General features: G+C 72.4%; 50 protein-coding genes, 4 tRNA genes and 1 pseudogene (2 of these 55 cut by a window edge). 26 read left to right on the top strand and 29 right to left on the bottom strand.

What is annotated here, in order from left to right; genetic code table 11:
* Both HTZ77_RS38545 and pgsA read right to left on the bottom strand, forming a co-directional pair.
* Positions 1-315 carry the start of a phosphatidylinositol mannoside acyltransferase gene (locus tag HTZ77_RS38545; protein ID WP_175594698.1) on the bottom strand. 594 nt of this gene lie to the left of the window's left edge, so 315 of the gene's 909 nt are visible here — the first part of the coding sequence; its start codon is at positions 313-315; the stop codon falls past the left edge of the window.
* Positions 312-914: a phosphatidylinositol phosphate synthase gene (gene pgsA / locus HTZ77_RS38540; protein WP_175594697.1), complete on the bottom strand. Its 603-nt coding sequence runs from the start codon at positions 912-914 to the stop codon at positions 312-314. The genes HTZ77_RS38545 and pgsA overlap by 4 nt, the downstream gene beginning before the upstream one ends.
* Positions 915-1,156: 242 nt before the next feature.
* Here pgsA and HTZ77_RS38535 point away from each other — a divergent pair, with 242 nt between their 5' ends.
* Positions 1,157-3,295, top strand: a complete 2,139-nt coding sequence (locus tag HTZ77_RS38535) for an elongation factor G-like protein EF-G2 (protein WP_407940634.1) — start codon at positions 1,157-1,159, stop codon at positions 3,293-3,295.
* A gap of 135 nt (positions 3,296-3,430) precedes the next feature.
* Complete coding sequence (locus HTZ77_RS38530; RefSeq protein WP_175594696.1) at positions 3,431-4,999, top strand: glycoside hydrolase family 10 protein; 1,569 nt, start codon at positions 3,431-3,433, stop codon at positions 4,997-4,999.
* A 53-nt stretch (positions 5,000-5,052) separates the two neighbouring features.
* On the opposite strand, the gene HTZ77_RS38525 is transcribed toward HTZ77_RS38530, so the two are convergent.
* The 4 genes from HTZ77_RS38525 to HTZ77_RS38510 form a co-directional block, all read right to left on the bottom strand.
* Positions 5,053-5,583: an HIT family protein gene (locus tag HTZ77_RS38525; RefSeq protein WP_235995763.1), complete on the bottom strand. Its 531-nt coding sequence runs from the start codon at positions 5,581-5,583 to the stop codon at positions 5,053-5,055.
* A 58-nt stretch (positions 5,584-5,641) separates the two neighbouring features.
* The gene (gene thrS / locus HTZ77_RS38520; RefSeq protein ID WP_175594694.1) at positions 5,642-7,606 is read right to left on the bottom strand and encodes a threonine--tRNA ligase; all 1,965 of its coding nucleotides are present in this window, start codon (positions 7,604-7,606) and stop codon (positions 5,642-5,644) included.
* 64 nt (positions 7,607-7,670) lie between these two features.
* Positions 7,671-8,276, bottom strand: coding sequence for a glycoside hydrolase family 25 protein (locus HTZ77_RS38515; RefSeq protein WP_175594693.1), 606 nt, complete (start codon positions 8,274-8,276; stop codon positions 7,671-7,673).
* Between the two features lie 130 nt (positions 8,277-8,406).
* On the bottom strand, positions 8,407-9,300 hold the full coding sequence (locus HTZ77_RS38510; protein ID WP_175594692.1) for an LLM class F420-dependent oxidoreductase: 894 nt from the start codon (positions 9,298-9,300) through the stop codon (positions 8,407-8,409).
* Between the two features lie 119 nt (positions 9,301-9,419).
* On the opposite strand from HTZ77_RS38510, the gene pgm reads away from it, so the two are divergent.
* The 4 genes from pgm (at position 9,420) to HTZ77_RS38490 (ending at position 13,851) form a co-directional block, all read left to right on the top strand.
* On the top strand, positions 9,420-11,057 hold the full coding sequence (gene pgm / locus HTZ77_RS38505; RefSeq protein ID WP_175594691.1) for a phosphoglucomutase (alpha-D-glucose-1,6-bisphosphate-dependent): 1,638 nt from the start codon (positions 9,420-9,422) through the stop codon (positions 11,055-11,057).
* A 153-nt stretch (positions 11,058-11,210) separates the two neighbouring features.
* Positions 11,211-12,449 (top strand): hypothetical protein, encoded by a 1,239-nt coding sequence (locus HTZ77_RS38500; RefSeq protein ID WP_175594690.1) that lies wholly within the window; start codon positions 11,211-11,213, stop codon positions 12,447-12,449.
* A gap of 16 nt (positions 12,450-12,465) precedes the next feature.
* The gene (locus tag HTZ77_RS38495; protein WP_175594689.1) at positions 12,466-13,164 is read left to right on the top strand and encodes a DUF2786 domain-containing protein; all 699 of its coding nucleotides are present in this window, start codon (positions 12,466-12,468) and stop codon (positions 13,162-13,164) included.
* A gap of 21 nt (positions 13,165-13,185) precedes the next feature.
* Positions 13,186-13,851: an HD domain-containing protein gene (locus tag HTZ77_RS38490; protein ID WP_175594688.1), complete on the top strand. Its 666-nt coding sequence runs from the start codon at positions 13,186-13,188 to the stop codon at positions 13,849-13,851.
* 50 nt (positions 13,852-13,901) lie between these two features.
* On the opposite strand, the gene HTZ77_RS38485 is transcribed toward HTZ77_RS38490, so the two are convergent.
* The 6 genes and pseudogenes from HTZ77_RS38485 to HTZ77_RS38460 all read right to left on the bottom strand — a co-directional run bounded on the left by HTZ77_RS38485 (position 13,902) and on the right by HTZ77_RS38460 (position 17,426).
* A complete protein-coding gene (locus HTZ77_RS38485; RefSeq protein WP_175594687.1) occupies positions 13,902-14,207 on the bottom strand; it encodes a DUF4031 domain-containing protein in 306 nt (101 codons plus the stop codon).
* On the bottom strand, positions 14,204-14,968 hold the full coding sequence (locus HTZ77_RS38480; RefSeq protein ID WP_175594686.1) for an HAD family hydrolase: 765 nt from the start codon (positions 14,966-14,968) through the stop codon (positions 14,204-14,206). The genes HTZ77_RS38485 and HTZ77_RS38480 overlap by 4 nt, the downstream gene beginning before the upstream one ends.
* 19 nt (positions 14,969-14,987) lie before the next feature.
* The gene (locus tag HTZ77_RS38475) at positions 14,988-16,124 is read right to left on the bottom strand and encodes a cytochrome P450 (protein WP_235995761.1); all 1,137 of its coding nucleotides are present in this window, start codon (positions 16,122-16,124) and stop codon (positions 14,988-14,990) included.
* Between the two features lie 239 nt (positions 16,125-16,363).
* Positions 16,364-16,684: pseudogene (locus HTZ77_RS38470) on the bottom strand (carbohydrate ABC transporter permease); the annotation flags it as partial.
* 66 nt (positions 16,685-16,750) lie between these two features.
* A complete protein-coding gene (locus HTZ77_RS45610) occupies positions 16,751-17,305 on the bottom strand; it encodes a hypothetical protein (RefSeq protein ID WP_205304491.1) in 555 nt (184 codons plus the stop codon).
* Between the two features lie 46 nt (positions 17,306-17,351).
* Positions 17,352-17,426: transfer RNA gene (locus HTZ77_RS38460), tRNA-Val, on the bottom strand.
* A 442-nt stretch (positions 17,427-17,868) separates the two neighbouring features.
* On the opposite strand from HTZ77_RS38460, the gene HTZ77_RS38455 reads away from it, so the two are divergent.
* Positions 17,869-18,285, top strand: a complete 417-nt coding sequence (locus tag HTZ77_RS38455; protein WP_175594684.1) for an SsgA family sporulation/cell division regulator — start codon at positions 17,869-17,871, stop codon at positions 18,283-18,285.
* Between the two features lie 28 nt (positions 18,286-18,313).
* Here the strand turns inward: HTZ77_RS38455 and HTZ77_RS38450 are convergent, their stop codons facing one another.
* Entirely contained in the window at positions 18,314-18,733 is a 420-nt protein-coding gene (locus HTZ77_RS38450; RefSeq protein ID WP_175594683.1) for a nuclear transport factor 2 family protein, read from the bottom strand.
* A gap of 66 nt (positions 18,734-18,799) precedes the next feature.
* Entirely contained in the window at positions 18,800-19,411 is a 612-nt protein-coding gene (locus HTZ77_RS38445) for a DUF305 domain-containing protein (RefSeq protein ID WP_205304490.1), read from the bottom strand.
* A gap of 214 nt (positions 19,412-19,625) precedes the next feature.
* On the opposite strand from HTZ77_RS38445, the gene HTZ77_RS38440 reads away from it, so the two are divergent.
* Positions 19,626-20,855 carry an LVIVD repeat-containing protein gene (locus HTZ77_RS38440; RefSeq protein WP_407940637.1) on the top strand — a complete coding sequence of 410 codons (1,230 nt, stop codon included), beginning with the start codon at positions 19,626-19,628 and terminating at the stop codon, positions 20,853-20,855.
* Positions 20,856-20,921: 66 nt separating this feature from the next.
* Here the strand turns inward: HTZ77_RS38440 and HTZ77_RS38435 are convergent, their stop codons facing one another.
* From HTZ77_RS38435 to HTZ77_RS46990, 3 genes are read right to left on the bottom strand one after another with little or no spacing between them, the layout of a single operon-like run.
* Positions 20,922-21,752, bottom strand: a complete 831-nt coding sequence (locus HTZ77_RS38435; RefSeq protein WP_205304488.1) for an aminotransferase class IV — start codon at positions 21,750-21,752, stop codon at positions 20,922-20,924.
* Positions 21,752-22,762, bottom strand: a complete 1,011-nt coding sequence (locus tag HTZ77_RS38430) for a chorismate-binding protein (protein ID WP_175594680.1) — start codon at positions 22,760-22,762, stop codon at positions 21,752-21,754. Before HTZ77_RS38430 ends, HTZ77_RS38435 begins: the two co-directional genes overlap by 1 nt.
* Positions 22,729-23,904, bottom strand: coding sequence for a LysR family transcriptional regulator (locus HTZ77_RS46990; RefSeq protein ID WP_235995759.1), 1,176 nt, complete (start codon positions 23,902-23,904; stop codon positions 22,729-22,731). Before HTZ77_RS46990 ends, HTZ77_RS38430 begins: the two co-directional genes overlap by 34 nt.
* Positions 23,905-23,962: 58 nt before the next feature.
* Here HTZ77_RS46990 and HTZ77_RS38415 point away from each other — a divergent pair, with 58 nt between their 5' ends.
* On the top strand, positions 23,963-25,168 hold the full coding sequence (locus HTZ77_RS38415) for a Rid family hydrolase (RefSeq protein ID WP_175594679.1): 1,206 nt from the start codon (positions 23,963-23,965) through the stop codon (positions 25,166-25,168).
* Positions 25,169-25,202: 34 nt separating this feature from the next.
* Here the strand turns inward: HTZ77_RS38415 and hutH are convergent, their stop codons facing one another.
* Positions 25,203-26,753: a histidine ammonia-lyase gene (gene hutH, locus HTZ77_RS38410; protein ID WP_175594678.1), complete on the bottom strand. Its 1,551-nt coding sequence runs from the start codon at positions 26,751-26,753 to the stop codon at positions 25,203-25,205.
* 15 nt (positions 26,754-26,768) lie between these two features.
* On the bottom strand, positions 26,769-27,485 hold the full coding sequence (locus HTZ77_RS38405; protein ID WP_175594677.1) for an ArsR/SmtB family transcription factor: 717 nt from the start codon (positions 27,483-27,485) through the stop codon (positions 26,769-26,771).
* Positions 27,486-27,604: 119 nt separating this feature from the next.
* Between HTZ77_RS38405 and HTZ77_RS38400 the strand changes: the two genes are divergently transcribed.
* The 6 genes from HTZ77_RS38400 to HTZ77_RS38375 all read left to right on the top strand — a co-directional run bounded on the left by HTZ77_RS38400 (position 27,605) and on the right by HTZ77_RS38375 (position 32,413).
* Positions 27,605-28,075, top strand: a complete 471-nt coding sequence (locus HTZ77_RS38400) for a hypothetical protein (protein ID WP_175594676.1) — start codon at positions 27,605-27,607, stop codon at positions 28,073-28,075.
* Positions 28,076-28,109: 34 nt separating this feature from the next.
* A tRNA-Gly gene (locus tag HTZ77_RS38395) sits at positions 28,110-28,181 on the top strand.
* A 15-nt stretch (positions 28,182-28,196) separates the two neighbouring features.
* Positions 28,197-28,267 (top strand) — tRNA-Cys (locus HTZ77_RS38390).
* Between the two features lie 7 nt (positions 28,268-28,274).
* Positions 28,275-28,349: transfer RNA gene (locus HTZ77_RS38385), tRNA-Val, on the top strand.
* A gap of 372 nt (positions 28,350-28,721) precedes the next feature.
* The gene (locus tag HTZ77_RS38380; protein ID WP_328809017.1) at positions 28,722-30,587 is read left to right on the top strand and encodes an ABC transporter ATP-binding protein; all 1,866 of its coding nucleotides are present in this window, start codon (positions 28,722-28,724) and stop codon (positions 30,585-30,587) included.
* Positions 30,587-32,413 carry an ABC transporter ATP-binding protein gene (locus tag HTZ77_RS38375; protein WP_175594675.1) on the top strand — a complete coding sequence of 609 codons (1,827 nt, stop codon included), beginning with the start codon at positions 30,587-30,589 and terminating at the stop codon, positions 32,411-32,413. Before HTZ77_RS38380 ends, HTZ77_RS38375 begins: the two co-directional genes overlap by 1 nt.
* A 580-nt stretch (positions 32,414-32,993) precedes the next feature.
* Here HTZ77_RS38375 and HTZ77_RS38370 read toward each other — a convergent pair.
* Positions 32,994-33,701, bottom strand: coding sequence for a hypothetical protein (locus tag HTZ77_RS38370; RefSeq protein ID WP_175594674.1), 708 nt, complete (start codon positions 33,699-33,701; stop codon positions 32,994-32,996).
* A 460-nt stretch (positions 33,702-34,161) separates the two neighbouring features.
* Between HTZ77_RS38370 and HTZ77_RS38365 the strand changes: the two genes are divergently transcribed.
* From HTZ77_RS38365 to HTZ77_RS38340, 6 genes are all read left to right on the top strand, one after another.
* Complete coding sequence (locus tag HTZ77_RS38365) at positions 34,162-34,827, top strand: NAD(P)H-binding protein (RefSeq protein WP_175594673.1); 666 nt, start codon at positions 34,162-34,164, stop codon at positions 34,825-34,827.
* Between the two features lie 561 nt (positions 34,828-35,388).
* On the top strand, positions 35,389-36,297 hold the full coding sequence (locus HTZ77_RS38360) for a leucine-rich repeat domain-containing protein (RefSeq protein WP_205304487.1): 909 nt from the start codon (positions 35,389-35,391) through the stop codon (positions 36,295-36,297).
* Positions 36,294-38,270: a hypothetical protein gene (locus tag HTZ77_RS38355; protein WP_175594671.1), complete on the top strand. Its 1,977-nt coding sequence runs from the start codon at positions 36,294-36,296 to the stop codon at positions 38,268-38,270. Before HTZ77_RS38360 ends, HTZ77_RS38355 begins: the two co-directional genes overlap by 4 nt.
* Positions 38,271-38,423: 153 nt before the next feature.
* Entirely contained in the window at positions 38,424-39,512 is a 1,089-nt protein-coding gene (locus HTZ77_RS38350) for an LLM class flavin-dependent oxidoreductase (RefSeq protein WP_175594757.1), read from the top strand.
* A 130-nt stretch (positions 39,513-39,642) separates the two neighbouring features.
* Entirely contained in the window at positions 39,643-40,311 is a 669-nt protein-coding gene (locus HTZ77_RS38345; RefSeq protein ID WP_175594670.1) for an FMN reductase, read from the top strand.
* Between the two features lie 103 nt (positions 40,312-40,414).
* Positions 40,415-41,188, top strand: a complete 774-nt coding sequence (locus HTZ77_RS38340) for a chitosanase (protein ID WP_328809016.1) — start codon at positions 40,415-40,417, stop codon at positions 41,186-41,188.
* A 53-nt stretch (positions 41,189-41,241) separates the two neighbouring features.
* Here the strand turns inward: HTZ77_RS38340 and HTZ77_RS38335 are convergent, their stop codons facing one another.
* The 9 genes from HTZ77_RS38335 to HTZ77_RS38295 all read right to left on the bottom strand — a co-directional run bounded on the left by HTZ77_RS38335 (position 41,242) and on the right by HTZ77_RS38295 (position 52,164).
* Positions 41,242-42,231 carry an SMP-30/gluconolactonase/LRE family protein gene (locus HTZ77_RS38335; RefSeq protein ID WP_175594669.1) on the bottom strand — a complete coding sequence of 330 codons (990 nt, stop codon included), beginning with the start codon at positions 42,229-42,231 and terminating at the stop codon, positions 41,242-41,244.
* 147 nt (positions 42,232-42,378) lie between these two features.
* Positions 42,379-43,794: an L-fucose/L-arabinose isomerase family protein gene (locus HTZ77_RS38330; protein WP_175594668.1), complete on the bottom strand. Its 1,416-nt coding sequence runs from the start codon at positions 43,792-43,794 to the stop codon at positions 42,379-42,381.
* Between the two features lie 124 nt (positions 43,795-43,918).
* The gene (locus HTZ77_RS38325; protein ID WP_175594667.1) at positions 43,919-45,958 is read right to left on the bottom strand and encodes a bifunctional aldolase/short-chain dehydrogenase; all 2,040 of its coding nucleotides are present in this window, start codon (positions 45,956-45,958) and stop codon (positions 43,919-43,921) included.
* The gene (rhaI, locus tag HTZ77_RS38320; RefSeq protein ID WP_235995756.1) at positions 45,958-47,139 is read right to left on the bottom strand and encodes an L-rhamnose isomerase; all 1,182 of its coding nucleotides are present in this window, start codon (positions 47,137-47,139) and stop codon (positions 45,958-45,960) included. Before rhaI ends, HTZ77_RS38325 begins: the two co-directional genes overlap by 1 nt.
* The gene (locus HTZ77_RS38315) at positions 47,132-47,461 is read right to left on the bottom strand and encodes an L-rhamnose mutarotase (protein ID WP_175594665.1); all 330 of its coding nucleotides are present in this window, start codon (positions 47,459-47,461) and stop codon (positions 47,132-47,134) included. The genes rhaI and HTZ77_RS38315 overlap by 8 nt, the downstream gene beginning before the upstream one ends.
* 89 nt (positions 47,462-47,550) lie before the next feature.
* A complete protein-coding gene (gene rhaS, locus HTZ77_RS38310) occupies positions 47,551-48,624 on the bottom strand; it encodes a rhamnose ABC transporter substrate-binding protein (protein ID WP_175594664.1) in 1,074 nt (357 codons plus the stop codon).
* Entirely contained in the window at positions 48,621-49,577 is a 957-nt protein-coding gene (locus HTZ77_RS38305) for an ABC transporter permease (RefSeq protein ID WP_175594663.1), read from the bottom strand. Before HTZ77_RS38305 ends, rhaS begins: the two co-directional genes overlap by 4 nt.
* Positions 49,574-50,602 carry an ABC transporter permease gene (locus tag HTZ77_RS38300; RefSeq protein ID WP_175594662.1) on the bottom strand — a complete coding sequence of 343 codons (1,029 nt, stop codon included), beginning with the start codon at positions 50,600-50,602 and terminating at the stop codon, positions 49,574-49,576. The genes HTZ77_RS38305 and HTZ77_RS38300 overlap by 4 nt, the downstream gene beginning before the upstream one ends.
* Positions 50,603-50,667: 65 nt before the next feature.
* On the bottom strand, positions 50,668-52,164 hold the full coding sequence (locus HTZ77_RS38295) for a sugar ABC transporter ATP-binding protein (RefSeq protein ID WP_175594661.1): 1,497 nt from the start codon (positions 52,162-52,164) through the stop codon (positions 50,668-50,670).
* A gap of 122 nt (positions 52,165-52,286) precedes the next feature.
* Here HTZ77_RS38295 and HTZ77_RS38290 point away from each other — a divergent pair, with 122 nt between their 5' ends.
* The 5 genes in view from HTZ77_RS38290 to HTZ77_RS38270 are tightly spaced (at most 58 nt apart) and all read left to right on the top strand, a layout consistent with a single transcriptional unit that may run on beyond the window.
* The gene (locus HTZ77_RS38290) at positions 52,287-53,642 is read left to right on the top strand and encodes a rhamnulokinase (RefSeq protein ID WP_175594660.1); all 1,356 of its coding nucleotides are present in this window, start codon (positions 52,287-52,289) and stop codon (positions 53,640-53,642) included.
* Positions 53,630-54,634 carry a LacI family DNA-binding transcriptional regulator gene (locus HTZ77_RS38285; protein ID WP_175594659.1) on the top strand — a complete coding sequence of 335 codons (1,005 nt, stop codon included), beginning with the start codon at positions 53,630-53,632 and terminating at the stop codon, positions 54,632-54,634. The genes HTZ77_RS38290 and HTZ77_RS38285 overlap by 13 nt, the downstream gene beginning before the upstream one ends.
* 37 nt (positions 54,635-54,671) lie before the next feature.
* Positions 54,672-55,277, top strand: coding sequence for a hypothetical protein (locus HTZ77_RS38280; RefSeq protein WP_175594658.1), 606 nt, complete (start codon positions 54,672-54,674; stop codon positions 55,275-55,277).
* Between the two features lie 58 nt (positions 55,278-55,335).
* Positions 55,336-55,941 carry a cyclodeaminase/cyclohydrolase family protein gene (locus tag HTZ77_RS38275; RefSeq protein WP_175594657.1) on the top strand — a complete coding sequence of 202 codons (606 nt, stop codon included), beginning with the start codon at positions 55,336-55,338 and terminating at the stop codon, positions 55,939-55,941.
* A gap of 49 nt (positions 55,942-55,990) precedes the next feature.
* A protein-coding gene (locus HTZ77_RS38270; protein ID WP_175594656.1) for a bifunctional 5,10-methylenetetrahydrofolate dehydrogenase/5,10-methenyltetrahydrofolate cyclohydrolase crosses the window boundary here: on the top strand, positions 55,991-56,326 show its start. Its footprint extends 510 nt past the window's final position; the window shows 336 of its 846 coding nt (coding positions 1-336); it begins with the start codon at positions 55,991-55,993; the stop codon falls past the right edge of the window.

Genomic DNA, 56,326 nt, shown 5'->3' with positions numbered 1-56,326 from the left:
GACGTGGGTGCGCCGCACGACCTCCTCGACCGGCAGGGACGGCAGCCGGAAGATCTCCTCGAAGTAGCGGAAGTAGGACCGCATGCCGGCTCTGGTCAGCTCCCCCAGCTCCGGGCTGCCGGGGGCGAGCCCGGTCACCCGCGCCAGGTTGGACTCCAGGCGGAGCACGGACTTGCCGCGCCGCGCCCACACCCGGTCGGCGGCCAGCCGGAAGGCGCCCGCGGTCAGCCCGCGCGGCAGCAGCGGCACGAGCCGCCAGCCCGCCGCGAAGCCCGCGGCGACGACCCGGTCGGTGACGGACGGCTTCTCGCTCATCGCTCCCTCGTCTGCCGGTGGACGTGGACCACGCGCTGCACCACGGTGACAGCGCTGGCCGCCGCGAGCAACCACATGCCGGCCGCCAGCACGTACGGCACCCCGAGCCCGGCGAGGAAGCTCGCCACCAGGGCCACCACGAGCCGCTCGGGCCGCTCGGCCAGCCCCACGTCGCACGTCAGCCCCAGCCCCTCTGCCCGGGCCTTGGCGTAGGACACCAGGGCGCCCGCCACCAGGCAGAACAGGGTGACCGACGCCATGAGCACGTCGTCCTGGAAGAAGAAGTAGAGGATCAGCCCGCAGAAGATCGCGGCGTCGGCGACCCGGTCGAGCGTGCTGTCGAGGAAGGCCCCCCACGTGCTGCCGCCCCCGCCGCCGAGCCGCGCGACCACGCCGTCGAGCAGGTCGAACAGCACGAACACGGTGATCACCAGCGCGCCGGCGGCGAGCAGCCCCGCGGGGAAGAACAGCAGGGCCGCGGCCACGGTGCCGAGGGTGCCGATCGCGGTGACCATGTTCGGTCCGATCCCGTGGCGGACCAGGGCCCTGCCCAGCGGGGTGAGTATCCGGGTGACGGCCGGACGCAGGAGTTTCAGCATCGCGCTCTGATCGTAGGCCATCCCGGGCCCGGCCACTTTCTTTGCCTCACCCCCCTTGTGATATCCGCCACACGGGTATTTGGTGAACACACCGCGTCTGTTCATGCGGTCCTGCTTCACCCTCCGCGCGGGCGCGGCGTTGGAACTCGAACCGACGACACGGGAGAGGATGCCCGGCCGGGCGCCTGGCCGCGGGTCAGGCCGCCGAGCGGGTCGTCTCGTCCCACGAGACCGGAGGCGATGTGGCGGAGAAGAACCCGGGCGCGGCCATGGGAGCCGCGGGCAGGGCACCATCGGCCGACAGTGCGGACGCGATACGCAACGTCGTGCTGGTCGGCCATTCGGGAGCGGGCAAGACGACCCTCATCGAGCAACTGCTGACCGCCACCGGCACCATCCAGCGGGCGGGCCGGGTGGAGGACGGCAACACGGTCAGCGACTTCGACGAGGTGGAGGTGCGCCAGCAGCGGTCGGTGAACCTGGCCCTCGCGCCTCTCACGCACAACGGCGTGAAGATCAACCTTCTGGACACCCCCGGTTACGCCGACTTCGTGGGCGACCTGCGCGCCGGCCTGCGCGCCGCGGACGCCGCCCTGTTCGTCGTGTCGGCGGCGGAGGGCATCGACGGGCTCACCCGGATGCTGTGGGAGGAGTGCGCCCGGGTCGGCATGCCCCGCGCCGTCGTGATCACCAAGATCGACCATCAGCGGGCGGACTTCGACGAGGTGCTCGCCACCTGCCAGGACGTCTTCGGTGACGGCGTCGCCCCCCTCTACCTGCCGGTGATCACCAACGGGCACGTCAACGGCCTGATCGGGCTGCTGTCGCAGAAGTTCTACAACTACGCCACCGGCACGCGCACCGAGAAGGACCCCGGGGCGGAGTACGAGAGCCGGATCGAGGACTACCGCGGCGTCCTCATCGAGGGGATCATCCAGGAGAGCGAGGACGAGTCGCTCATGGACCGCTACCTCCAGGGCGACCCGATCGACACGAAGGTGCTGATCGAGGACCTGGAGAAGGCCGTCGCGCGCGGCAGCTTCTACCCGGTGCTCTGCTCGGGCATCGGCGTCGGCGCCATGGAGGTGCTGGAGCTGATCACGCAGGGGTTCCCGTCGCCGCTGGAGCACCCGCTGCCCGAGATCACCACCCTGGACGGCAAGCCGGTCGCGGACGTCTCCTGCGACCCGGACGGACCGCTGGTCGCCGAGGTGGTCAAGACCACGAGCGACCCGTACGTGGGCCGCATCAGCCTCGTGCGGATCTTCTCCGGCACGCTGCGCCCCGACATGACCGTGCACGTCTCCGGGCACGGCCTGGCCGACCGCGGCCACGAGGACCACGACGTCGACGAGCGCATCGGCACCCTGACGTGTCCGCTGGGCAAGCAGCAGCGGCCCGCCGCCAAGGGCGTCGCGGGCGACATCGTCGCCGTCGCCAAGCTGTCGCGGGCCGAGACCGGCGACACGCTGTCGGAGGTGGAGCGGCCGCTGCTCATGACCGCCTGGCAGATGCCCGACCCGCTGCTGCCGGTGGCCATCCAGGCCAAGTCCAAGGCCGACGAGGACAAGCTGTCGCAGGCGCTGGCCCGGCTCGTCGCCGAGGACCCGACGCTGCGGCTGGAGAACAACCCCGAGACCAAGCAGCTCGTGCTGTGGTGCATGGGCGAGGCCCACACGGACGTGCTGCTCGACCGGCTGGCCAAGCGCCACGGCGTCGAGGTGGAGCGGGTGGAGCTGCGGGTGCCGCTGCGCGAGACGTTCGGCGGCAGGTGCCAGGCCATGGGCCGCAACGTCAAGCAGACGGGCGGGCACGGCCAGTACGCCATCTGCCACATCGAGGTCGAGCCGCTGCCCTCCGGCGGCGGTTTCGAGTTCGTGGACAAGATCGTCGGCGGGGTGGTGCCGCGGCAGTTCATCCCGTCGGTGGAGAAGGGCGTGCGGGCCCAGATGGAGCGCGGCGTCGTGGCCGGCTACCCGATGGTGGACGTGCGGGTGACGCTGTACGACGGCAAGGCCCACTCGGTGGACTCCTCCGACATGGCCTTCCAGATCGCGGGCCAGCTCGCGCTCAAGGAGGCGGCCGCCAAGGTGCCGACGCTCCTGCTGGAGCCGGTGGACGAGCTGTCGGTGCTGGTGGCCGACGACTACGTGGGCTCGGTGATGTCCGACCTGTCGTCGCGGCGCGGCCGGGTGCTCGGCACCGAGCCGGTCGGCACGGGCCGCACGCTGGTCAAGGCCGAGGTGCCGCAGCTCGAGATCACCCGGTACGCGATCGACCTGCGCTCGATGTCGCACGGGACGGGGGCGTTCACGCGGACGTTCCTGAGGTACGAGCCGCTGCCGTCGCACCTGGCGGGCAAGGTCACGGCGACCGACTGAGCCCGGGACCGGAGAGCGGGGCGCGCCGCCAGGGCGCGCCCTCCTCTCCCATGCCTTTCCTTCACTCCCGCATCACGAACAGATTTCTTTTTTCCGGCCGGAGCATGCGGGACGGGGTGCGAGACTGGGGACATTATGCGTACCGGACGCCCTCTGCTCGCCGCCGCCGCTCTGGCCGTCCTCACCACGGGCGCCGCCTTCGTGTTCGGCCCCGGCCCCGGTGAGCCGCCCGCGGCGGGATCAGCCAAGAAGAAGACGGCCGCCGCTCCGGTGGCCTCCTGCGAGGCCGACGCCCGCTACCCGAAGCGGCAGTTGCGCGGGGTCTGGATCGCGACGGTCAAGAACATCGACTGGCCGTCCAAGACAGGGCTGACGCCCGAGCGGCAGCGCGCCGAGTACGTCCGCATCCTCGACGGCGCGGTCAAGCGCCGGCTCAACGCGGTGTTCGTCCAGGTGCGGCCGGCCTCCGACGCGCTCTACCGCTCGTCGCTGGAGCCGTGGTCGCAGTACCTCACCGGAACGGCGGGCAAGGACCCGGGCTGGGACCCGCTGCCGTTCCTCGTCGCCGAGGCGCACAAGCGGGGGCTGGAGTTCCACGCCTGGTTCAACCCGTACCGCGCCTCCTACGACGGCGGCGCGGGCAAGCTGCCCGCCGGTCATCCGGCGCGTGAGCATCCCGGCTGGACCGTCGCCTACGACGGCCGCCTCTACTTCAACCCGGGCCTGCCGCAGGTGCGCGAGCACGTCGTCAAGGTCGTCACCGACGTGGTCAAGCGCTACGACGTCGACGGGGTCCACTTCGACGACTACTTCTACCCGTACCCCGGCCAGGGCGGGGCCTTCGACGACCGGGCCGCCTTCGCGAAGTACGGCAAGGGCCGGAGCCTGGCGGACTGGCGCCGGCGGAACGTCGACACGCTGGTCGCCGAGGTCGACGCGGCGGTCCACGCGGCGAAGAAGCACGTGAAGTTCGGCATCAGCCCGTTCGGCATCTGGCGCAACAAGGCGCAGGACCCGGCCGGATCCGCCACCTCGGGCATGTCGGCCTACGACAGCATCTACGCCGACGCCCGCGCCTGGATCAAAGCGGGCACGGTCGACTACGTGATCCCGCAGCTCTACTGGCCGATCGGCTTCAAGGCGGCCGACTACAAGGTGCTCATGCCGTGGTGGGCGCGCCAGGTCAAGGGCACCGGCGTCGACCTCTACATCGGCCAGGCCGCCTACCAGGTCGGCACGCCGACCGACAAGGCGTGGTCCAAGCCGGGCGAGCTGGCGGCGCAGCTCACGCTCAACCGGGGGCACAAGCAGGTCGGGGGCGACGTCTACTTCAGCGCCAAGAACGTCCTGGACAACCCGCTCGGCGCCATGGACCGCGTGGTGGCCGGCCACTACGCCCGGCCCGCGCTGCTGCCGCTGATCAAGGAGCGCGGCGGCGACGCCCCGGCCACGCCGGTGGGTCTCAAGGCCGGCGCGGGCAAGGAGGGCGCCGCGCTGACGTGGACGCCGTCGGAGGGGGCGCGCGCCTACGCGGTCTACCGGCTGCCCGCCTCGGGCGCCGACTGCCACACCGAGGACGCCCGCGACCTGGTGGCGCTGGTCACCACGCCGTCGTTCGCCGTGCCCAAGCCCGGCACGTACCTCGTGACGGCCCTGGACCGGCTCCAGCACGAGAGCGACGCCGCCAGGGTCACCGTGCGCTGACCGCCCCCTCAGACCGGGCGCCCCCCCAGAACCGGCCGGCCCCCTCGGGAAGGTCAGTCCCAGGCGCTCGCCAGCAGGTCGCGGGTGTCGCGCAGGAGCTGCGGCAGCACCTTGGTGCGGGCCACCACCGGCATGAAGTTGGTGTCGCCGCCCCAGCGCGGCACCACGTGCTGGTGCAGGTGGGCGGCGATGCCCGCGCCCGCGACGTCGCCGAGGTTGAGCCCGACGTTGAAGCCCTGGGCGCCCGACGCCTTGCGCAGGGCCCGCAGCGCCCGCTGGGTGAACTCCCCCAGCTCCAGCACCTCGGCCCGGTCCAGCTCGTCGTAGTCGGACACGTGGCGGTACGGCACGACCATGAGGTGACCCGAGTTGTACGGGTAGAGGTTGAGCACCGCGTAGACCACCTCGCCGCGGGCCACCACCAGACCGTCCTCGTCGCTCATCCGCGGGATGGCGTCGAAGGGGCACCCGTCGCCGGGGCCGGTGCCGGTCGGCTTGCCCTCGCCCTTGATGTAGGCCATGCGGTGCGGGGTCCACAGCCGCTCGAAGTTGTCGGGGTCGCCCGCTGCTGGCTGATCGTGCATATCTAGCAGCATAGGGCCCCCTCCCGGGTGTGGGAGGGGGCCCTATGAGGCGTGTGCGTCAGACCTGGATCCGGCTCTCCACCGCCGCGACGATCTCGTCGACCGCGTCGTCCACCGGCACGCCGTTCTTCTGCTCGCCGTTGCGGTAGCGGAAGGACACCGCGCCCTTGGCGACGTCGTCGTCACCGGCCAGCAGCATGAACGGCACCTTGGCCTTCTGCGCGTTGCGGATCTTCTTCTGCATGCGGTCGTCGGAGGTGTCGACCTCCACCCGGATGCCCCGCTCACGCAGCCGCTTGGCGACGTCGTGGAGGTAGGAGGCGTGGGCGTCGGCGATCGGGATGCCGACGACCTGCACCGGCGCCAGCCACGGAGGGAAGGCGCCCGCGTAGTGCTCGGTCAGCACGCCGAGGAACCGCTCGACGGAGCCGAACAGCGCCCGGTGGATCATGACCGGCGTCTGCCGGCTGCCGTCGGCCGCCTGGTACTCCAGCCCGAAGCGCTTGGGCTGGTTGAGGTCGAGCTGGATGGTCGACAGCTGCCAGGTGCGGCCGATCGCGTCCTTGGCCTGCACCGAGATCTTCGGGCCGTAGAAGGCCGCGCCGCCCGGGTCGGCCACCAGCTCCAGGCCCGACTCGGTGGCCACCTGGCGCAGCGCCTCGGTGGCCTCGTCCCACTCGGCCGGGTCGCCGATGAACTTCTCGGAGTCGTCGCGGGTGGACAGCTCCAGGTAGAAGTCGGACAGGCCGAAGTCGCGCAGCACGCTGAGCACGAACCGCAGCAGCGACTTGATCTCGTCGGCCATCTGCTCGCGGGTGGTGTAGATGTGCGCGTCGTCCTGCGTCATGCCGCGCACGCGGGTGAGCCCGTGGACCACGCCGGACTTCTCGTACCGGTAGACCGAGCCGAACTCGCACAGCCGCAGCGGCAGCTCGCGGTAGGACCGCCCGCGCGCCCTGAAGATCAGGTTGTGCATGGGGCAGTTCATCGGCTTGACGCGGTACTCGACGCCCTCCAGCTCGAAGGCCGGGAACATGTCGTCGGCGTACCACGGCAGGTGGCCGGAGGTCTCGAACAGCGACGACTTGGTGATGTGCGGGGTGTTGACGAACTCGTAGCCGGCCTCGGCCTGCCGGCGGCGCATGTAGTCCTCCATCTCCTTGCGGATGATCCCGCCCTTGGGATGGAAGATCGGCAGGCCGCTGCCCAGCTCCGGCGGGAAGCTGAACAGGTCGAGCTCCGCGCCCAGCTTGCGGTGGTCGCGCTTCTCGGCCTCTTCGAGCAGCTTGAGGTATTCGTCCTGCTTGTCGCGGGACTCCCACGCGGTGCCGTAGATGCGCTGGAGCTGCGGGTTCTTCTCGCTGCCGCGCCAGTAGGCGCCGCCGGAGCGCATGAGCTTGAACGCCGGGATCGACCGGGTGGACGGCACGTGCGGGCCGCGGCACAGGTCCTTCCAGCGCAGCTCGCCGCTCTTGGCATCGAGGTTGTCGTAGATGGTGAGCTGGCCCGCGCCGACCTCGACCGACTCCTCGTCGGCCGCGCCGCCCTTGAGCCCGATCAGCTCCAGCTTGTACGGCTCGCCGGCCAGCTCCTCGCGGGCCTCGTCGTCGCCGACCGGGCGCCGGGAGAACAGCTGGCCCTCCTTGACGATCTCACGCATGCGCTTCTCGATGCGCTTGAGGTCGTCGGGCTGGAAGGCGTGCTCGACGTCGAAGTCGTAGTAGAAGCCGTTGTCGACGGGCGGCCCAATGCCCAGCTTGGCGTCGGGGAACAGCTCCTGGACCGCCTGGGCCATGACGTGGGCGGTCGAGTGGCGCACGATGGCCCGGCCCTCGGCGCTGGAGATCTCGATCGGCTCGACCACGTCGCCGTCGGCGAGCTCCCAGGCGAGATCGCGCTGCTCGCCGTTGACCCGGGCGGCGATGACGGTGCGGCCCTCGGCCTCGAGCGCGTCGCCGGCCGTCGTGCCGGCCGCCACCACACGCTCGGCTCCGGCGAGGGTGATGTGTAGCTCGGCTGACACGGTGGCTCCCTGATGCTAGGCGCCGGGTGGCCCGGATGGCGTCCGGCGGTGATGGACACCGATGCTATCGCGGGTGATACCCCAGCCTGGTCAGTGCTTGGCGGCTGCCGTCGAACACGTTGCGGTCCACGGGGCGGCTGGAGTACTGGTGGATCGTCCACTCCCCCCACGGCGCGGGCACCTGCGGGTCGCCACGCGCGTGGCTGGGGCTGGCGATCCACAGCGGGTAGCCCTCCAGCCCGGCGCAGTGGCCGGAGTGCGCGAACGACGGGTAGGTGTAGACGAACGGGCGCACGCCCGCGTGCAGCTCGACGTAGCGCAGCCAGCGGCGGGCGTGCCGGGCGACCTGCGCGGGCTTCAGGCCGTCGCTGGCCTCCAGGTCGAGGGCGATCAGGTCGCCGCGGCGCAGCCCGCCGGCGCGGCGCAGGGCGGCGAGGAAGTGGCGCGCGTGCTCGGCCGCGTCGCCCTTGGGTCGGGCGAAGTGGTAGGCGCCGCAGACGACCCAGTTCTCCCGCATGCCCTGCCAGTTGCGGCTGAAGTAGCGGTCGGTGAAGTCGCCGCCCTCGGTGGCCTTGGCGAAGGCGAAGGCGACGCCCTCCTCGGCGTGGTGGGCCCAGTCGACCCGGCCCTGCCAGTTGGACACGTCGATGCCATGCAGCAAGCGCTTCACCTTGCGGAAGTCTAGGCGCGCGCCTCCCGGCGGGCTCCCCGACGCGCCGTCGGCCTCCCGGCGGGGGCCCGGCCCGCCGCCTGGAAGCCGGCCGCCGTCAGGAGCCGGCCGCGTCGCGAGCCGGCCGCCGTCAGAGGAGCCGGCCGAGCAGCGCGAGGGTGCGCTCTCGCTTGGAGTAGGGCGAGGCCACGAAGTCCGTCACGCCGGCCCGGCGCAGCTCCTCGAGCTGGGCCAGCACGGAGTCCTCGTCGCCCACGACGGCCACCTCGCCGGGCCCCGACACGCCTTCCTTGTCGAGCATGGCGCGGTACGACGGGAGCTGGCCGTACATGGAGAAGACCTCGTCGGCGCGGGCCCGCGCGGCCTCGGTGTCGTCGGTGACGCAGACGGGCAGGGCGCAGACGACGCGCGGCCGCGGGCGGCCCGCCTCCTCGGCGGCGGCGGTGATGGCGGGGACGACGTGCTCGGTGACGGTCCTGGGGCCGGTCATCCACAGCACGGTGCCGTCGGCGCGGGAGCCGGCCAGCTTGAGCATGCGCGGCGCGAGCGCGGCGATGAGGACCGGCATGCCGGCCCCGGGCGTGCTCAGCCTGATGTCGGCCTTCAACGTCTCGCCCTCGACGTGGACGTGCTCGCCGCGGGTGGCGGGCAGCAGGATGTCGAGGTATTCGGCCATGTGCCGGGCCGGGCGCTCGAAGCTGTAGCCGAACATGTTCTCGATGACGACCTGGTGCGACAGGCCGATGCCGAGCGTCAGCCGGCCGCCGAGCGCGGCGTTGGCGGTCATCGCCTGCTGGGCGAGCGCGGCCGGGTGGCGCGGGTAGGTGGGCACGACGGCGGTGCCGAGCTCGATGCCCGGCGTGCGGGCCCCCGCGACCGCCAGGGCGGTGAGCGCGTCGAGGCCGAAGATGTGCGACATCCACGCCGAGGCGAAGCCCGCGTCGCTCGCCTCGGCGATGCCGTCGCCCAGCTCCTTGATCGGGTCCGGCCCCGTGGGCTCGTTCAGGAACAGTCCGATGCGCATGGTGACCGAGCTCCATTCTGGTCTGGTGAGCGCGAGTCTAACCGCGGCCGCCCGGGGGGCCGCCACGCGACACGGGAGATCACTGAGGCATCCGTGAGGGGCGTTTGTAAGGTGGGAGCATGAGCCACGATCGCGCCGGACAGCCCGCTCAGCCCGCCGACCTCGTCGACGTCGCCCGGCTGGTCACCGCCTACTACGCACTCCACCCGGATCCGCGGGAGGTGGCGCAGCGGGTGGCGTTCGGCACCTCCGGGCACCGCGGCTCCGCGCTCGGCACCGCCTTCAACGAGGACCACATCCTGGCCACGACCCAGGCGATCTGCGAGTACCGCGCGGCGCAGGGCACCGACGGGCCGCTGTTCCTCGGCGCCGACACGCACGCACTGTCGGAGCCGGCCCAGGTCTCGGCGCTGGAGGTACTGGTGGCCAACGGGGTGGACGTGCTGGTGGACTCCCGCGACGGCTACACGCCGACGCCGGCCGTCTCGCACGCGATCCTCGCCCACAACCGGGGCCGCTCGACCGGCCTGGCCGACGGCGTCGTGGTCACGCCGTCGCACAACCCGCCGGCCGACGGCGGCTTCAAGTACAACCCGCCCAACGGCGGCCCGGCCGACACCGCGGCCACCTCGTGGATCCAGGACCGGGCCAACGAGCTGCTGGCCGCCGGCCTGGCCGGGGTCAAGCGCGTGCCGTACGCCAGGGCGCGGCGGGAGGCGGGGCGCCACGACTTCCTCGGCGCGTACGTGGACGACCTGCCGTCCGTGGTGGACCTCGACGCGATCCGCGCGGCCGGGGTGCGGATCGGCGCCGACCCGCTGGGCGGGGCGAGCGTGGCCTACTGGGGCGAGATCGCCGAGCGGCACCGGCTGGACCTGACCGTGGTCAACCCGCTGGTGGACCCGACGTGGCGGTTCATGACGCTCGACTGGGACGGCAAGATCCGGATGGACTGCTCGTCGCCGTACGCGATGGCGTCGCTGATCGCCGGCCGCGACCGCTTCGACGTCGCGACCGGCAACGACGCCGACGCCGACCGGCACGGGATCGTCACGCCCGACGGCGGGCTGCTGAACCCCAACCACTACCTGGCGGTCGCGATCGACTACCTGTACGCGCACCGCGACGGCTGGCCGGCCGGCGCCGGGGTGGGCAAGACGATGGTCAGCAGCTCGATCATCGACCGGGTGGCGGAGTCGCTGGGGCGGCGCCTGTACGAGGTCCCGGTCGGGTTCAAGTGGTTCGTGCCCGGGCTGCTCGACGGCTCGCTCGGGTTCGGCGGCGAGGAGAGCGCCGGGGCGTCGTTCCTGCGCCGCGACGGCTCGGTGTGGACGACCGACAAGGACGGGATCATCCTGGCGCTGCTCGCCTCGGAGATCACGGCGGTGACGGGCGCGTCGCCGAGCGCCCGCTACCGGGAGCTGACCGCCCGCTTCGGCGACCCCGCCTACGCCCGGGTGGACGCGCCGGCGACGCGCGAGGAGAAGGCGGTGCTGGGCCGGCTGTCGGCCGACCAGGTGACGGCGACCAGCCTGGCCGGGGAGCCGATCACGTCGGTGCTGACGCGGGCGCCGGGCAACGACGCGCCGCTCGGCGGGGTGAAGGTGGCCACCGAGAGCGCCTGGTTCGCGGCGCGGCCGTCGGGCACCGAGGACGTCTACAAGATCTACGGCGAGTCGTTCAAGGGGCCGGAGCACCTGGCCAAGGTCCAGGAGGAGGCCCGGACCCTGGTCTCCGCGACGCTCGCCGGGGCCTGAGAAGCCGTTTGATGCCCGTGGGGGTGTGGCGAGCTGCGATAAAGCCGGGCAAAATGGGGCGGCAGCGGCTGTTTGGCGTACAAGATGGCGACATTCTGCAATGATCTCGTCGTTGGACCGCCGGAGTATGTAGCCCCCCACGGACAGTGACTGATGCCCACATTCGAGGAAATAGCCGCCTTCGTCACGGATAAGCCGGTCGCCACCGCTGTCATCGCCCTCCTGGGCCTGCTCGCCCTGGGCGCCGCCTTCCTCCTGCTCCGGCTCGCCTGGCGGGCCGGCGCGTTCCTGATCGCCCGGTACGTCTCGCCGCGCCCGATCGAGGACATCCTGACGATCGTCGCCGCGTCCATCGCGACCGGCGTGTCGGCGCAGGGCATGTGGCGCTTCTCCGGTGACGTGCTCGGCCTGGACGGCCCGCTGCGGCTGCTGCTGTTCGCGTTCATCGAGGTCGCCATCATCACCTCGGCCGTACGCGCCCGGCGCAACATGCGCGAGAACTTCTCCGCCGGCATCGACGGCATCGCCGTGTGGGCGCTGACCTGCCTGACGGCCGTGCTGTCCAGCATGGACGCGCGCAGCCTGCCCGAGGCGGTCTTCCGGCTCGCCGCTCCGCTCGTCGCCGCCTGGCTGTGGGAGCGCGGGATGGCCATCGAACGGCACCGCATCCGCGGCACCGGCCGCATCAACTGGCGGCTCACGCCCGAGCGGCTGCTGGTGCGCGTCGGCCTGGCCGAGGTGAGCGACCGTACCGCGAGCGAGGTCGACGCCCACCGCCGGCTCACCCGCGTCGCGCTGGCCGCCAAGAAGGCCAAGGCGCTGCGCGAGGCCGGCGCCTCCGACCGCAAGATGCGCGCCGCGCTGGCCCGGCTCGACAAGGCCATGGACCAGGCCGTCGAGCACACCGGCCTGGCCGTCGACCCGGCCCGCCAGGAGGCGCTGCTCGCCCAGATCGCGGCCCTGTACAACACCACCGCCCTCATCGACGCCGACCCGCGCGTGCCGTGGGAGCCGCACGCCGACCACCGCCCCGTCCCGGCCCGCCCCGCCCTGCCGGCCGCGCTGGCCGAGCTGGTGGAGGACGAGGACGAGGACGTCACCGTGCTCGACACCACCCCGCAGGTGGTCGACACCGCCCAGCGGGCCGCGCTCATGCGGGCCGCCCGCGACTACTGGGACCGGCAGATCACCAAGGGCATCGTGCCGCGCACGGTCGACATCGCGCAGGAGATCGGCATCTCGCTGGCCACCGCGCGCCAGTATCGTGCCCTGTGGAAGCTGGAGCCGGAGGCGCACGCCCTCATCGAGGCTCTGTTCCAGCAGCACGGCATCGTCGACACCGGGGCCTTCCCGGTCCTCGGCGCCGACGGGCGGGTGCTGACCAAGTCCTGAGGGCGCGGGAGGCCGGGTGAGGGAGCGCACGCTCGAACGGGTCAGGAAGCTGCTGGCCAAGGCCGAACGCACCGACAACGAGCACGAGCGCGCCACGTTCATGGCGGCGGCCTCGGCGCTCATGGCCAAGTACGGCATCGACGCCCTCGACCCGGGCGAGCAGCGCCAGGCCCCCGGCGACCGGATCGTCACCCTGCCGGCCCCGTGGGCGCGGGAGAAGGCCCGCCTCGTGGGGCTGGTGGCGCAGGCCGTGCGCTGCCGGCCGCTGCTCATCGGGCGCGGTGACGGCGGACACCGGGTGCACATCTTCGGCTTCGCCGCCGACCTGGAGCGGGCCGACCTGCTCGCGACGTCGCTGCTGCTCCAGATGGCCTCCGGTCTCGCGCGCACCCGCCCGCCGGTCGAGGCGGCCGCCGCCCGCGCGTACCGGCGCTCGTGGCTGCTGGGCTTCGCCGACGAGGTGTACCGGCTGCTGCGCGAGGCCGAGCGGCGCGCCGAGGCCGAGCACGTCGCCCCGTCCGCGAGCACGGCCCTGGTGCTGGCCGACCGGCGGGCCGAGGTGGAGCGCGCGGTGGCGGCGCGCTACCCGCGGATCCGGGTGACGGTGCCGCGGATGAGCGGCACCGGCTACCATGACGGGGCCGCCGCGGGCCGCCGCGCCGACCTCGGCCGCACCCGCGTGCCCGACGCCTCCTCCCCCGAGCTGGCCCGCTGATCGCGGTCTAGGGTGAGGCGCATGGAGATCGGCTGGACGGACCTGGCGGGAGGCGCGCCCGCGTCGCCGGGCGCCTGGACGGACCTGGCGGGGGACTCTTCCGCGGCGCTGGCGACCGGGGCGGAGCTGGTGGCGCGCTGGAGCGAGCCGCACCGCCGCTACCACACGCTCGACCACCTGGCCGCCGTGCTCGCCGCCGCCGACCGGCTGGCGGAGGCCGCGGCCGACCCCGCCGCCGTACGCCTGGCCGCGTGGTTCCACGACGCCGTCTACGACGGGCGGCCCGGGTGGGACGAGGAGCGCAGCGCCCAGCTCGCCCAGGCCCGCCTCCCCCGGTGCGGGGTGCCGCCCGCGCGGGTCGCCGAGGTGGCCCGGCTGGTGCGGCTGACGGCCGCCCACGACCGGGTCGCGCCGGGCGACGCGAACGGGGAGGTGCTGTCCGACGCCGACCTGGCCGTGCTGGGGTCGCCGAGCCGGGAGGCGTACGACGCCTACGCGGCCCGGATCCGGCAGGAGTACGCGCACGTGCCCGACGAGCCGTTCCGCGCGGGCCGGGCGGCCGTGCTGGAGCGGCTGCTGGCGGCGCCGCGGCTGTACCGGACCCGGGCGGCGTACGAGCTGTGGGAGGAGCGGGCCCGCGCGAACATGCGCGCCGAGCTGGCGGCCCTCGGCGCCGGCCGCCCATGAGGCGGGCGTCCGAACGCGGCTCTCGGGAGGGCCGTCCGTGAGGTGTGCGGTCAGGCCGGCTCGCGCGGCCGTTCCTCGGCGTCCCCGCCCGGGACGCGGCGCTTGCGGCGGCGCAGGCCGGCGGCCACGAGGCGGCGCAGCAGCTCCCGCGAGCCGACCGCCTCGGCCCCCAGCTCCACGGCCCGCGCGTGGACGGTCTCCGGGACGTCGTAGTGGTCACGGTCGAACGCCCGCGCCGGCACCCCCAGCAGTGCGGCGAAGGCGTGCAGCTCCTCCAGGGAGTGGTCGCTGACCAGGTGGGACCAGAGCAGGCCGCGTGGGCCCGGCCAGTTCGGGGGGTCGATGAGCACGGTCACGTGCCCCAGGGTAGGACCCTCCCGCGTACGGTGAGCTCGCCGAGGTCGGCCACGACCACGTCCGCGCCGTGCTCGCGCAGCTCCTCGCCGCGCTCCTCCCCGCGCTCGGGGCGGCCGACCGCGACGACGAGCCCGAAGCCGGCCTTGCGGGCCGCCTCGACGCCCGGCAGCGCCGCCCCCACCACGGCCGTGCGCGGCGGGGGCGCGGCCAGCCGGCGGGCCGCCTCCAGGAACAGCGCCGGGTCGGGCAGGCCGGGCAGGTTCAGCAGGGCCGCGTCGTCGCCGTCGACGAGCGCGTCGAACAGGGGGGTGACGGCGGCCGAGGTGATCAGCTTGCGGCCGTGCATGCTGGCCGAGACGGCCGCGGTGCGCGCTCCCCGGTGACGCAGCTCGTGCAGCAGCGCCACGGTGGACGGGAACGCGGCGACGCCGTACTTGTCCACCTGGTCGACGAACAGCCGGTCCTTGGCCCGGCCGAGCCCGTGGACGGTCGGCGCGCCCGGCTCGTCGTCGGGCGATCCCTCCGGCAGCTCCAGGCCGCGCGAGGCGAGGAACGTGCGGATCCCGTCCAGGCGCGGCCGGCCGTCGACGTGGCGCAGGTAGTCGTCCCTGATGTCGAAGGGGGCCGAGCGGCCGCGCAGGAAGGCGTCGAAGACGTGCTTCCAGGCGGCCGCGTGGCCCCGCGCGGTGTCGGTGACCACGCCGTCGGTGTCGAACACGACGACGCTCACCGTGGTCAGGTCGATCGCGGGCTCGTTCACACTTGTGAACGTAACCCCATTACCAGGCGACGGGTAGCTTCTCCACGCCGTGGACGATGGACAGCGCCCGGAACGGCACCTCTCCGGCCACGCGCAGGCCGGGGAAGCGGCGCAGCAGCGCCGGGAACGCGATGCGCATCTCCATCTGGGCCAGCGGCGCGCCGATGCAGCGGTGGATGCCGTGGCCGAAGGCCAGGTGCGAGCCCGCCGTGTCGCGGTGGGGCTTGACCTGGTCCATGTCGTCGCCGAGGTTCGGGTCGCGGTTGGCGGCGCTCAGCGAGCACAGCACCATCTCGCCCTTCTTGACGGTGTGGCCGTACAGCTCCAGGTCCTCGCGGGCGAAGCGGGGGAAGGCGACCTGCACGACCGTCATGTAGCGCAGCAGCTCCTCGACCACCTCGTTGACGTGGCCGTCCACCTCGCGCACCTTGGCCGCCTGCTCGGGGTTCTGCAGCAGCCACAGGGTGCCGAGCGAGAGCATGCTGGTGCTCGTGTCGTGGCCGCCGGTCAGCAGGCCGTCGGCCATGCTGGCGAGCGTGCGGTCGTCGAGCTCGTCGCCGTGGTCGCGCAGGAGCTGGCCCAGCAGGCCCTCGCCGGGGGCGAGCCGCTCGCGCGCGACGAGGTCCGTGAGGTACGTCATCGCGTCGTTGACGGCCTGCAGGGACGCCTCGGGCCCGGCGGTGAGGTCGAAGCGGTTGGTGCTGATCCGCAGGAAGTCGGCCCGCTCCTCGTACGGCACGCCGAGCAGCTCGCACACCACCAGCGACGGGATCGGCAGCGCGAACGACTCGACCAGGTCGGCGGGCGGCCCGGCGGCCTCCATCTTGTCGAGGTACTCCTCGACCAGGGCCTCGATGCGGGGCTCCATCCGGCGCAGGCGGCGCACGGTGAACTCCGGGGTGAGGTAGCGGCGCAGCCGGGTGTGCTCGGGCGGGTCGCGGAAGCCGAGGCCGCCCGGGTCCTCCTGGTTGGAGCCGAGCCCGATCACGTTGCCGAAGTCGTTGCTGAAGCGTTCGTGGTCCCCCAGCACGGATCGCACGTCGTGGTAGCGGGTGACCAGGTACACGGTCTGCCCGCCCGGGATCTCCATGGGATAGACGGGATGATCGGCACGGATGCGGGCGAGCTCCGCTACCGGGTCGAAACCCTCCCTCATGAATTGAACGAGGGGGAACTCTGAGTCTGACATCGAATCCATCCTGTACGGGGAGTTATCGCACATCTAGGGAGGAACCCGGAACGATGGTCCCATCTTCGGGGTGTGGGTTCGGCCGCGGCCCATGCCAGGGGTGCGGGATGGGACGGCTCGCTCCATTCTGTGCCACCGGATGCCGCGGCGCGATGACGTCTTCCGGAGCCTTCCAAGACCGACGAGGCGGCCTCCGAGCCGGGCCGTCACCCCTTCAGGCCGGTGTGGGCCAGGCCCTCGACGAACTGCTTCTGGGCCACGACGAAGACCACCAGCACCGGCAGCGCCGTCATGGAGGCCGCCGCGAGCTGCACGTTCCACATGGGGCCGCCGTAGGCGTCGACGAACTGCGTCAGCGCCTGGGGCAGCGTGAACTTCTCCGGGCTGGAGAGGAACACGATCGGCTCCAGGCAGAGGTTCCAGCTGTGCAGGAAGGTGAAGATGGCCAAGGCCCCGAGGGCGGGGCGGGACAGCGGGAGGGCGATGCGCCGGAACGTGGCGAACCGTCCCAGGCCGTCCACGGCCGCGGCCTCTTCGGGGCGCCGTCCTTGAGCAGCGAGGCACGGGAGATCTGGGTGATCGTCATCGCGGCCTCACCGGCGAAGAAGTCGGCCGTGGTGCCGGGGGCGGGCATCGCCTTGTCGGTGAAGATCGCCTTGTGCAGGAAGCCCATCGCCTCGATCATCTCGGGCTTGCTGAAGCCGCAGGTCCTGCCGTCCTCGCTCCATGCCTCGGCCCCCCAGCCGCCCCAGACGGAGGCACACGCTCTGCCCGGCCTGTTTGAGCAGGTCGGCGTTCCCGAAGACCCCGAACGGCGAGGTGCAGAAGGGATAGGCGAAGAGCGTGCCTTCCTTCTGCGACGAGTTCTCGAAGATCCACGCCAGGTCCGGCGCGTTCCCGCCGGCGATCTGGGTGGTCGGCGTGGTCGTGTAGGTCTCCACCGGAAGGGTGTCGCCGAACGCGTGGAGCGCCCATGCCAGCGGGTGGACACTCGCGCCGAACGCCGGAGTCGCCCGCGCCGGCGGCTGGAGCGCCGAGGCCGCGCGCATCTGGCTCCGGACGCCCATGAGAAGGTCGTCAGTCGTGGCGGCGGCGCGCGTCGGGCGACGCTCGCTAGCGATCTTGACGCACGTATGACGCACGATCACGAAAGAGGCCCTTCCCGGGTCTCCCCGGGAAGGGCCTCTCACCTGCTGGTGGGCGATACTGGGATCGAACCAGTGACCTCTTCGGTGTGAACGAAGCGCTCTCCCCCTGAGCTAATCGCCCTGCTGTGCGGCCCCTTGCGGCTGCCGACGGGAAAACCATACCGCACTCCGGGACCTCCTGGCGAAGCGGCGGCGCGCCGGGAGGCGGTCAGGGGCGGGGATTCGAGGGAAAGGGGGTGGTTGCCCGTCGCCGGAGCGGGTCGGTGGCATACCATCGACGTGTTCCGGTAGGAGCCGATCGTGATCTTTTCTCCGGAAACGTTCATGAAGGGTTTCACCGGATCCGGCTGGGGAGCGCGCAAAGCCCTCGCAAATACCAGCCGACTGATGACGTTTGGCCAGATAGATGCCCGAATGTCCAGCTGTGAGGTGCGTTACAGAAGGCCCTGGGAGCGGAATCTTTCCTACAGGTTTCTTCGTTCCGCGTCATAGCTCAGGACGAAGTCCGTCAGAGCAGTGAAAGCCCCGAAGAGGGGACCTACGACAAAAAGGTTTGGCTGACGATGAACAGCACCACCGTCTCCGCCGAGCTTGGCCTTCGGCTTGTGGTCCCCGACCGAACGACCGTCCCCCTGCTCGCCGGCCTCAGCTACACCGCCGACGACCCTTACGCGATCCGCATGGCCTTCCACGTGGGGAACGACGAACCGGTCGAGTGGATCTTCGCCAGGGAGCTGCTGACCGTCGGCATCGTGCGCCGGGTCGGCGACGGGGACGTGCAGGTGTGGCCGGCCCGCTCCGACGGCGAGCGCACGCTGCACATCAGCCTGACCTCCCCCTTCGGCCAGGCGCTGTTCGAGGTGCCGCTGACGCCGCTCACCGAGTTCCTGCACCGCACGTACGAGAAGGTGCCCGCGGGGCGCGAGACCGACTTCATGGACCTCGACGCCGAGCTGACCAACATGCTGTGGCCGTCCTGAGCCCTCGCGGCGCGTGACGGACGTCCCGTCACCCGAGGGAGTGGGGCGACGGCGGAGCGAGGACCTCGGCGATCAGTTGGGTGTCGGTGTACTCGGTGATCTCGGCGATCCTGCCGTCGCGCATGACGAAGATCCAGCAGTAGCGGTTCGGGTAGTCACGCCCCGACGCGGTGACGCTGTGGTTGCGGCCCTCGACGACGACCACGTCGCCCTCGGCCAGGAAGCGCTCGGCGCTGACGACGTTGCGTCCGCCGAGCTGTTCGGACAGCGGGCGAAGCAGTTCCTCCAGCACGGCACGCTTGCCCTCATAGGTGCGTGACCACGCGGTACGCCCGATGATCGTCCAGCGGACGTCGTCGGCCAGGGCGTCGACGAAGAGCCGCCCGTCGCCCTTCGCGGTCTCGGCGAAAACCGCCTGCAGAAACACCTTGTTGTCGTCTTCGGACATCTGGCAGACCTCCCGGTGATCCGGGAGACGATCTTAGGGCGGCATGGAGGCGGCGTCATCCGGGAATCAGGCGCCGGGCAGCGCCTCCAGCGTCCGTCTCATGCGCGCGATCTCGACGTTCTGTCCCGCGTACACGTCGCGCGCCATGCGCCGCATGCCCACGTCGCGCCCGGCGGAGAGCTGCTCGCGGGCCATCCGCAGCGCGCCCTCGTGGTGCCTGATCATGAGGCGCAGGAACAGGCGGTCGAAGGCGGCGGCGCGGGCGGCGCGCAGGGCGTTCATCTCCTCCAGCGAGGCCATCCCGTAGCCCGCCGGGCCGTGCTCGTGACCGGCCGGGACAGAGCGGCCCAGGTCGGCGAGCCAGCCGGTCATCACGCTGATCTCGGGCTGCTGGGCCGCGGCGATCTGCGCGGCGAAGCCCCGCACGGTCGCGTTCCCCGTGCGCTCCGCCACCAGGGCGGTCATCTCCAGGGCCTGGCGGTGGTGCGGGATCATGCCTTCGGCGAAGCGGACGTCCGCGGCGCCGGGCTCCCGGTCGGCCTGGCCGACGTGCTCCCCCGGAGTCGCCGTACGGGCCGGGGCCCCCGGCTCGCCCGGGACGATCACCGGCGCGCCCGTGCCCACGGCCGAGGGCCCCTCCGGCCGCTCGGCACACGCGGTCACCGCCAATATCGCCATAATTGCGACAAGAGCACGTACGAACCGGGATCGTGCTGACATAGCTTCCATAGTGGGACACAAGACGAGGGGTACGTGCGTGATCTCTGCCAGGGTTCGGGGGGCGGTGTTGTGCGCGGTCGCCCTGCTCGTGTCCGCGTGCGCGTCGGGATCGGACCCCGGCGGGTCCACGCCGCGCTCCGGAGGCACCGCGCGGGGGTCGGGTGACGACTCCGTGATGACCAGCTCCAACCTCAAGCTCGTGGCCAACGTCCCGCGCTCGGCGCCGCTGGACAACGAGATGGACTGGAACACCGACCTGGCCTTCCAGGGAGACTACGCGTTCGTCGGCAACTTCGGCGGGTTCTCCGTCTACGACATCAGCGATCCGGCCAAGCCGAAGACGGTCAGCCAGGTGGCCTGTCCGGCCCAGCAGAACGACGTCTCCGTCTACGGGGACCTGCTGATCCTGTCGGTGGACGAGCCCCGCAGCGACGCGGGCTGCGGCTCCGACGAGGACACGCGCGCCTGGGAGGGGCTGCGCGTCTTCGACATCAGCGACAAGGCCCGCCCCAGGTACGTCTCGTCGGTGGCGACCGAGTGCGGCTCGCACACGCACACCATGGTGCCCCAGGGCGAGACGCTCTACGTGTACGTCTCCTCCCCCGGCGGCGAGGCGGACTCGGCGACCTGCACGCCGGAGCACCAGGTCATCCAGGTCGTGGAGATCCCGGTCAAGGACCCCCGCTCCGCGCGGGTCGTCGCGAAGCCGAACATCTTCCCCGAGCGCCAGAAGGGCAGCGGCGGCTGCCACGACATCACCGCGTACCCGGAGAAGAAGCTCGCCGCCGCGGCCTGCTTCGGCGACGGGGTGCTGCTCGACATCTCCGACCCCGTGAACCCGAGGGTGCTGCAGCAGATCCGCGACGAGACCAACTTCCAGATCTGGCACTCGGCGACGTTCAACAACGACGCGACCAAGGTGGTCTTCAGCGACGAGCTGGGCGGCGGCAGCGCGCCCACCTGCGACCGGAACACCCCGCAGACCAAGGGCGCCAACGCGGTCTACGACATCGTCGACGGCCGGCTGGAGCGGCGCGGCTACTTCAAGATGCCCCGCGAGCAGCAGAAGGACGAGAACTGCGTCGCCCACAACGGCTCGCTCGTGCCGGTGCCGGGCAAGGACGTCATGGTGCAGGCGTGGTACCAGGGCGGGGTGTCGATCTGGGACTTCACCGACTCCTCGGCGCCCAGGGAGATCGGCTTCTTCGAGCGCGGGCCGTACCCGGACGGCGGCGACGACCCGGTGGCCGGCTCGTGGTCGGCGTACTACTACAACGGCTACATCTACTCCAGCGACATCCGCGAGGGGCTCGACGTGATCTCCATCGACGACCCGCTGACGAACCCCGCCAAGAAGGTCAAGATGGACGACTTCAACGTGCAGACGCAGAAGTCGTACTGAGCCGGCACGTGGGGGCGTCGCCCCGCGCCCGGGCGGCCGGTCATGCGGGCCGCCCGGGCCCGGACGTCACGGGTCGAGGTCGCCCGCCGAGCGCTCGGCGAAGACCCGCATGGCCTTGGCCGTGATCGGGCCGGGCGCGATCGGCAGCTCGGTGTCGTCGACCAGCCTGATCGGCTGGACGTCGCGGGTGGTGGAGGTCAGGAACGCCTCCTCGGCCTCGTACACGGCCGACAGCGGCACGTCGGTCTCCTCGCCGCCGCACCATTCGAGCACCAGCGCCCGCGTGACGCCCGCCAGGCAGCCGGACGCGAGGGTCGGGGTGAGCAGGCGGCCGCCGCGGACGATGAAGATGTTGGAGCCGGTGCCCTCGCACAGGTCGCCGGCGATGTTGCCGAAGATCGCCTCGCCGCCGCCGCGGGCCTTGGCGTAGGCCAGGGCCTTGGCGTTGTCGCCGTAGGAGGTGCTCTTGACGCCGGCCAGCGCGCCGCGCTCGTTGCGCGGCCAGGGCACGACGGTCACGTTGGCGGTGACCGGGAACGGCTTCTGCTCGTCGACGATGACCACGGCGGTGGTGCCCTGGTCGCCGCGGTCGGAGCCGAGCGGGCCCGGGCCGCTGGTGTAGGTGATGCGGATGCGGCCGAGCGCCCAGTCGGGGGCGACGGCCAGGCACTTCGCGACGCCGTCGGCGATGGCCTCGACGTCGGGCTCGGGCAGGTCCATGCGCTGCGCGGAGAGCTTGAGCCGGTCGAGGTGCCGGGTGAGCGCGAACGCGCGGCCGTGCACGATCTTCACGGTCTCGAACACGCCGTCGCCGACCATGAGCCCGTGGTCGAACACCGAGACGGTCGCCCGCTGGGGGTCGATCAGCTCCCCGTTGACCCAGACAGGGATGTTCATCAAGTGCCTCCTGATGATGCCAGTGAGATGAGCCTGGACGCCTTCAGCTCGGTCTCGAGCCACTCACGCCGGGGATCGCTCTCCCAGGTTATGCCCGCGCCCGTGCCGAACCGGATCTCGCCCGCGGCGATCCAGAACGTGCGGATGCCGACGGCCAGCGCCGCCCTGCGTCGGTCGGCGTCGACCCAGCCCACCGCCCCACAGTACGGCCCCCGGGGCGCGGGTTCGAGCTGATTGATGATCCTCAGGGCCGACGACTTGGGGGCCCCGGTGACGGAGCCGGGCGGGAACGTGGCCGCGAACAGCTCCGCCCAGCCCGCGCCGGGCCGCAGCCGGGCGCGCACCGTGGAGACCAGATGCACGAGGCCGGGGTGCTCCTCGACCGCGCACAGCGACGGCACCTCGACGGAGCCGACGGCGGCGACCCGGCCGAGGTCGTTGCGGACCAGGTCGACGATCATGACGTTCTCGGCGCGGTCCTTGTCGAGCAGGTCGGCGGCGGTGACGCCGGTGCCCTTGATCGGGCGCGACTCGACGACGTCGCCGTCGCGCGACAGGTAGAGCTCCGGCGAGGCGGACACGACGGTCGTGCCGGGCAGGTCGATCACCGCGGCGTACGGGGCCGGGTTGCCGGCGGCGAGCCGGGCGGCCAGGGCCAGCGGGTCGGCGTCGGCCGGGACGGGCGCGCTCAGCACCCGGCACAGGTTGGCCTGGTAGACCTCGCCCCGCTCGATGTGGTCGCGGATCGTCTGGACGCCGCGCTCGTAGGCGGCCTGGTCGAGGGAGCTGTGCCAGCGGCCGGGCGGCGGACCGTGCCAGGGGCGTCGGGGGCGGGGCAGCGGAGCGGGACGCACCCGGTCGAAGCGGGCGCAGGTCACCTTTCCCTCGTAGTCGGCCACGACCGCCCACCAGCCGTCGCCGTCGAGGGCGGCGAGGTCGGTGGTCAGGTCGCGCAGGCCGGTGGCGAGGAGACCGCCTACGTGGGCGAAGGCGTCGTGCACGGCTCCCATTGTCCCAGCAGCCGGAGGAACTCCAGCGCCGCGGGCAGGGGGTTCGCGGGCACGACCGCGTAGACCTTGCGCGCGGGGGCCGTGCCGCGCAGCGGGCGCAGCACGATCGAGGGCGGCACGCCCCGGGCGGCCAGCTCGGGGACCAGCGTGACACCGAGCCCGGCGGCGACGAACCCGAACTTGCCCGTCCACTCGGCCACGCGCAGGCCGCCGCGCGGAGTGAAGCCGGCGGCGGCGCAGGCGGCGGTCAGCAGCGTGGGCTGACCGCGCGGGGCGGCCTCGATCCACGCCTCCCCCGCCAGGTCACGCAGGTCCACGGTGTCCTCGCGGGCCAGCGGGTGCTCGCGCGGGAGGGCGACGAGCAGCCGGTCCTCCCGCAGCAGCACGGCCCGCCCGGGGCCGTCCTCGGGATCTCCTCGCCGCGACGCCCCCTTTCCCGAAGCGCCCTTCCCCGAGGAGGCCTCTCCCGGTCTCGGCTCTCGTGGAGCCGCCTCTCCGGGGACGCGACCTGTCCGGGCGAGGTCTTCCGGAACCCGGCCTGCCAGGGCACGGTCTTCCGGAACGCGGTCCGCCGGGGCGGAGTCTTCCGGAACGCGGCCTTCCGGGGTGGGGGCCTCGGGGACGAGGTCTTCCGGGGCGTACGCGCGGGGCGTGAAGCCGGCGGGCAGGCCGGCCGGGTAGTCGCTGATGACCGCGATGTCCAGCGACCCGGCCTGGAGGCGTTCGACCAGCCGGGAGGTCAGCCCCTCGATCACGCGCGGCTCGACGCGTGGCCGGACCCGCGAGAAGTGCCGGAGCGTGCCGGGCACCATGTCCACGTTGGCCGTGGCGAACGCGCCCACCCGCAGGGTGCCGCCGCTGCCGCCGTGGATCGCCGACAGCTCCTCGCCCGCGCGTTCGAGCCGGTCGAGGACGGCGACGGCGTGGCGGTGCAGCGCCCGGCCCGCCGGGGTCAGCCGGACGCCCCGGGCCAGACGTTCGAACAGCGGCCCTCCGGCGGCGCGCTCCAGCGCGGCGACCCGGCGGGAGACCGCGGACTGGGTGTAGCCGAGCAACTCGGCCGCCGCGGTGATCGAGCCGTTGCGGGCCACCTCGTCGAACAACCGGAGGGTGGCGGTGTCCAAGGTATTCGTGTCAGTCATGGCTGCCATGCAATCTAGTCGCTGGTGGAATCCCTCGGTACGGGGTTCACTGATCCTCATGACCGCATTCGACGGAAATATCTTGGGAAAGATCGTTTTTCTTGGACAGGGACGGATGGGTGTCCCCATGGCGCGGCGCCTCGTGGACGCCGGCCACCAGGTGACGGTGTGGCGGCGGGGCACGGGCGTGACGGCGGCCGAGGCGGCCGAGGGCGCCGAACTGGTCGTCACGATGCTGCGCGACCCGGCCGCGGTCCGCGAGGTGCTGGCGGCGGCGCTGCCCGGCCTGGCTCCCGGGGCGACGGTGGTGGAGATGTCGACGATCGGCCCGGAGGCGGTGCGGGAGCTGCGGGCGCTGCTGCCGGCGTCCGCCGGCCTCGTGGACGCGCCCGTGCTCGGCAGCGTCGGGCCGGCCGCGGAGGGCACGCTGACCGTCCTGGCCGGAGGGCTGGACGGGCTCGACGCGCCGGTCGCGGCGAAGGTCCGCGAGCTGCTCGCCGTGTTCGGCGCCGTGCGGGAGGCGGGGCCGCTGGGCGCGGGCGCCGCGCTGAAGGTCGCCGTCATGAGCGCGATCGTCCCGGCCCAGGTGCTGGTCGCCGAGACGTTCGCGTACGGGACGGCGCACGGCGTGGCGCGCGAGGCGCTGGCCGACGTGCTCGCGGGCACCCCGCTCGGGGCGCTGGCGGAGCGGCTGCGCGTGCCCGCGGCGGAGACCCGGTACGCCCTCGGACTGGCGGCCAAGGACCTGGGCCTCGCGGCGTGGCCGGAGGCGACGCTGGCCACCGCGGCCCGCAGGCGGCTCCAGGAGGCGGAGGCCGCCGGGCTGGGCGGGCGCGACCTCACGGCGATCGCCACCCACCTGGCGGCCCCCTCCGCGCCGCGGGCCGTGCCGCTGAACCCGCCGACCGTCCCGGCCACGAACGGCATGTACTCCCACGCCGTCCGGGCCGGCGACACGCTCTACGTGTCGGGGCAGGCCGCTCTCGACGAGCGGCACCAGGTGGTGGGCGAGGGCGACATGACCGTCCAGGCCGAGCACGTCTTCCGGAACCTGGAGCGCATCCTGGCCGACCAGGGGGCGACGTTCGAGGACGTCACCTTCATCCGGACGTACCTGACGGACATGGACATGCGGATGGAGTACGGCGCGGTGCGGCGCAAGTACATCACCGGGACGCCGCCCGCGAGCACGACCGTCGAGGTGCCCCGGCTGTTCATGCCGGGGCTCCTGCTGGAGGTGGACGTGATCGTGGCCCTGCCCTGAGCGCGCCGTTCGCCGCCCTCAGTGGGGCCCGGGCTCAGTCGAGCGGGCCCGTGACCGCCTCCACGGCGGCGATCAGGGAGCCGTCCGCCACCAGGCGGACCGCCCCGTCGATCTCCGGCGCCAGGAACCGGTCGGGGCCCGGGCCCGGCACCGTCTCGCGCAGCGCCCTGACCACGGCCGCCGTGGCCGGGGCGGGCGCCAGCGGGGCGCGCAGGTCGAGCGCGCGGGCGGCCGTCAGGATCTCGACCGCCAGCACGCGCGTCAGCCCGTCGACGGACCGGCGGAGCTTGCGCGCCGCCGACCAGCCCATCGAGACGTGGTCCTCCTGCATGGCCGAGCTGGGGATCGAGTCGACGCTGGCCGGCGCGGCCAGCCGCTTGAGCTCGGAGACGATGGCCGCCTGGGTGTACTGGGCGATCATGTGGCCGGAGTCGACGCCGGGGTCGTCGGCCAGGAACGCGGGCAGCCCGTGGTTGCGGGCCACGTCGAGGAAGCGGTCCGTGCGGCGTTCGGACATGGAGGCGAGGTCGGCGGCGACGATGGCCAGGAAGTCCAGCGCGTACGCGACGGGGGCGCCGTGGAAGTTGCCGTTGGACTCGACGCGGCCGTCGGCGAGCACGGCCGGGTTGTCGACGGCGCTGGCCAGCTCCCAGGTGGCGACGTTGGAGGCGTGGGCGATCGTGTCGCGGGCCGCGCCGGCGACCTGGGGGGCGCAGCGCAGGGAGTAGGCGTCCTGGACGCGGGTGCAGGCGTTGGGGTCGCGGTGGCTCTCCATGATGGCGGAGCCGGCCAGGATCCTCGTCATGTTGGCTGCGGCGCGGGCCTGGCCCGGGTGCGGGCGCAGCGCCTGGAGCTCGGGGGCGAAGACGCGGTCGGTGCCGAGCAGCGCCTCGACGCTCATCGCGGCGCTGAGGTCGGCGGTCCTGACCAGGCGGGTGAGGTCGTCGATGGCCAGGATCAGCATGCCGAGCATGCCGTCCGTGCCGTTGATGAGCGCGAGCCCCTCCTTGGCGGCCAGCTCGACGGGCTCGACGCCGGCCTGCTTGAGCGCCTCGGCCGCCGAGGTGAGCCGGCCGGAGGCGTCGCGGACCGGGCCCTCCCCCATGAGGGCCAGCGCCACGTGGGCCAGCGGGGCCAGGTCGCCGGAGCAGCCCAGGCTGCCGTACTCGTGCACCACGGGCGTGATGCCCGCGCTGATGAGCGCGGCCAGGGTCTTGGCGGTCGTCGGCCGGATGCCGGTGTGCCCGGTGGCCAGCGTGTGCAGGCGCAGCAGCATGAGCGCGCGCACGACCTCGGTCTCCACCTCGGGGCCGCTGCCGGCCGCGTGGGAGCGGACCAGCGACCGCTGGAGCTGGGCGCGCAGCGCCGGGTCGATGTGCCGGGTGGCGAGCGCCCCGAAGCCGGTCGAGACGCCGTAGGCGGGGACAGGGCTTTCGGCCAGCTCGTCCACCCGCTGTCGTGCCGCCGCGATCGCCGCCACGGCGTCGTCGGTGAGCTGGACCGCGGCGCCGAGCCGGGCCACGCGGATGACGTCGTCGAAGGTGAGGGGTTCCGGGCCGACGTTCACGACTTCGTTGTCGCGCATGGTGTTCTCTCTCGTTCAGGTAACCGGCGTATGCGATGTTAGCTCCTTACCGGAGAACAGCGCCGCCAGCCCCTCCCTGCCCTCTTCCGTGACGTTCACCGTCCGTGGGACGGGTCCTCTGACGTACCAGCCGCGTTCGAACAGCACGGCGGTGATCGCGGCGCCGAGCGCCCCGCCCAGGTGGGCCCGCCGTTCGGTCCAGTCGAGGCATTCCGGGGCGAAGCGGCGCCTGGCGCGGCGCGCCCCTTCGACGTCCACGCCCAGGCCGCCGAGCAGGCGCTCCCCCTCCGGGGTCACCTCTTCCCCGGCGAGGCAGCCGGCCTCGCGCAGCCGGTCGAACAGGCCGACGCCGGCGCGTCCGGCCAGGTGGTCGTAGCAGGTGCGGGCCTCCTCCAGCATGCGCGCCTGCCGCGACTGGCGCAGGGACCGCACGGCCGGGCGGCCGCCGACCCTGGCCAGCACCTCCAGCACCTCGGCGATCTCGTGCCCGGCCAGCCGGTAGTAGCGGTGGCGGCCCTGCCGTACGACGGCGACGAGACCGCCGTCCAGCAGGCGGGACAGGTGCGCGCTCGCGGTGGCGGCGCTCACCCCCGCCATCCGGGCCAGCTCGCCGGCGGCCAGCGCCTGCCCGCCCAGCAGGGCCGTGAGGATGGCGGCCCGGGTGGGGTCCGCGATGAGCGCCGCCACGGGCGCGATGTCGGCGTCGGCCGCGACGTGCTCCACTGCTGCCATGCCTCCGACCTTAGCCGGAGCACGTTTCGTCGCAGGTCGAAGGATGCGGGCGTCCCGGCGCCTCCGTGACAGGCATGCTTCGACGGCCGTTTGAGTGCTTCCGGTGGACGATCGGCGCCATGACCGACAACCCCGCGCTCCTCGTGGCCGACTCCGTGAACCGTTGCCTCGCCCTGGCCGAGACCTGGCTCGCCTGGGACGGCCGCCCCGTCCTGACCGACGGCGCCAACCTGTGGACGCCCGCCAAGGCGGCCCGCCGCATCCAGGACCACCTGATCGACCACCTCGCCGAGGTGGAGGCCCTGCTCGCCGGCGCCACTCCCACGCCCGACGCCTGGCACGGCCGGATGGTGACGCTGGACGCGGACTGGGCCCGCTTCACCGAGCTGGACCTCGCCGAGGCGCGCTCCCGCTGGCCCCGCCTCGCCCAGTCGTACGTCAACCGCTACGCGACCGTCCCCGACGCCTGGGACGTCCCCCGCGACCCCAACTGGACGCTGCGCCAGATCGCCGAGCACGTCGCGGGCGTCGTCTGGTACGCGGAACAGGTCGGCGACCTCCGGTTTGGGGACTCGGCCAGGATTCGCTAGAGTTCTCTCGTCACCGCAACACAGCGGCGGCGACGCGGAAGTGGCTCAGTGGTAGAGCATCACCTTGCCAAGGTGAGGGTCGCGGGTTCGAATCCCGTCTTCCGCTCGGAGCTTCCGGCTCGGTGGAGTGGCCGAGAGGCGAGGCAGCGGCCTGCAAAGCCGTCTACACGGGTTCAAATCCCGTCTCCACCTCCGCAACGGACGATTAGCTCAGCGGGAGAGCGCTTCCCTGACACGGAAGAGGTCACTGGTTCAATCCCAGTATCGTCCACCACACCTCACCCCAGGTCATCCGACCTGGGGTTTCGTGTTTGTCGGGGCCTCCTTTCGAGGCCCTGTTCCGTCGTGTGGCGTTCTCCGTGGGCGTACGGGCTGCCGGGCAGCCGGGGGGCGTGCGTCCGGCGGGAAGGCACCGGGCCGCGCCTCCTGGAGAACGGCGGGAAAACACCGGGCGCCACGTCCTGACGACGGGGGAAGCACCGGGCGCGGGCCCGGACAGCTTGTGGGGAAGCACCGGGCGCGGGCTCGGGACAGCGGTGGGGAAGCACCCCGCCCGGCGCCGAAAATGCGGTGGGAAACTGTCGGTACCCGGTGATAGAAAGCAGGTTCGACAACCATCCGCCTGCCGCCTGGGGGAGCCCGGCCTGTGACCTCCATCAGCACGCCGGAGTTCTCCGTCTCCGGCCCGCGCCACGACCGTCGCGGCCCCGTCCGCTGGCTCTGGTCCCATCTGCGCCGCCAGCCCCTGCACCTGACCGGCTTCCTCGGCGGGTCGCTGGTCATGGTGGTGCTCAACGCGACCGTGCCGTCCCTGACCGGTGGCGCGTTCGACGCCGTGCTGGGCGAGCGGGGGGAGCCCGCGGAGGCGCTGCGGCTGATCGTGCTGGCGCTGCTCGCGATCGTGCTGGCGCGCGGGGTGTTCGACCTGGTCGCCCGGATGTCGAGCGAGGTGCTGGCCAAACGGCTGGAGCGCGACGCCCGTGACGAGCTCTACGTGAGCCTGCTGGGCAAGAGCCAGACGTTCCACAACCGGCAGCGGGTGGGCGACCTCATGGCCCGGGCGGCCAACGACATCCGGCAGCTCTCCACCATGGTCACCCCGGGCCTCGACCTCATCGTCGACTCCGGGCTCACCGGGATCGTGCCGCTGTTCTTCATCGGGGCGGTCAACCCGCGGCTGCTGCTCGTACCGGGGATCTTCGCCGTGCTGTTCATCGCGGCGCTCTGGCACTACATGCGGCAGCTCAACCCCGTGGCGAGCCGCATGCGCGAGGAGTTCGGCGACCTCAACGCCTCGCTCAGCCAGGCGGTGCGCGGCATCGAGGTGATCAAGGTGACGGCGCAGGAGGAGCAGGAACGGCGGCGCTTCCGGTCGTACGCGCGCCGCTATCGCGACTCCTTCGCCCGCAACGGCCTGGTGCAGGCCCGCTACCTGCCGACGCTGCTGTTCGCGTTCGCGATGGCGGGGGCGCTGTGGCACGGCCTGGCCCTGCACGGAGCCGGCGTGATCAGCACCGGCGACCTGGTCGCGTTCATGGGGCTCATGGCCATGCTCGGCTTCCCCACGCAGATCTCGATCTTCACGTTCTCGCTGGTGCAGATCGGCATCGTCTCCTCGCGCCGGATCCTCGACATCATGACGTCCGAGAGCGAGCTGGCGCAGCGCGCCGACGGCCACACCGCGCCGATCAGCGGCGAGATCGTCTTCGAGGACGTCACCTTCGGCTACGGCGAGGGCGAGCCGGCGCTGCACGGCGTGTCCTTCACGGTGCGCCCGGGCGAGACCGTGGCCGTCGTCGGCGAGACGGGCTCCGGCAAGAGCACGCTCACCAAGCTCGTCCCCCGCATCTACGACGTCACCGCGGGCCGCATCCTCATCGACGGGGTCGACGTCCGCGACTGGGACCTCGACTCGCTGCGTTCCCAGATCTCCACGATCGAGCAGGACATCGTGCTGTTCTCGCGGTCGGTGGCCGAGAACATCGCCTTCAGCCTGGGCCAGCGGGCCGACCGCGAGGCCGTGGTGCGGGCGGCGGAGGACGCGCAGGCGGCCGAGTTCATCGGCGAGCTGTCCGACGGCTACGACACGGTCATCGGCGAGCGGGGCGTCACGCTGTCGGGCGGGCAGCGCCAGCGGCTGGCGATCGCACGGGCCCTGCTGACCGACCCGGCGATCCTGGTCCTGGACGACTCGACGAGCGCCATCGACTCCGCCACCGAGGACAAGATCCAGCAGGCGATCGGCCGCATCCAGGAGGGGCGCACCACGCTGCTCATCACGCACCGCCTGTCCCAGATCCGCTGGGCCGACAAGGTGCTGCTGCTGAGACGCGGCGAGCTGGCCGACTACGGCACGCACGACGAGCTGATCGCCCGCAGCCGCCTCTACCGGCGGATCTTCTCCCACTACGACGAGGTCGACCTGGACGGCGACCGGGACGGGAAGCCCGGCGACGCGGAGCTGGAGGAGGCGGGTCAGGCGATGGCCGGCGAGCAGGGAGGGGTGCGCTGATGGGCTTCATCATGGACGGCCTCGACGCCGAGGACTACGACCGCACGTACGGCGACCGCGAGCTGCTGCGCCGCATCCTCTCCTACTTCCGGCCGAAGCTCGGGGCGATGGTGCTGGTCGCCGTCATGATCGTGCTGAGCTCCGCGAGCCAGGCCGCCATGCCGCTGGTGGCGAGCTGGGGCCTCGACGAGATCCAGAACGGCACCATCGCCGAGACCGGCTGGCGGCTCACGCTCGGCCTGCTGCTGGCGGGCGCGCTCGGCTGGGGATTCAACTTCGTACGCCAGTGGCAGAGCTCGCGGATCACCGGCGACGTCGTGCTGCGCCTGCGCGAGGACGCGTTCGACGCGGTGCTCCAGCGCGACCTGTCGTTCTACGACGAGACGCCGTCGGGCCGGATCGTCAGCCGGGTGACCTCCGACACCGACGACTTCGCCACGGTCTCCACGCTGACGATGGACCTGATCAGCCAGGTGCTCATGGTGGGCCTGGTGACGGTGCTGCTGTTCATGCGCAGCGTCGAGCTGGCGCTGCTGACGCTGCTCGTGGTGCCCGTCGTGGTGGGCATCGCGCTGCTGTTCCGGCGGATCGCCCGGACGAGCACGCGCCGGGCGCAGCGCTCGCTGAGCCGGGTCAACGCCAACCTGCAGGAGACCATGGGCGGCATCGCCGTGGCCAAGAACTTCCGGCAGGAGCGGCAGGTCTACGACGAGTTCCGGCCGATCAACCAGCAGAGCTACAAGGTGACGCTGGGACAGGGGTTCGTGTTCTCGTCGATCTTCCCGGTGCTGTTCCTGGTGGCGGGGCTGGCGACGGTCGCGCTGACGCAGCTCGGCGGCACGGCCGTGCTCGGCGGGCGGCTGTCGGCCGGCGACTGGTACCTGTTCCTGCAGGGCGTCGCGCTGTTCTGGTTCCCGCTGACGTCCATCGCCGCGTTCTGGTCGCAGTTCCAGCAGGGGCTCTCGGCGTCGGAGCGGGTGTTCGCGCTCATCGACGCTCCGCCGCGGGTGGTGCAGAGCGACGCCCGCGACGTCGGCCGGGTGGCGGGGCGCATCGAGTTCGAGCGGGTCACCTTCGGCTACGACCCCGACGCCCCGGTGCTGCGCGACTTCGACCTGGTCATCGAGGCGGGCGAGACGGTGGCGCTGGTCGGCCACACGGGCGCCGGCAAGTCCACGCTCAGCAAGCTGATCACCCGGTTCTACGAGTTCCAGGAGGGCCGCCTGCTGATCGACGGCCACGACATCCGCACGCTGGAGCTGGGCGCGTACCGCAGGCAGATCGGCGCGGTGCCGCAGGCGCCGTTCCTGTTCAGCGGCACGGTGGCCGACAACATCCGCTACCCGCGAGCCGAGGCGACCGACGAGGAGGTGCTGGCCGCCGCGACGGCGGTCGGCGGCGGCGACTGGATCGAGGCCCTGCCCCACGGGCTGGCCACGGACGTGGGCGAGCACGGGCGGGCGCTGTCCATGGGACAGCGGCAGCTCGTGGCGCTGGCCCGGCTGCTGGTGCAGGACCCGGCGATCGTGGTGCTGGACGAGGCCACGGCCAGCGTCGACCCGCTCACGGAGGCGCAGATCCAGGAGGGCCTCGACGTGGTGCTGGCCGGCCGTACGTCGATCGTCATCGCGCACCGGCTGTCCACGATCGAGCACGTCGACCGGATCATCGTCCTCGACCACGGCCGGATCGTCGAGGAGGGCGACCACGCGACGCTGCTGGCCCGCGGGGGGAGGTACTGCGAGGTGTACAACACGTACTTCCGCCACCAGTCGCCGCACTACCGCGCGGGCACGGGGTTCGTCCCGGTCGCGGCCCAGGGTTGATCGCGGGGCCCGCCTCGCCGGAGGGATCGCTCTTCACAAGAGGGCGCGCTTCGCGCGTTGGGACGTTCAGGCGTGTTGCCCAGAGGGCTTCGCCCCCTTTCGACCCCCAGGCGGGGGCCTGCCGGCCCCCGCACTCCCGCGACGCCGGCCGGTGAGCCACGAACCAGGAGCGGCGACAATCTCGGCGAGGCGTACGAGGATCCGCCTCATGATCGGCGAAATGCCTCCTCTGCGCCTCATTCGATCGAGGTGTCGCACATCGGAGCGTCGCGGCGGCCGCGGATGCCCTGCTGGTGGAAGCCGGCGGCTCCGCGCAGCCGGCCGGGAAGTGATCTCGCCCTCGCGTCCGCACCTCGGATTCATCGAGAGAGCGTCTGCGCACATCAGCGCATGTTCCCCTCATCCCTGGAATGAGGTTGCGATGTCGTGGAGCAGCGGGATGTGAGCAGCGGCCGCCGTCCGGGGAGGGCTGTCATCGTCCCGCTACGCGGGCTGGACGGGCCACTCGTCCGGGAATGCTTGGACGGGCCACTCGTCCGGGAATGCTTGGGCGGGTCGCTCGTCCGGGGGGCTGTGCCGGTCACTCGTCCGGCTTGAAGGTGAAGGACGGGGGGGCCTTGAACGACGGGTCCGGCTTGCCGTACACGAGCGCGATCTGCTCGTGCGCCTTGACCACGATGGCGGCGGGGTCGCCCGTGACCGGGACGCCGTTCACCTCGGCGGCCAGGGTGCGGCCGGCGCCTGCCCTGAGCGAGCCGATCTGGGTCGCCGACAGCGTGACGCCCCACTGCTTGAAGAGCTGGCCGAGGGTGAAGACCTCGCCCTTGGTGTGCGGCTCGACGTGGATGACGCCCCGGTCGTCGTGGGTGTGCAGGGGCGACATCTCCTCGCCCACGATGCCGATGTCGGCCGGCACCTCGACCTCGTCGCCGTCGACGAAGACGCTGAGGTGGGCGTGGTAGTGCTCGGCGTGGCCCATCGGGCCGTGGGTCAGCCCGGCGGCCCGGATGCCGGGCAGCGGGTCGGCGGGGATGGGCCAGGGCGGCGTGCCGCCGTCCGCGGGGCGGGGGGCGTGGGCGCGGACGTACTGGAAGACGGCGACGCCACCGGCGGCCAGCGCGACGGCGGCCAGGGCGGCCACCAGGACGCGGGCGCCGCGGCGACGGTGGGTGGCGGCGGCGTCGGCGGTGTCCTCGACGGCGGGCGCGGTGGGGTCGGTGCGGGGTTCGGGGGCGGTCTCGGGGGGATCGGCGAGCCGCTGCTGCTGGTGAATCGCCTCGGGTGACATGGGCCCATGATGAGCGAGGAGACCCGTGACGGGGATGGGCCGCGCACAGGCCGGATCCGGCCGTCTTTACCTGCCACCGGCACGGGGTCGCACCGTCGCCCTCTCCTGGTCCGGGACGGCGCATGCTCTGGGGACGAGGCTCAGAGGACTGCCTGCGCCAGGGGCACCCTCCCCTACCGGCCCGAGACAGGGCATCGCCTGACAACAGGGCTCACAGCACGGCCTGTGCCGGGGCGCGCACGCCGTCGTCTGTCGCGTCCGAGGAGGTGCACCGGGCATGGCCATGCCGGGATTCCGTACACCGACCCCTACCGGTTTCAAAGCAGGGGCAGGGCGCTCCTGGGACAAGGCGGACGCAGGTGGATTTGTCTCGTCTCCTGGGGCGTGCGTGTTCGTGGGGCGGGAAGGCTGGGATGATCGGTGGGAGCGGGTGGCGCATCCCGCGCGGAACGGAGCCCGGATGAAAGTGATCGTCTTCGGCGCGACCGGCATGGTCGGGCAGGGCGTGCTGCGGGAGTGCCTGCTCGACGACCGGGTGGAGGCCGTGCTCACAGTGGGCCGGACGCCCACCGGACGGTCGCATCCGAAGCTGCGCGAGGTCGTCCACGCCGACCTGCTGGACCTCACGCCGATCGAGGGCGAGCTGGCCGGTCACGACGCGTGCTTCTTCTGCCTGGGCGTCTCCTCGGCGGGCATGGGCGAGGACGAGTACCGGCGTGTCACCTACGGGTACACGCTGGCCGCGGGCACCGCGCTGGCGCGGCTCAATCCCGGCTCGACGTTCGTGTACGTGTCGGGCGCCGGCACCGACTCGGGCGGCCGGGCGATGTGGGCGCGGGTCAAGGGCGCCACCGAGGAGGCGCTGCTGGAGCTGCCGCTGGAGGCGTACATGTTCCGGCCGGGCTACATCCAGCCGGTTCACGGGGCGAGGTCGCGGACGCGGTGGTACCGGCTGGCGTACGTGGTGACGGCGCCTATGTATCCGATCCTGAGGCGGATGTTCGCGGCGAGCGTGACGACGACGGAACGGATCGGCCAGGCCATGATCACGGTGGCCGAGCACGGCGCCCCCGAGCGGATCCTCGACCCGGCGGCGATCAATGCCCTGGCGGCGGCCCGCGCCTAGGCACGCCGAGCCAGCCGCCTCCGCTTCACTTCCGGGCTTCCGGTTTCCTCCCAGGCGACCCGACCCGACGCCGGTGCCTCGTCAGCCTCCCGGCTCGCCGGCCGCCTTCGTCGGTCGTGCCCGGAGGCTGCAGAGGCTTCGGGTTGCCGGAGGCTTCGGGTGTCGTGCGCTCACCGAAGCGCCGGCCACGTCCTACCGGTGCCGGCGAGCCTTTGGAGCACGGGTGTCACCCCAGCGTCGGCGGGGCCCCTTCCAAGGCCGGCCCCTCACGCCTCCCAGGCCCGTGCACTTCTGCGTCTTCCAGCTTCATGCGCCTTCCAGGCCCGGCCTTCCTGCGTCCTCCTGCGCCTTCCAGCGGATGATCGAGCGGGCGGATGATCGAGCCAGCGCCTCACGTGAGTACCTGCCGAGCCGGCACCGCTTGAGCCGAGCGCGACTCAAGCAAGCCCCACCCAAGCGAACACCTCCTGTCCCAAGCTCCCCCATCAAGCACCGCCACCCCTGACCAGCACCTTCACGAGGATGTCGATCTTTGTCAGCGGCTGCCCCTAGGGTGCTCGCATGGAAGTACAGGCCTTGGAGCAAAGGCTTCGCGAGTGCCCCGACGACGAGGCCGCGTGGGGCGCCTACGGCGACCGGTTACGCCACCGGGGCGACGTCCGCGGCGAGCTGATCCGTCTGGAACACCGCCACGCGCACGCCAGGCCGGCCGACCGTGACGACCTCAGGCACCGGATCGACCTGCTGGTGGAGGAGCACCGGCAGCGGTGGGACGCGGAGCTGCCGCCCGGGGTGAACGTCGAGACGCGCCGGCACGGGTTCGCCGTGCAGGTCGCCGTCGAGTGGTCCGAGCAGGCGCCGGCACTCATCGAGCAGGCCCTGCGGGGCCGCCTGGTGACCGGGTTGCGCATCAGGGCGGGCGCTGAGGCGGCGGACGCGGACGCCGACTACTACGGCGACGAACCCGACTTCGACGAGTACGACATGCCGCTGCCGCCCCCGCCCCACGAGGCCGGCGCCCTGGCGGGGATCGACCTCGGCGGGCTCGCCGAGCTGAGCCTCGCGTACTTCCGCTTCGGCGACGCGGGCGCCGAGGCACTGGCCGCCGCGGTCTCGGACGGCCGGATCGAGACCCTGGACCTGCGTCACTGCGGCATCGGCGACGCCGGCGTGACGGCCCTGTGCGCGTCCCCGGCCTTCCGCGGCGTCCGGCGGCTGCGCCTGCAGCGCAACCGGCTCACCGCCGAGGGCGTGCGCGCGCTGGCGGGCTTCGAACGGCTCGAAGAGCTCGACCTCCGCTACAACCCGATCGGCCCGGCCGGGGCGCGGGCGCTGGTCGAGGCGCCGTTCGCCGGCTCGCTCAGGCGCCTGTTCCTCTACGGCCATGACGTCGGGGACGCCGGCGTCCGGGTCCTGGCGAACGCCCCCCAGCTTCCGACCGCCCTGCGCAGCCTCTGGAGGAGCGTGTGAGCGTCCGACTCCGCGACCGGTTCTTCGCCCTGTCAGCCGGTCAGGCCCCCGCCGGCGAGGTCGCCCGCTATCTCGCCGAGGTCGACGCGACGGACACGGAGCCCGCGGCGACGCTGGACGGGCTCGCGATCTCCTGGCACCCCACCGCGCGGTTCAAGGCGGTGCGCTTCGTCGACGCCGAGCGCATCGACGAAGGCGTGCGTGAGCGGTTCGCGCGCCCCAGCGAGCCCGCGCCGCACCTGGCCGCCGTCTTCGTCGATCCGCGCGAGCTGTCGTTCCGCACCTTCGAGAACATCGTGCCGCTCGACCGCTGGTTCGCCGACGTCCCCCTGGAGCTGGAACTGGGCGAGCCGGCGGAGCTGGCGAAGGACGTGTACGCGGCGTCGCTGCGGCTGACGGACGCCGGCCGCGCCCGCCTCGAAGGTCTCGACACGCTCGGCCTCCACGTCCCGCCGCTCAACGCCGCGACCCGCGGCGGCGAACGCTTCATCTTCCATTCGGCGCTGCTCGCCGAGGCGCTGACCGAGGCGGTGCGCAGGGCGATGCCGGGGCCGATGCTCGACGGCTTCTCGCACGTCAACCCGGTGTTCCGGTGCAACGGTTTCGAGCCGGGCGACGCCAACTTCCACCGCCACCGCGACACGCCCTACTACGACGCCGCGCGCGGGCACGTCTCCCGCTACACGGTGCTGCTCTACCTCACCGGCGGCACGGGAGAGCCCGCGCTCGACCTCACCGGGGGCACGGCGCTCGCGGACATCGAGAGCTTCACCTGCGTCGTCTTCGACCAGCGGTACGAGCACGAGGGCGCGCCCTACCGCGACGGCCGCAAGGTCTTCCTGCGCACCGAGTTGATCTTCGCCGCGGATACCGAGGCCGCCCACGACCCGGAGATCGGCGCGCTGTTCGGCAGGGCCTGCTACCTGACCGGCGAGAGCGTCTTCGCCCCCGAGCTGGCGCGCCACGCCGACGCCTACTACAACCAGGTCGCAGCCGCCCACTGGAACGGCCTCGCCCCCGGCCCCGCGCGCGAGCCGTACCTCCACAAGCGGTTCCGCGGCGTGGACTTCGTCGCGAACGGCTACGACTTCTGGTTCGCCAAACGCGATGGGCTGTCGCTCGCCGAGTGCGCCGCGATCACGCTGCTCGACTACTTCAACTGCAAGCTGGGCGACGAGTCGTTCCGTGACGTGTGCGAGTCGGCCGTGATCGAGGCCGAGGACGACTCCTGGATCCCGGCTTTCCTCAGGGACAAGGGCGGGGCCGCCCCGGAACCGGCGGTGGCGCCGTTCGACAAGTCCCTGCTCTTCCCCGAGTCGGAGCTGCCGGACGGCGTCTGCTGCCCGTTCCACGACTTCGGCGCGTTCGACCCGACCCGTTTCGACGAGATCATCGACCTCAACGAGCGCGCGCAGAGCTTCGCCAAGGCGCACATCATGCCGGCGCCGATCCTGATGCTCGGCGAGGACGTGGTCCTCGATCCGGAGAAGTTCCTGATCCGCGGCAACCAGATCCACGTGCTGGGCAAGGAGTCGCTCACCCCGGTGAACTTCGCCGCGTGCTGGAACTCCGGCGGCGACCCCGGCAACTACATCGACGTGGCGGCGACCGTCGGCGCGGAGCACTTCCTCGTCCCGCCGATCCTCTTCTCCGAGACCGGCGGCTGCCACCACCTGCGCTTCGACTTCTTCCGCAACGGCTGGACGGTGAAGCACCGGCGGGCGACCGTGCCCGTCCCCAAGATCAGCGCGCTGGACGAGCTGGACCTCCATGAGCTCGAGGAGGGCGCGCCGCAGCCCTGGCTGGAGGCCGTCGATCCCGACCTGGTCGCGGGCGGCTCGCGCAAGCATCCGACTCCCTGGTGGGCCGAGGAGTCGGCCCTGGTCGACGAGCTCTACGACCATCTCGGCGACTACGCGTACGAGGGCTACGAGCGCGACGAGGACGAAGAAGACGACGACGAAGAGGAGTAGGGCGGAGAGCGGGGCCTGACCGACCTCCGCGGCGCGGCCGCCTCCGCACCACCCGCGCGCGGCGCCCCGGCCCACGATCATGGTGGAATAAGCCGGGGCGCCTTTGCGCTGAGGTAGCTGTTCAACTTTCAATTGTCATTGGTGGTGACTAAGATGCAGTTCGGCGTCTTCAGCGTCGGCGACGTGACCATGGACCCGACCACGGGCCGCACACCGACCGAGCATGAGCGCATCAAGGCGATGGTGACCATCGCCCAGAAGGCGGAGGAGGTCGGCCTGGACGTGTTCGCCACGGGTGAGCACCACAACCCGCCGTTCGTGCCGTCCTCGCCGACCACGATGCTCGGCTACATCGCGGCGCGGACCGAGCGGCTCGTGCTGTCCACGGCCACGACGTTGATCACGACCAACGACCCGGTCAAGATCGCCGAGGATTTCGCCATGCTGCAGCACCTGGCCGACGGCCGGGTGGACCTGATGCTGGGCCGCGGCAACACCGGGCCGGTCTACCCGTGGTTCGGCCAGGACATCCGCCAGGGCATCCCGCTGGCCATCGAGAACTACGCGCTGCTGCACAAGCTCTGGCGCGAGGACGTGGTGGACTGGGAGGGCCGCTTCCGCACGCCGCTGCAGGGCTTCACCTCCACGCCGCGTCCGCTCGACGGGGTGCCGCCGTTCGTGTGGCACGGCTCGATCCGCAGCCCGGAGATCGCCGAGCAGGCCGCCTACTACGGCGACGGCTTCTTCGCCAACAACATCTTCTGGCCGAAGGAGCACTTCATCCGCCTGATCACCCTCTACCGGCAGCGGTACGCCCACTACGGCCACGGCACGCCGGAGCAGGCGATCGTCGGCCTCGGCGGGCAGGTGTTCATGCGCAAGAACTCCCAGGACGCGGTGCGCGAGTTCCGCCCGTACTTCGACAACGCCCCGGTGTACGGGCACGGGCCGTCGCTGGAGGACTTCATGGACGAGACGCCACTCACGGTCGGCAGCCCGCAGCAGGTCATCGACCGGACGCTGACCTTCCGCGAGCACTTCGGCGACTACCAGCGCCAGCTCTTCCTCATGGACCACGCCGGGCTGCCGTTGAAGACCGTCCTGGAGCAGCTCGACATCCTCGGCGAGGAGGTCGTGCCGGTGCTGCGCCGCGAGTTCGCCAAGGACCGCCCGGCGCAGGTCCCCGACGCGCCCACCCACGCCTCGCTCACGGCGGCGGCCCAGACCTCCGCCACGGTCTGAACGCCACCGTCCGAACGACACCGTCCTGACGACACCGTCCGGATGCCGCCGTCCGGATGCCGCCGTCCGGATGCCGCCGTCCGGATGCCGCCGTCCGAACCCCCCGACGACACTGAACAGGAGTGTGACCATGAAGCTCGTCGCCGTTTCGGCCGGGCTCAGCGAGCCGTCCTCGACCCGGCTGCTGGCCGACCGCCTGCTGGAGGCCGCCCGCCGCCACCTGGAGGCCGATGGCGACCGGCACCCGGTGGAGGTCCGCGTGGTGGAGCTGCGGGACCTGGCCGTGGACATCGCCAACGCCTTCGTCACCGGTTTCCCCGGCGCCCGGCTGCGCGCGGCCATCGAGGCCGTCACCGAGGCCGACGGGCTGATCGCGGTCACGCCCGTCTTCACCGCCTCCTACAGCGGCCTGTTCAAGTCGTTCTTCGACGTCGTCGAGCCGGACGCGCTGGCGGGCAAGCCGGTGCTGATCGCCGCCACGGGCGGCACGGCCCGGCACTCGCTGGCGCTGGAGCACGCGATGCGGCCCCTGTTCGCGTACCTGCGAGCGGTCGTGGTGCCGACGGCCGTCTACGCCGCCTCGGAGGACTGGGGCGGCGGGGGCGACGCGTTCACCGACGGACTGGGCGAGCGGATCGGGCGCGCCGCCGGCGAGCTGGCCGCGCTCGTCTCCGGCCGTCCCCGTCAAGCCGCGGAAAAGGACGCGGAAAAGGACGTGGTGAAGGCGGTGGAGAAGGCTGCCGGACAGGTCGAGGAGGTCGTGCCGTTCGAGCAGCAGCTCGCGGCGCTGCGCCCCTGAGCGGGCGGCCGCCGATTCCACCGGATTCGGCATTTCGCTTGACTCCTGCGAGTCGGGTTCGTTAGGAAGGCTTCCTAACGAACCCCGGCTCATAGGAGCTCATGTGTTAAGCACTCTCCTCGCCCCCGCCCTGGCGCCCGTGCTCGCGCTGACTCTACAGGCGCCCGTCGATCTCACCGATCCGCACAAGAAGGACATCGCCATGCAGCTGGTGTCCAGCGCGGAGAACTCGTCGCTCGACTGGAAGGCCCAGTACGGCTACATCGAGGACATCGACGACGGCCGCGGCTACACCGGCGGCATCATCGGCTTCTGCTCCGGCACGCACGACATGCTCAAGCTCGTCGAGGTCTACACCGAGCGCAAGCCCGGCAACGTGCTCGCCAAGTACCTCCCCGCGCTGCGCAAGGTCGACGGCAGCGACTCCCACAAGGGCCTCGACCCGAACTACACCAAGGACTGGAAGACCGCGGCCAAGGACCCCGTCTTCCAGCAGGCCCAGAACGACGAGCGCGACCGCGTCTACTTCGACCCCGCCGTCAACCAGGCCAAGAGCGACGGCCTGCGGGCGCTCGGCCAGTTCGCCTACTACGACGCCATGGTCATGCACGGGCCGGGCGAGGACAAGCTGAGCTTCGGCGGCATCCGCAAGTCGGCCCTGGCCAAGGCCAAGACCCCGGCGCAGGGCGGCGACGAGACGGCGTACCTCAACGCGTTCCTGGACGCCCGCAAGGCGGCCATGAAGGCGGAGGAGGCCCACGAGGACACCAGCCGGGTGGACACGGCGCAGCGCGTCTTCCTCAAGAAGGGCAACCTCGACCTCGACCCGCCGCTCACCTGGAAGGTGTACGGCGACAGCTACACGATCAAGAAGTGACGGGCCCGCCCGGCCGCTCCCTCGCGGCGCGGCCGGGCGCCCGATGCGCGGCGTCACCTCCCGGGACGGACGGACACCACCGTGTACGCGGTGTCCGGCGCGGCCGGGGTGGTGAAGCGGGCGTTGGGCAGGTAGAGGCGGCCGCCGAAGGCCGCGACCGTGCTGGGCACGTCGAAACGCGGGTCCGTCAGCCGGCGCTCGACCCGTCCCGACGAGCCGTCACGGCTGAGCCGCACCACGGCGATCCGGTTGAGCCGGTTCTGCACCGCGTACAGCGTGCGGCCCGACAGCAGCAGGCCGTCGCCGTTGACCAGCCTCTCACCGCCCAGGTCCACCTCCGTGGTGACCCCGGTGGCGGGATCGACCTCGAAGAGCTTGCCGGTGTTGGACTGGACGACGATCAGCGACCGGTGGTCCGGGGCGAGCACGACGCCGTTGGCGTTGTTGCCGGGGGCGTAGCGGATGGCGCCGGTGAGCGGCACCTTGACCGCCGCGGCGGGCAGCGAGCCGTCGCGGCCGAGCGGCAGCCGGTACAGCGCGGGGGCGGCCGAGTCGGTGAACCAGACGGCTCCGGGCGTCAGCACGACGTCGTTGACGAACGTGGGCGCACGGGCGAGGGGGTACGACCGGAGGACCTCGCCGGTGCGGGCGTCCACCACCCGGGCGTTCCCGCCGGTGCCGCCCGCGACGAACAGGCGGCCCCGCCCGTCCGCCTTGAGGCCGAGGGAGGGCGTGCCCGGGCCCCGGCTGAAGACCGCGCCCCGGCCGGTGCGCAGGTCGGCGCGGTAGAGGGAGCCGGTGGCGCGGGAGCCGAGGTAGGCGACGGGGCCGGGGCCGATCGCGATGCCCTCGGGCTGGAAGCCGGCGGGCAGCGCGAACGACTCGACCAGCCCGGCCGACCGGGCCACTGCCGGAGCCGGAGCCGGGGCCCGGGTGGGGACCACCGCCTGGGCGGGGGCCGCGGCCCGGGCGGGCGCCGGGGTGACGGCGAGGGTCATGAGCAGCACGGCGCCGAGCGCGCCCGTCGTCATCGCCGGTCTCATGAGACCCACTCTGCCCCCGCGCCCGGCGCCGAAGAAGACCGGCCCGCCCGGTTCACCGGCGGCCGCCAGGAGTCAGAGATCAGGACTCGCCGGGGATCACCTCTCGCCAGGAATCAGGACTCGCCGGGAATCGCCTCTCGCCGGGGATCAGATCTCCACCAGCTCCACGTCCAGCAGGTCCGCCAGCGCCTTCAGCTCGCCGATCCGGTGGCCGGTGCCGAGGGCCCAGTGGTGGGAGATGCCGGAGGCGCTCCAGGCGTCCGTCCACTCCCCCGGATCGCGGCCGAAGTCCACCCGCGACGTCGTGTTGCCGATCTTCAGGTGCGGGCCGTCCACGGTCACCCCCTCGGAGGCGACGAACGCGAAGCGCCCGTCACGCCGCTGGATGAGCCCGAACGCCGTCACCGGCCCGTGCGCCACGTCGAACTCGACCGAGACGCCCCAGCCGCGCTTGCCGTGGAAGACGCCGAGGCCGCGCAGCAGCGGGCGCCGGGCGCTGATGGCCAGGTGGGCGGGCCCGTCGTGGCCCATCTCGACGTGGCCGCGCAGGAAGTCCAGCGCCTGCAGCTCGGTGAACGAGCCGCCCGCGCCCAGCCGGTCCATGATCAGCATGGCGAGGGAGGTGCGCAGCTCGTACTCACCGGCGGCCGGGACGCCGCGGGCCGTGAGCAGCGACGCGCCGAGGATCATGCCGGCGCCGAGCCGCTCGTGGATCTCGCCGTCGAGCCCGCGGTGGTAGTAGGCGAGGCTGTCCAGGTCGAAGTCCTCGACCAGCCGGTCGAGGCCGAGGGAGACCCGGGCGGCCCACTCGAAGTCCTCGGGCACGACCGTGTCGGCCAGCTCGAACACCTCGCGGGCCAGCCCGATGCGCTCCTTGACCTCGGCCTCGCCCACCTTCTCCACGCGGACGCGCAGGTCGTCGAACTCCAGCACCTCGACGTGGCCGCCGAAGTTGACCGGCACGAGCGTGAGATCGGTGGAGACGTCCAGCATGCCCGGGTAGAGGTGGCCCATCAGCCCGTGGCGGCCCTTGCGCAGGGCGGCGCGCACGCCGGCGGCCTTGACCCACCGCTCGATGCGCTCCCACGCGCGCGGGTCCTCCAGGTAGCCCGACACGGAGCGGAACGGGATGCCGGCGCGCATGAACGTGTTGGCCATCTCCGGCAGCGGGCAGGCGCCGCAGTAGGCCAGCCACTGGCCGGTGTCGAAGGTGTCGTGGTCCATGGACTCGGTGGGCTGCAGGTTGATGAGCAGCACCGGCGCGCCGCTGCGCTGCGCGATCGGCAGCAGCATGGTGGCGGTCATGTAGGTGGTGAGGAAGCCGACGATGAGGTCGCAGCCGGCCTCGCGCAGCCGTTCGGCCGCGACGGCGCCTTCCTGGGCGTCGGAGATGAAGCCGACGTCCACCACCTCGCAGCCGAGCTCCCCCATCCGCTCCGACACGCGCGCGGACGACCGCTTGAGCTGGGGAAGCAGGTCGGGGAACTGCGGCCAGTACGCGCCGAGCCCGCCGGCGACGAGCCCGACCTTGGTCCGGGGTGCGGTTGTCCGTTCGAGCGGCATCGTTGCCTCCTGGGGTTTGGAGCCGGTTCTGGGGGTAGCAGGGGTGCGGGGACAGAGGGAAGACGGTGCCGCCGGCGGAGGATGACCGCCGGCGGCACCGCGCGTCACCGGGGGAACAGGACGGCTAGCGGAGGAACGCGGCGGCCACGCCCGCGTCGACCGGGATGTGCAGGCCGGTGGTCTGCGCCAGGTCCCCGCCGGTGAGCGCGAAGACGGCCGCCGCCACGTGCTCGGGCAGCACCTCCCGCTTGAGCAGCGTCCGCTGGGCGTAGAACTCGCCGAGCCGCTCCTCCTCCACCCCGTACACGGCCGCGCGGTTGGCGCCCCAGCCGGAGGCGAAGATGCCGGAGCCGCGCACGACGCCGTCGGGGTTGATGCCGTTGACGCGCACGCCGTGCGGGCCGAGCTCGGCGGCGAGGAGCCGCACCTGGTGCGCCTGGTCGGCCTTGGCGGCGCCGTAGGCGACGTTGTTGGGCCCGGCGAAGACCGAGTTCTTCGAGGAGATGTAGATGATGTCGCCGCCCATGCCCTGCTCGACGAGCACGCGGGCGGCCTCGCGGGAGACGAGGAACGAGCCGCGGGCCATGACGTCGTGCTGGAGGTCCCAGTCGGCGAGCGTGGTCTCCAGCAGGGAACGCGACAGCGACAGGCCGGCGTTGTTGACGACCAGGTCGACGCCGCCGAAGGCGAGGACCGCCTGCCGTACGGCCTCGGCGACCTGCTCCTCGGAGGTGACGTCGGCCTCGGCGGCGATCGCCACGTCCTTGGGGCGCAGCGCCCTGGCGCCGAGCTCCGCGGCGACCTTGCCGGCGGCGGCCACGTCGCGGTCGGCGACGACCACGCACGCGCCCTCGGCGGCCAGGCGGCGCGCGGTGGCGGCGCCGATGCCGGAGCCGCCGCCGGTGACCAGGGCGATCCGGCCGGCCAGCGGCCTGGGCGCGGGCATGCGCCGCAGCTTGGCCTCCTCCAGCTCCCAGTACTCGATGCGGAACTTCTCCGACTCGTCGATCGGCTGGTAGCGGGACAGGGCCTCGGCGCCGCGCATCACGTTGATCGCGTTGACGTAGAACTCGCCGGCCACGCGCGCGGTCTGCTTGTCCTTGCCGAAGCTGAACATGCCGACGCCGGGCACCAGCACGATCGCCGGGTCCGCGCCGCGCATCGGCGGCGAGTCGGGGGTGGCGTGGCGGGCGTAGTAGGCGGCGTACTCCTCGCGGTAGGCGGCGTGCAGCTCGCGCAGGCGGGCGACGGCCGCCTCCAGCGGGACGTCCGGCGCGAGGTCGAGCACGAGCGGCGCGACCTTGGTGCGCAGGAAGTGGTCCGGGCAGGACGTGCCGAGCGCGGCGAGCCTCGGGTGCTCGGCGCGGGCGAGGAAGTCGAGCACCTCGGGCGCGTCGGTGTAGTGGCCGACCTGGCGGGCGTCCGTGCTCGCCAGCCCGCGGACCACCGGGAACAGCTCGGCGGCGCGCCGGCGGCGGGCCTCCTCGGCCAGCGGCTCGTGCACGACCGGGCCGAACGGGTCGGGACGGCCGTGCTCGGCGATGTACCGCTCGGCGGTGCGGATGATCTCCAGGGAGTTGGCCCGGCACTCCTCGCTGGTGTCCCCCCAGGCGGTGACGCCGTGGCCGCCGAGGACGCAGCCGATGGCCCGCGGGTTGGCCTCCTTGACGGCGGCGATGTCGAGGCCGAGCTGGAAGCCGGGCCGCCGCCAGGGCACCCACACGACCCGGTCGCCGAAGACCCGCGTGGTCAGCTCGGGGCCGTCGGCGGCGGTGGCGATCGCGATGCCGGAGTCGGGGTGCAGGTGGTCGACGTGCGCGGCGTCCACGAGGCCGTGCATGGCGGTGTCGATGGACGGCGCGGCGCCGCCCTTGCCGTGCAGGCAGTAGTCGAACGCGGCGACCATCTCGTCCTCGCGCTCCGGCCCCGGGTAGACGCCGGTCAGCGCGCGCAGCCGGTCGAGCCGCAGCACGGCGAGGCCGGCGGCGGTGAGGGTGCCGAGGTCGCCCCCGGACCCCTTCACCCACATCAGCTCCACCTGCTCGCCCGTCACCGGGTCGGTCTCGCTGCCCTTGGCGGAGGCGTTGCCCCCGGCGTAGTTGGTGTTGCGCGGGTCGGCGCCCAGCGCGTGTGCTCGTTCGAGCAGTTCCCGTACGGCCTGCATCAGGCTCCCCACCCTGCCTGCGCGCCGCCGACCCTCTCGGCGGCGATCTTCTCGAAGTAACCGGACCTGGCGTAGGCGGCCATCGGGTCCGGGTCCAGCCCCATCTCCTCGCGCAGCTCGGCGAGCAGGGGGCGGACGTCGGTGTTGTAGGCGTCCATGAGCGCGGCGTTGGCGCCGAGCACGTCGCCCTCGCGCTGCGCGGCGGCCAGCGCGTCACGGTCCACGAGGAGGGCCTTGGCGGTCGCCTCCTGCACGTTCATGACCGACCGGATCTGGCCGGGGATCTTGGGCTCGATGTTGTGGCACTGGTCGAGCATGAACGCGGTCTCGGCGGTGTAGCCGCCGCCGCGGATCACCTCGTACATGATCCGGAAGAGCTGGAACGGGTCGGCGGCGCCCACCATGAGGTCGTCGTCGGCGTAGAAGCGGGAGTTGAAGTCGAAGCCCCCGAGCTTCCCCTCGCGCAGCAGGAACGCCACGATGAACTCGATGTTGGTGCCCGGCGCGTGGTGGCCGGTGTCGACGACGACCTGCGCCTTCGGGCCGAGCTTCAGGCAGTGGGCGTACGCGGCGCCCCAGTCGGGCAGGTCGGTCATGTAGAAGGCCGGCTCGAACAGCTTGTACTCCAGCAGGAACCGCTGCCCCTCGCCCAGCCGCTCGTAGACGGCGGCCAGCGCCTCGGCCAGGCGGTCCTGGCGGGCGCGGATGTCGTCCTGGCCCGGGTAGTTGGTGCCGTCGGAGAACCACAGCTTGAGCGTGTCGGACCCGGTCCGGTCCATGATGTCCACGCACTCCAGCAGGTGGCCCAGCGCCTTCTTGCGCACCGCCGGGTCGGGGTGGGTGACGCTGCCCAGCTTGTAGTCGTCGTCCTGGAACACGTTGGAGTTGACCGCGCCGATGGCCACGCCCAGGTCGGAGGCGTGCCGGGCCAGATCGGCGTAGTCGTCGACCTTGTCCCAGGGGATGTGCAGGGCCACGGTCGGCGCGACGCCCGTGTGGCGGTGCACCTGCGCGGCGTCCGCCAGCTTCTCGTACGGGTCGCGCGGCACGCCCTGCTGGGCGAACACCTTGAACCTGGTGCCGGAGTTGCCGTACGCCCAGGAGGGCGTCTCGATGCGCTGCCGGCGCAGCTCGTCCTTGATCAATGCCTTCCCCGATTCACTCTGTCCTGACTCAGTCAAGGTGGAACACTTCTTCCAGCGGCGCGAACGCCTCGTCCGCACGGCCCGTCTCGAAGAACGGCGCCATCTCGGCCTGCCACCGGTCGTTGACCTCCGTCCCGGCCATCCGCTTCCGGGCGGCCTCGAAGTCGTCGGTCTCCAGGTAGCCGACGAGCAGGCCGTCCTCGCGCAGGAACAACGAGTAGTTGCCCCACCCGGCCCGCCGCAGGGCGTCGAGCATGTCAGGCCACACGGCCCTGTGCCGCTCGCGGTACTCGTCGAGGCGGTCCTCGCGCACCTTCAGCAGGAAGCACACGCGCCGCGCGCCACCTTCGCTCGCCATCACTGGCCCTCGCCCTCTCGCTGGTCTCTGTCGTGGTGAGGTCCCCGCCGGACGGGCGGGGACCGGGTGGAGCGGTCCGGGAGGAGCCGCTAGAAGTCGAACTGGTCGATGTTGGCGGCCTCGAAGGTGAACGGCGGGCCGAGGATGACCTCGCCCTTCGCGCCGATCGTGCGCTCGCCGAGCTTGCCGGCCTTGAACGTCTCGCCCTGGGCGCCGGTGATCTGGCCGGAGACCAGGGCCGCCGCCGCGTAGGAGGCGAGGTAGCCGAGGTCCTTGGGGTTCCACAGGGCGAACTTCTCGACCGTGCCGTCCTTGACGAACTGCCGCATCTGGTTGGGGGTGCCGAGACCGGTCAGCACGACCTTGCCCTTGTACTTGGAGCCGGAGATGTAGCGGGCCGCGGCCGAGACGCCGACCGTGGTGGGCGAGATGATGCCCTTGAGGTTCGGGTACGCCTGGAGCAGGCCCTGGGTCTCGGTGAACGACTTCTGGTCGTCGTCGTCGCCGTAGGCCACCTTGACGAGCTTCATGTCCTTGTAGTCGGGCTTGGTCAGCTCGTCCTTCATGTACGTGATCCAGGTGTTCTGGTTCGTGGCGTTGGCCGTGGCCGACAGGATGGCGATCTCACCCTTCTTGCCGATCAGGTCGGCGAGCAGGCGGACCTGGCTGCGGCCGACCTCCTCGGAGCTGGCCTGGTTGATGAACAGGTCGCGGCACTCGGGGGCGGCGTCGGAGTCGTAGGAGACGACCTTGATGCCCTTGGCGCGGGCCTGCTGGAGGGGGCCGCACACGGCGTTGGCGTCGTTGGCGGCGATGAGGATCGCGTCGTGGCCCTGCTGGGTCAGGGTGTTGATGTAGGAGATCTGGGAGGAGGCGGAGGCGTCGGACGGGCCGACCTCCTTGGCCTCGCCCTTGTACTCCTTGGCGGCCTCGATGCCGGCGTTGTCGACGATGGTCTCGTACGGGTTGTTGATCTGCTTGGGGAGGAACGCCAGCTTGAGGCCCTCCTTGAGGGGGGCGTTCGGGTCCGCCTCGGCGGCGGCCGAGGAGGAGGCGGGGGCCGGCGCGGGGGCGGAGGTGACGCTCGACTTGGTGGTTCCGCCGCACGCGGCGACGGCCAGCGCCAGCAGGGTGGCGGCGGCGGTGAGGCGCATCGGGGTCATGGGGTTCCTTTCAGGGCGGGCCTGACCACGGAGACGAGACGGGGGGTGAGCACCGACACGATGAGGAGGAGCCCGGTGACGATCGACTGGATCTCGGTGGAGACGTCGCCGAGCATGAGCAGGTTGCGCAGGAGCCCGATGAGCAGGACGCCGGCGATGACGCCCCCGAGGGTGCCCTTGCCGCCGTCGAAGTCGACGCCGCCGAGCAGGACGGCGGCGATGACCGCCAGCTCGACGCCGAGGCCGTTGTCGGCGCGGGCCGAGCCGTACCGCAGGGTGAAGACCACCCCGGCGAACGCGGCGACGGTGCCGGAGAGCGTGAACAGCAGCAGCTTGATCCGCTTGACCCGGATGCCGGCGAAGAACGCGGCCTGTTCCTGGGCGCCGATGGCGTACAGGGCGCGGCCGAAGCCGGTGGCGTGCAGGACGACGCCGGTGACGACGGCCAGCAGCACGAACAGGGCGACGGGGTACGGCACGGGCGTGCCGGGCACGTCGTCCACGGCGAGCGCGGTGTAGGCGGGCGGGAACTGGGCGACGGCCTTGTCGCCGAGCACCACGTACGCCAGGCCGCGGTAGAGGGCGAGCGTGCCGATCGTGACCGCGAGCGACGGCAGCCCGAGCCGCGTCACGAGCAGCCCGTTGACCAGGCCGCACACCGCGCCGACGAGCACGACCAGCGGGATGATCGTCTCGATGGCCATGCCGCCGTCCCACAGGGCGCCGACCAGCGCGCTGGACAGGCCCAGCACGGAGGCGACCGACAGGTCCACCTCGGCGGCCACCACGAGCAGGGTCATGGCCAGCGCGATGAGCGCGATCTCGCCGAGGTCGCCCAGCGCGAACGACAGGTTTCCGGTGGTGGCGAAGCCGGGCACGCCCAGCGAGCCGGCGGCGAACACCGCGACCAGCAGCGCGCCGACCAGCACGTCCCAGCGCAGCACCCGGGTCATCGGCGGCCTCCCTTCCGCAGCAGGCGGGCGACCCGGACGGCGAGCACCCGGTCGACGCTGATGGCCAGCAGCAGCAGCGCGCCGGTGATGGCCTGCTGCCAGAACGGGTTGACCCGGAGCACGACCAGCGCGCTGCCGATCGTGGTGAGCAGCAGCGCGCCGAGCGCGGCGCCGTACACGCTGCCGACCCCGCCGGTGATGGCCACGCCGCCGACGACGACGGCGCTGACCACGAGCAGCTCCCAGCCGTTCGCGGAGTCGCCGACGACCGTGCCGAACCGGGCCAGCCACAGCACCCCGCCGAGCCCGGCCAGGCCGCCGCTGACCAGGTAGGCCGCGAGGACGCGCCGCCGGACCGGCACGCCGGCCAGGCGGGCCGCCTCGGGGCTGGAGCCGATCGCGTAGAACTCCCGACCGCTCGGGTAGGCGCGCAGGTACGCCCCCACCGCGAGCATGACCGCCAGCGTGATGAGCGGCAGGTACGGCACGCCGAGCACCGCCCCGTTGCCCAGCGCGAGCAGGGCGGGCGGCAGGTCCACGGCGTTGATCTGCCGGCCGTGGGCGATGTAGTGGTCGAGGCCCTGGATGACGTACAGCGTGCCGAGCGTGACGACGAGGGCCGGCACCCGGCAGAAGCTCACCAGCAGGCCGTTGACCAGGCCGCAGGCGGCGCCGACGGCCACGCCGAGCAGCACGGCCGGCACGAGGCCGGCGCCGCGGGCCAGCACGTCGCCGGTGACGAACGCGACCAGCCCGACCACGGAGCCGACCGACAGGTCGATGTTGCGGGTGATCACCACGACCGACTGGCCGACGGCCAGCAGGGCGAGGATCGCGGTGTTGAGCAGGATGTCCTCGACGCCCTGGCCGGACAGGAAGTTGCCGTTGATCCCGGCGGTCACGGCGACGAGCACGGCCAGGGCGGCGACCAGGCTCAGCTCGCGGGCGCGGAAGACGAGGTCCACCAGGGCGCGGGCCCCGCGCGCGCCGACCTCCCGGCCCGGCGGCGCGGCGGTCGCGGTCATGCGCTCCCCTTCCCGGCGGTCATCCGGCCCTCCTCGCGGCGCTCATGCGGCCCTCCTCGCGGCGCTCATGCGGCCCTCCTCGTGGCGGCGTTCATCACGCTCTCCTCGGTGGCCTCGGCGCGCGGGATCTCGGCGCTCAGCCGTCCCTCGCGCATGACGAGCACCCGGTCGGCCATGCCGAGCACCTCGGGCAGGTCGGAGGAGATCATCAGGACGGCGATGCCCTGCCCGGCCAGCTCCGACAGCAGCCGGTGGACCTCGGCCTTGGTGCCCACGTCGATGCCGCGCGTCGGCTCGTCCACGATGAGCACGGACGGCTCGGTGGCCAGCCACTTGGCGAGCACGACCTTCTGCTGGTTGCCGCCCGAGAGCACGCCGACGCCGTCGCCGAGCCGGGCGAACTTCAGCCGCAGCCGCGCCGCCCAGTCCGCGGCCCGGTCGCGCTCGGCCCGCCGCGAGATCGTCGCGCCGCGGCGCAGGGAGCGCAGGCCGGTCAGGCCGATGTTGCGCTCGATCGACATCTCCATGACCAGGCCCTGCTGGCGGCGGTCCTCGGGGACGAGGGCGAGGCCCGCGCCCATGGCGGCGGTGGGGCTGCCGGGCGGCAGCTCGCGGCCGTCCACGGTGACGGTGCCGGCGTCCCACCGGTCGATGCCGAAGATCGCGCGGGCGACCTCGCTGCGGCCGGCGCCGACCAGTCCGGCCAGGGCGACGATCTCGCCCCGGCGCACCTCGAAGGAGACGTCGGTGAAGACGCCCTCACGGGTCAGCCGCTCGACCTTGAGGGCCACGTCGCCGACGGCCGCGTCCTGCTTGGGGTAGAGCGCGCCGAGGTCGCGGCCCACCATGCGGCGCACCAGGTCGTCGTGGGTGAGGCCGGCGACGAGCTCACTGGCGATCCACTGGCCGTCCCGCAGGGTGGTGACGCGCTGGCAGAGGGCGAAGATCTCGTCGAGCCGGTGGGAGATGAACAGGACGGCGCAGCCGTGCTCGCGCAGCGCCTCGACCACGGAGAACAGCCGGGCCGCCTCGGCGCCGGACAGCGCGGCCGTCGGCTCGTCCATGACCAGGACGCGGGCGTCGCGGGAGAGCGCCTTGGCGATCTCGACGAGCTGCTGGTCGGCGATGGACAGTCCGCGCGTGGGGCGGCCGGGGTCGAGGTCGACGCCGAGGCGGCCGAACAGCTCGCGGGCGGCCGCGCGCATGGCGGCGCGGTCGATGCGGCCGAGCGAGCGCCGGGGCTGGCGGCCCATGACGATGTTCTCGGCGACGGACAGGTCGGGGAAGAGGGTGGGTTCCTGGTAGATGACGGCGACGCCGGCCTGCTGGGCGTCGGCGGGGCCGGTGAAGACGACGGGCTCGCCGTCGAGCAGGATCCGGCCCTGGTCGGGGCGGTGGACCCCGGCGAGCGTCTTGACGAGCGTGGACTTGCCCGCGCCGTTCTCGCCGGCGAGGGCGTGCGCCTCCCCGGCGTGCAGCTCGATGGAGACGTCCCGCAGCGCCCGGACGGCGCCGAAGGACTTGCTGACGCCGGCGAGTGCGAGCGTGGGGTGAGCGCTCATACAGCCTCCGCGCAACAAACGTTTTAACACGATGTTTCCGGAATCTAGGCGCTGCGCCTGCGGGCGTCAATGGGGCATACTCCGCTATGGCGCCATTGTGATTGATACGTTTTAATCAGGCCATGCGATTCACCGCTGTGGACCTGGGCGCGTCGAGCGGCCGTGTGATGACCGCCGACATCACCGCCGGCACGATCGAGCTCGCCGAGGCGCACCGCTTCCCCAACCGGCCGGTCCGGGTGGCCGGGACCCTGCACTGGGACATCCTCGCCCTCCACCAGGGAGTGCTCGACGGCCTGCGCAAGGCGGGGCCCGCCGAGTCGGCCGGGATCGACTCCTGGGCGGTGGACTACGGCCTGCTCGACGCCGCGGGCCGCCTGATCGGCAACCCGGTCCACTACCGCGACTCCCGCACGGCCGACGTCACCGAGCGGATCGACCCGTACGAGGTGACGGGGCTGCAGTTCCTGCCGTTCACCACCGTGAACCAGCTCCTGCGCGAGCGGCTCGACGGCGCCGAGACGCTGCTGATGATCCCGGACCTGATCGGCTACTGGCTGACCGGCCGGATCGGCGCCGAGCGCACCAACGCCTCCACCACCGGCCTGTACGACGTGACCCGCCGCGACTGGGCCTGGGACCTGGTCGACCGGCTCGGCCTGCCCCGCCGGATCCTGCCGCCCATCACCGACGCCGCGTCCGGCCCCGTGCGCGACGACGTGGCCGCCGAGCTGGGCTACTCCACCGTCGTCACCCAGGTCGCCTCGCACGACACCGCCTCGGCCGTGGTCGCCGTGCCCGCCGCGAGCCCGGGCTTCGCCTACATCTCCTGCGGCACGTGGTCGCTCGTCGGCGTCGAGCTGCCCGCCCCCGTGCTCACCGAGGCGAGCCGGCTGGCCAACTTCACCAACGAGACCGGCGTGGACGGCACCGTCCGCTACCTGCGCAACGTCATGGGCCTGTGGATCCTGCAGGAGTGCCTGCGCGTCTGGGACCATCCCGACCTGGAGGCGCTGCTGGCCGAGGCCGAGAAGGTCCGCGTCGAGGCGGTCATCGACCCGGACGACCCGACGTTCCTCCCGCCGGGCGACATGCCGGCCCGCATCGACGCCTACTGCGCGCGCACGGGGCAGCGCCCGCCGGAGGGGCGGGCGCAGGCCGTACGATGCATCCTGCAGAGCCTCGCCCTCGCCTACGGCAGGGCCGTCGACGACGCGGCCCGCCTCAGCGGGCGGCCCGTCGAGGTCGTCCACCTGGTCGGCGGCGGCTCGCGCAACGCGTTGCTGTGCCGGCTCACCGCCGAGGCGACGGGGCTGCCGGTGGTGGCGGGCCCGGTCGAGGCGGCCGCCCTCGGCAACGCGCTGGTGCAGGCGCGGGCCCGCGGCCTGGTCGGCGACCTGGCCGAGATGCGGGATCTGGTACGACGGAGCGCGGACGTGCGCACCTATGAGCCCCGGGGGCGTGAATGGCCACAGTGAGCATCAAGGACGTCGCGGCCCGGGCGGGCGTGTCGCCCGGCACGGTGTCCAACGTGCTCAACCGGCCCGAGAAGGTCGCGGGCGGCACCCGCACCCGGGTCGAGGCCGCCATCCGGGAGCTGGGCTTCGTGCGGCACGGCTCGGCGTCCACGCTGCGGGCCGGCCACAGCCGCACGATCGGGCTGTCGGTGATCGACATCGGCAACCCGTTCTTCACCGACGTCGCCGCCGGCGTGGAGGACATGGCCAGCGAGCGCGGCTACGCGGTCATCCTCGGCAACTCCTCGGGCAGCCGGCTGAAGGAGGAGCGCAACCTGCTGGTCTTCGCCGAGCAGCGGGTGCGCGGCGTGCTCATCACGCCGTCCGACGAGGACCTGGGCCGGCTGGAGCGGCTGCGCGAGCGGGGCATCGCCCTGGTGCTCGTCGACCACCCGGCCGAGCGCTCCAGTCAGTGCGCGGTCGCGGTCAACGACGTGACCGGCGGCGCGATGGCGGTCGGCCACCTGCTGCGCGGCGGGGCCGGGCGGATCGGCTACGTGACCGGGCCCGCGGCCATCCGGCAGTGCCAGGACCGGCGGCGGGGCGCCGAGCAGGCGCTCGCCGCGGCCGGGCGCGACCCGGCGGAGCTGCGCGAGATCGCGATGCCGGCGATGACGGCCAAGGCCGGTCAGCAGGCGGCCGAGAAGCTGCTGGCCGAGGACACCCTGCCCGACGCGCTGTTCTGCGCCAACGACCTGCTGGCGCTCGGCATGCTGCGGGGGCTGCTCCAGGCGGGCGTGCGGGTGCCGGACGACGTGTCGCTGATCGGGTACGACGACATCGACTTCGCCTCTGCCTCGACCGTGTCGCTGTCGTCGATCCGGCAGCCCACGTACCAGCTCGGCCGGGTGGCCACGGAGCTGCTCCTGGACGAGTGCGACAACCCCGACACGCACGCGCACCAGCAGATCATGTTCCAGCCGGACCTCGTCGTGCGGGAATCGACGCGGTAGGTTGGGGCCCTGACCGGATGACGGGGGTTGGGGCGTCATGTCCAACGGTGTACGTCATGTGCTCGGAGTGGTCGCGGGGATCATCCTGCCGCCGCTGATCGCCGTGATGCTCATGTACGGCGTCACCGAGGTCAACCTGAGCTTCCACAACTTCGTCGTCTCGTGGACGGGCCTGGCCCTGGTCGTGCTCGCGGGGGCGCTGCTGGCCGTGCTGGCCGCCTCCCGGGTGTCGCCGGTCGCCTCGCTGCTGGGCGGGATCGGATTCACCCTGCTGGGCGTGCTGCCCTTCATCGAGATCATGTCCGGGCCGATCGTGCCGGACCGCCTCATGTCGGGCTGGCTGCGCAACGGCTACCTCACGCTGGGGCTCACCGGGACGTTCCTGCTGCTCGGGATCGTGCTGCTGGTCTCGTCGGCGTTCCCCTCGCGCTGGCGCGGATCGCGGCCGGTGGTGGTGACGCCGGGGTACGTCTCGCAGGGGCAGGTCTCGCAGGGGCAGGTCTCGCGGGAGTACGGTGCCCCGCAGTATGGTCCCCCGCAGTACGGGACGTCGCAGGGACACGGGGGCTCGCCCTCCTACGGGTCGCCGCCGTCGTACGGGCAGGTGCCCGACGACACGACCCGGCCGATGCACCGCGAGTGACCCGCCCGGCGGTGCTCCGCCGCCGCGGCCGGCGGTGCGGGCTGGCAGAATGCCGCCCATGCGCGACATGGAGATCGGCGGCTTCCTCGAACGGCTGGCCGCCCGCGAGCCCGCGCCGGGCGGCGGCGCCACCGCCGCCCTGCACGCGGCCCAGGCGGCGGCCCTGCTCGGCATGGTGGCCCGGTACACCACCGGCGACCGGTACGCCGAGCACGCCGAGACCGTCGGCGCGGTGACGGCCGAGACCGACACGCTGCGCGAGCGGGCCCTGGACCTCGCGGCCGAGGACGCGGCGGCCTTCACGGCCGTGACGCAGGCGTACCGGCTGCCCAAGGGCGAGGAGCGGAGCGCGGCCATCGCCGCCGCCCTGGCCGGCGCGGCCGAGCCGCCCGCCCGGGTCGCCGGGACGGCCGCGCGCCTGGTGGAGCTCTGCGAGACGCTGCTGCCGATCGGCAATCCCAACGTCGCCACCGACGTGGCGGCCGCCGCGGAGGCGGCCCGGGCCGCGCTGACCACGGCGCGGGTCAACGTCGAGGTCAACATGGGCGGCATCCGGGACGAGCGGGTGCTGGAGGGGCTGCGCGGGCGGCTGGCGGGCGTGGACGACGCCGTCGCCCGGGCCGAGCGGGTGACACTGGCGGTGCGGAAGGAGCTGGCCCGATGACGCCTTCCGTGCGCTTCGTGACGTCGGCCGTACGGAAGGAGCCGACCCGATGACCGGCTCCCCCGGGGTGGAGCTGCGCGGCCGGGAGACCGCCGCGGCGATCAAGGAGGAGGTCGCCGGCCTGGTGCGGTCCTCCGGGACGACGCCGCGGCTGGCCGTCGTGGTCGCCACCGACGACGAGGCGACCCTGTGGTATGTGCGCTCCATCGCCAAGGCCGGCGGCGGCGTGGGCGTCGCCTGCGACGTCGTGGATCTCGGCCCGGCCGCCCCGGCGGAGGGCGTCAGGGCCACGCTCGAACGGCTCAGCGCCGACCCGGGGGTCCACGGCGTCATGCTGCAGACCCCGCTGCCCGAGGGCGTGCCGGCGCAGGAGCTGGTCTCCTCG

The sequence above is a fragment of the Nonomuraea montanisoli genome (assembly GCF_013363975.1).
In the GTDB taxonomy this organism is placed as follows: domain Bacteria; phylum Actinomycetota; class Actinomycetes; order Streptosporangiales; family Streptosporangiaceae; genus Nonomuraea; species Nonomuraea montanisoli.
This window is presented reverse-complemented; position numbering and strand designations above follow the sequence as displayed.

Coding starts and splice junctions, on each gene's coding strand:
- pgsA (WP_175594697.1), bottom strand. CDS start 914: ATGCTGAAACTCCTGCGTCCGGCCGTCACCCGGATACTCACCCCGCTG.
- HTZ77_RS38530 (WP_175594696.1), top strand. CDS start 3,431: ATGCGTACCGGACGCCCTCTGCTCGCCGCCGCCGCTCTGGCCGTCCTC.
- HTZ77_RS38525 (WP_235995763.1), bottom strand. CDS start 5,583: ATGCACGATCAGCCAGCAGCGGGCGACCCCGACAACTTCGAGCGGCTG.
- HTZ77_RS38510 (WP_175594692.1), bottom strand. CDS start 9,300: ATGCGCATCGGACTGTTCCTGAACGAGCCCACGGGGCCGGACCCGATC.
- pgm (WP_175594691.1), top strand. CDS start 9,420: ATGAGCCACGATCGCGCCGGACAGCCCGCTCAGCCCGCCGACCTCGTC.
- HTZ77_RS38500 (WP_175594690.1), top strand. CDS start 11,211: ATGCCCACATTCGAGGAAATAGCCGCCTTCGTCACGGATAAGCCGGTC.
- HTZ77_RS38490 (WP_175594688.1), top strand. CDS start 13,186: ATGGAGATCGGCTGGACGGACCTGGCGGGAGGCGCGCCCGCGTCGCCG.
- HTZ77_RS38475 (WP_235995761.1), bottom strand. CDS start 16,124: ATGAGGGAGGGTTTCGACCCGGTAGCGGAGCTCGCCCGCATCCGTGCC.
- HTZ77_RS38455 (WP_175594684.1), top strand. CDS start 17,869: ATGAACAGCACCACCGTCTCCGCCGAGCTTGGCCTTCGGCTTGTGGTC.
- HTZ77_RS38450 (WP_175594683.1), bottom strand. CDS start 18,733: ATGTCCGAAGACGACAACAAGGTGTTTCTGCAGGCGGTTTTCGCCGAG.
- HTZ77_RS38445 (WP_205304490.1), bottom strand. CDS start 19,411: ATGGCGATATTGGCGGTGACCGCGTGTGCCGAGCGGCCGGAGGGGCCC.
- HTZ77_RS38435 (WP_205304488.1), bottom strand. CDS start 21,752: ATGAACATCCCTGTCTGGGTCAACGGGGAGCTGATCGACCCCCAGCGG.
- HTZ77_RS38430 (WP_175594680.1), bottom strand. CDS start 22,762: ATGGGAGCCGTGCACGACGCCTTCGCCCACGTAGGCGGTCTCCTCGCC.
- HTZ77_RS46990 (WP_235995759.1), bottom strand. CDS start 23,904: ATGACTGACACGAATACCTTGGACACCGCCACCCTCCGGTTGTTCGAC.
- HTZ77_RS38415 (WP_175594679.1), top strand. CDS start 23,963: ATGACCGCATTCGACGGAAATATCTTGGGAAAGATCGTTTTTCTTGGA.
- hutH (WP_175594678.1), bottom strand. CDS start 26,753: ATGCGCGACAACGAAGTCGTGAACGTCGGCCCGGAACCCCTCACCTTC.
- HTZ77_RS38405 (WP_175594677.1), bottom strand. CDS start 27,485: ATGGCAGCAGTGGAGCACGTCGCGGCCGACGCCGACATCGCGCCCGTG.
- HTZ77_RS38400 (WP_175594676.1), top strand. CDS start 27,605: ATGACCGACAACCCCGCGCTCCTCGTGGCCGACTCCGTGAACCGTTGC.
- HTZ77_RS38375 (WP_175594675.1), top strand. CDS start 30,587: ATGGGCTTCATCATGGACGGCCTCGACGCCGAGGACTACGACCGCACG.
- HTZ77_RS38370 (WP_175594674.1), bottom strand. CDS start 33,701: ATGTCACCCGAGGCGATTCACCAGCAGCAGCGGCTCGCCGATCCCCCC.
- HTZ77_RS38365 (WP_175594673.1), top strand. CDS start 34,162: ATGAAAGTGATCGTCTTCGGCGCGACCGGCATGGTCGGGCAGGGCGTG.
- HTZ77_RS38360 (WP_205304487.1), top strand. CDS start 35,389: ATGGAAGTACAGGCCTTGGAGCAAAGGCTTCGCGAGTGCCCCGACGAC.
- HTZ77_RS38350 (WP_175594757.1), top strand. CDS start 38,424: ATGCAGTTCGGCGTCTTCAGCGTCGGCGACGTGACCATGGACCCGACC.
- HTZ77_RS38345 (WP_175594670.1), top strand. CDS start 39,643: ATGAAGCTCGTCGCCGTTTCGGCCGGGCTCAGCGAGCCGTCCTCGACC.
- HTZ77_RS38335 (WP_175594669.1), bottom strand. CDS start 42,231: ATGAGACCGGCGATGACGACGGGCGCGCTCGGCGCCGTGCTGCTCATG.
- HTZ77_RS38330 (WP_175594668.1), bottom strand. CDS start 43,794: ATGCCGCTCGAACGGACAACCGCACCCCGGACCAAGGTCGGGCTCGTC.
- HTZ77_RS38325 (WP_175594667.1), bottom strand. CDS start 45,958: ATGCAGGCCGTACGGGAACTGCTCGAACGAGCACACGCGCTGGGCGCC.
- HTZ77_RS38315 (WP_175594665.1), bottom strand. CDS start 47,461: ATGGCGAGCGAAGGTGGCGCGCGGCGCGTGTGCTTCCTGCTGAAGGTG.
- rhaS (WP_175594664.1), bottom strand. CDS start 48,624: ATGACCCCGATGCGCCTCACCGCCGCCGCCACCCTGCTGGCGCTGGCC.
- HTZ77_RS38305 (WP_175594663.1), bottom strand. CDS start 49,577: ATGACCCGGGTGCTGCGCTGGGACGTGCTGGTCGGCGCGCTGCTGGTC.
- HTZ77_RS38300 (WP_175594662.1), bottom strand. CDS start 50,602: ATGACCGCGACCGCCGCGCCGCCGGGCCGGGAGGTCGGCGCGCGCGGG.
- HTZ77_RS38295 (WP_175594661.1), bottom strand. CDS start 52,164: ATGAGCGCTCACCCCACGCTCGCACTCGCCGGCGTCAGCAAGTCCTTC.
- HTZ77_RS38290 (WP_175594660.1), top strand. CDS start 52,287: ATGCGATTCACCGCTGTGGACCTGGGCGCGTCGAGCGGCCGTGTGATG.
- HTZ77_RS38285 (WP_175594659.1), top strand. CDS start 53,630: ATGGCCACAGTGAGCATCAAGGACGTCGCGGCCCGGGCGGGCGTGTCG.
- HTZ77_RS38280 (WP_175594658.1), top strand. CDS start 54,672: ATGTCCAACGGTGTACGTCATGTGCTCGGAGTGGTCGCGGGGATCATC.
- HTZ77_RS38275 (WP_175594657.1), top strand. CDS start 55,336: ATGCGCGACATGGAGATCGGCGGCTTCCTCGAACGGCTGGCCGCCCGC.